Consider the following 43,629-nt stretch of genomic DNA (forward strand, 5'->3'; position numbering starts at 1 on the left):
CGCCCCCCCCGCGGCGAGGACTGGCGGTGTCGCCCGGGCCGACCTTCGCCGCGGACCGGACGACCCTGGCGCACTACCTGCGGCTGCCGTTCACGGCGACGCCGGAGGTGCTGACGCGAGCGGTGGGGTTGTTGCGCTAGCGGCTGGGGGCTCGGGGCGCCAGGGGCCTGGGCTGCCGGTGGTCACCGGCGGGGCCGGACGGTGGCGTCCGGCGCGGGGCGCGGCATGACAAGCTGTGGTTCCCACTGCCCGAACCCAGGAGGTCACCATGGCCGAAGAGTCTGCATCGCAAGAAGGTTCGGAGTCCGCCGACGCCGAGAAGCCTGCTCTGGCGCCCGACGAAAACGGTGAGTACGACCTGAAGCGCAAGTTCCGGGAGGCACTGGCGCGCAAGCGCGGCATGCAGGCGGACGCCGCCCAGGCCGCGAACACCGGTTCGTCGAAGATCCGCGGCACGCATGGCCCCGCTTCGAGCCAGCGCTCGTTCCGACGCAAGAGCGGCGGCTGAGTCCGCACCGGCCTCCGGTCGGGACTCGGCAGTACTCGGCAGGACTCGGTCCGGCCGCCGGGCAACCGGCGAGGTCGCGCCGAGTCCTGCCGGGCGCCGGGGTTCCGCGAATGTCACCGTTTCGTCGCAGCCTCCGCAGCCCTACAACCCGTGGCCCCCGACGCCGGTCTAGCTGGCGGAATCCGCAAGAAGCGCGGACACGTAGAGGAAGAGGCCCGGCCATGGGGGACATACGCAGACGGGGTGCCGTCGCACTCGGGATCACCGGACTGATCGCACCGCTCACTCTCGCACTGGGCGCCGCGCCCGCGCAGGCCGCGAGCTGTACGACGCAGGCCGGTCCGTACCAGAAGCAGGTGGAGAAGTTCCTCGGCCGACCGGTCGACGGCAGGCAGTCCACCGCCGACTGCAGGGCGACCCAGGCCTTCCAGACCAAGCACGGCATCACCCCGAACATCGGCTACGCGGGTTCCGTCACCTGGGGCGTGATGGACCTCATGAACAAGCAGAAGGCCGTGGGGACCAACCCCAACAGGGCCGGCACGTGCCCGGTCAACAAGGGCCGCATCGCCTGCGTCAACCTGACGCTCCAGCTCAGCTGGATCCAGGACGGCAGCAGGCTCGTCTACGGGCCGGTGCCGGTCCGCACCGGCCGTAACGGCTACGAGACCCGCACCGGCCTCAAGAAGATCTACTGGCGCGACATCGACCACGTGTCGAGCCTCTACAACGTGCCCATGCCCTACAGCCAGTTCTTCGACGGCGGCCAGGCCTTCCATTCGGTCGGCGTCAGCATGTGGAACCCGCCGGGCTCGCACGGCTGCACCAACATGACCAAGACCGACGCCAAGAAGTACTGGTCGCTGTTGAAGACCGGCGACGACGTGTTCGTGTACGGCCGCAAGCCCGGCACCTGATCATCAGGGCCGTTCGCTGCTGCTCTCGTGGGCGGGACCGTGAGTGACGCGGATCTTGGACTGGCCGTGCGGCAGTTCCTCCCAGTCGTCCATGAAGCGCGCGGCCAGGCCGTACTTGTCGGCGAGCGCGAGGAGTGTCCCGGTGCGGTAGTAGAAGTCCTCCCGCAGCACCTGGTGCTCCTCGCCCTCCGTGCGGTCGAAGGTGAAATCGAACCAGCCGCCGGGTGCGAGTATCCGGCCGACCTCGGCCAGGCACTCCTCGATGACCGGGAGCGGGGAGTGCGAGAAGACGCTGTGCGCGTGGATCACGTCGAAGTGGGCGTCGGGCAGAAAGCGCAGGGTGAGGTCGCGGACCGGCGTCAGCGTGGGCAGCCGTTTCTGCAACTCCATCTCCACGACGGTGTCCTGGGCGGCGAAGAGAATGTCGGGGGAGATGTCGATCCCGTAGTAGTGCCCCGCCTCCAGATGCCGGATGAACCGCCAGCCCGCGCGCAGATTGCCGCACCCGATCTCCAGCAGCCGGTGCTCGGGGCGCAGCCCGTGGCCGACCAGGTAGTCGAACTGCATCGCGCCCAGCGCCAGCCACCGCTCGCGGCTGCTGCTGCCGACCGCCGCGTCGGGGTCGGCGCGGGTGTCGGAGCGCATCACCGCGCGGTAGTACGCGATGTGGTCCGGGCGGCGGCAGCGCAACCATGCGTCCCGGGCGGCCCGGGACATGTGGCGCGGCACCCTGCGCGGGTGACGCAGCGCGTAGGCGATGCGATGCCCGAGGGCGGCTCGGTTGACGGTGACGTTCTTGGCCGGCACGCGGAGTCCTCTCGTGTCCTGTGCGAAACGCCTCGTGCCGTCGCGGCGGTCGTGCCGCCGCGCCGCGCAGGAGGTGTTCCCAGCCTGGTCGCGCGGGCAGGCGACGAGCGCTGCCGACCGGGTGCGATACGGACGCGGACCGGTGGACGGCGCTGTCAGCCGATCGGAGGTTGCGGTGGCGCGCCGGAGGCGGTAGGCACGCCAGGCATGGCGCAACGGACCGCGAGAAACGGACGGGTGAGGACATGAAAGGGCTGTCCGCGCTCCACGGTGAACGCACGGCCCCGACGCCGGACGCCCGGACGGTGACGGCGATGGGTGTCGCCCCTGGCGAAGGCGACGGCCACTCGTCCCACCCCGCCGATCCCGACCGGCGCTGGCTGACCCTGGTCATGCACGCCGCGTTCTTCCTGCTGCTCGGCTCCTCGCTGGCCCGCTTCCTGACCCGCGACGCCACCGACACCCGTACGGCATGGGTCCTCGCGCTGTTCGCCGTCTTCTGGCTGCTCTACGTCCTCGGCCAGTGGCTGGCACCCGCGCCGCGCCCCGGAGCGCGCCCCACCGCCCGGCACCTGGCCTGGCTGGGCGCGGTGTCGGCGGTCTGGATCGTGCTCCTCGCGCTGGCGCCGAGCGCGACCTGGTGCGCGATGCCCCTGCTCTTCGCCGGGCTGCACGCGCTCCCGGCGCGGATCGCGGTGCCGGTGGTGGGCGTCCTCACCGCGCTGGTCGTCGCCTCCGAGATACGGGTGTCGGACGGGACGCTCAACCCCAACATGGTGGTCGCGCCGCCCGCCATCGCCGCCGTCGCGACCGCCGTGCTGGTCCATCTGCAACGTCAGGCCGCCCGGCAGCGCGCCCTGATCGGCGACCTGGTCCGCACCCGCCGCGACCTGGCCGCCACCGAGCGGCGGGCCGGCATCCTCGCGGAGCGCCAGCGGCTCTCCACGGAGATCCACGACACCCTCGCGCAGGGCCTGTCCAGCCAGTGGATGCTGCTGCAGGCCGCCGAACGCGTCTGGCGGGCGGACCCGGACACGGCCCGCGGGCATGTCCGGGACGCGGCCGAGATCACCTCGCGCAGCCTCACCGAGGCCCGCCGGTTCGTCCACGACCTGGCCCCCGCCGACCTCGCCGGGCACACCCTGGCCGAAGCGCTGAGCGCACTGGCCGACCGCGAGAGCGGCGCCGGACTGACGGTCGCGTTCCGGCTCGACGGCGCCCCGAGCCCCCTGCCGGAGCGCGTCGAGGGAGCGCTGCTGCGCATCGCCCAGGGCGCGTTGGCCAATGTGCGCGAACACGCCGCGGCGACCCGGGCCGCACTGACCCTGACCTGGCTGCACGACCAGATCTCCTTGGACATCGCCGACAACGGCCGGGGCTTCACCCCAGGCGGCACCCCGGGCCCCGCCACCGCCCCCGACCGAGCGCGCGGCCACGGCCTGCCCGCCATGCGCATCCGGGCACACCAGGTGGGCGGCACGCTCACCGTGGAGTCCGCACCGGGTGAGGGCACCGTCGTCTCGGTGGCCGTTGCGCTCACCCCGACCCCGTGAGGAAGACCGGCCCATGACCTGCCCCGAAAGCCCCGCTCCGATCCGTCTGCTGCTGTGCGACGACCACGTCGTCGTACGCGCGGGGCTGCGCGCGCTGCTGTCGAGCACCGACGGCTTCGAGGTGGTCGCGGAGGCGGGCAGCGGCGAGGAGGCGCTCGCGATGGCCGCCCGGCTGCGGCCCGACGTCGTACTCATGGATCTTCAACTCGGCGACGGCATGGACGGTGTGACGGCCACCCGGCACCTGACGTCACCCGGGGAGGGGGATTCCGCCGCGCCGGGAACGCGGGTGCTGGTGCTCACCATGTTCGACACCGACGCCGACATCACCCGCGCCATCGAGGCGGGCGCCACCGGGTACCTGCTCAAGGCCGAGCGCCCCGAGGAGCTGTTCGCCGCGATCCGCAACGCCGCGTCCGGCCGAACCGCCCTGTCCGCGCCGGTCGCCGACCGCGTACTGGCCCACTTGCGCAGTCCCCGGCCCGCCCTCTCCGACCGTGAGCGCGACATCCTCGGGCAACTGGCCCTCGGCCTGGGCAACCGGGACATCGCCCGGGCCCTGTTCATCAGTGAGGCCACGGTCAAGACCCATCTGGGCCGGATCTACGGCAAGTTGGGCGTCGAGACGCGAGCCGCGGCGGTGTCGGTCGCCAAGGAGCGACGCCTGCTGCCGTGACGACCGGTCACCGCAGCAGGCGTCGCCGAGGACCTCGGAGCGCTATGCCCGAGGCGCGTCCCCGAAGTCCGGGATCTCCAGCCTCGCCCCGCCCTGCCGCGCGGACTCGTGCGCGACGATGCCCGGCAGGGTGTAGCGGGCGGCAACCCAGGCGTTCACGGACGGCAGGGTGCGGGTGTTGACCGCGGTCACGAAGTCGTCCACCAGGAAGTGGTGGCTGCCCTCGTGGCCGTTGTGCAGGTGGTCGAACTCCCGGGGAAGCCGGGCCCGGTCGTGCACCGGAGCCGATCCGGAGGTGAAGGCGGCCCGGAGTGCGGGCGCGATGTGCTGAAGTGACGGATCGTCAGGAGCCAGGGTGGCCTTGGGCTCCAGCAGTTCACTGATGTCCTGCACGCCCTTCTTGTCCTGCCACAGCGCCACCGTGGCGAGCTGCTCCATGCTGGCGTCCGTCCCGAAGAACCGGAAACGCGACTCCCGGATCTGCGAGGGATAGCCGACCCGCCGGAACTCGTTGGTACGGAACGCTCCGCCACCCGCCACCTCGAACAGTGCGGTCGCGTTGGAGAAGTCGTTGCCGAACTGACTGACGTCCTTGTCGAAGACGCCGTCGCCGCGCTCGTCGACGACACCGATCGCCGACACGCTCGTCGCATGGGTCTGCCAGGCGCCGAGCACCCCGCCCACCGAGTGCGTCGGGTACAGCAGCGGGGGATAGCTGGCGGTCGCCTTCCAGTCCTCGCCGCCGCTGTACTGGTACGCCTCGTAGAACCCGAGGTCCATGTCGTGGACGTAGTCGCCCTCGGCGTAGAAGAGCCGCCCGAAGGCGCCGTCGGCGATCTGGTTGCGGGCGTGCACCGTCGCCGGGTTGTACTGGCTGGTCTCGCCCATCATGTACGTCAGCCCAGTCGCCTTGACGGCGTCGATGATCGCCGCGATCTCGTCCGTGCTGATCGCCATGGGCACGGCCGAGTAGACGTGTTTGCCGGCGTTGAGGCCCTGGAGCACCAGCGGGCCGTGCGTCCAGCGCTGCGTGAAGATCGCGACCGCGTCGACCGCCGGCGACTCCAGCATCGCCTCGTACGTGGGGAAGGTCCCGGACAGGCCTTCGGCGGCGGCGAGTTGCTCGGCCCGGTCCGGGAGGAGGTCGGTGACATGGACCTCGCCGACTCCCGGGTGAGCGAGGAACAGTTTGGCGAACTGGCCCGAGAACTGGCCGGCGCCGACGATGCCGAGGGAGAACGTCATGGAAGGCGTGCCCTTCACTGGTCGAGGATCAGGTTGATCTGGCTGTTGGTCTTGTCGAGACCGCTCACGGACGCGCCGTTGGCGAAGATGTCCTGCATGGCGGGGTGCATCAACGCGTACACGTCCGCCGCGTAGTTGGTGATCGGGTAGGAGAAGGTGGTGAAGTCCTTCTTGTCGGCGACCGGCTCGGTGAACGCCGTGACGTCGATGCCCTTCTTCTTGTAGGCGGCCACCGCGGCCTCGGTGCCGTCCGGGGTGGCGGGGAAGACGATGCCGTAGCTGCCCACGGTCTTCTGGCACGCGTCGGACGCCAGGTAGTTCACCCACTTCTTGGCGCCCTGCTTGTTGCGCGCGTGCCGGGTGACGGAGTCGGCGAGGCCGTTCATCATGGTCGCCCGCTTGCCGGTCGGGCCGAGGGGTGTGACGGCGGTGCCCGTGCGGATGCCCTTGAAGCCCGCGTATGTGGAGATCATCCAGGCGCCGTCGAACGCGGTCGCCGCCTTGCCCGCGGCCACCTGCGTATTGGCCTGGTTGGACTGGGAGTTGTAGTCGGTGAAGGGCGCCATGTATCCCTTCTTCGCGAGGCCGAAGTACCACTTGACGGTGGCCTGGAAGGTCCTGTCGTCGTACCGGTAGGTGGTGCCCCAGCGCTGCTTGTCGGTGTAGGTCCAGCCCGCGGAGGCGGTGAAGGTGCTCCACTGGGTCTGTCCGTCGCCGTCGCCGCCGCCGTTGGTGGCGAGGCCGTACACCTTGACGTGGTGCCTGTCGAAGCCGGGTTCGTCGCCGCGCTTGCCGTTGCGGTCGACGGTGAGGTGGGCGATCGCCTTCTCGAAGCTGCCGCCGTCCTGGGGATTCCAGGAGAGGTCGTTGAGGTCCCCGGCCGACAGCCCGGCCGTCTGCGTCATCTTCTTGTTGTAGAAGAGGGCGACGGTGTCCCAGTCCTTCGGGGCGCCGTAGCGGTGGCCGTCCTGGCCCATCCAGTTGGCGGCGAGGCCCGGCTGGTAGGCGGAGTCGTCGATGCCCAGGTCGTCGAGCGGTTCCAGCACCTTCAGATCGGCGAACTGCCCGAACTTCTGGATGTGGTCGGTGAACACGTCCGGCTGGGTGCCCGCGATGAAGCTCGCGGTCAGCTTGGTCCAGTAGTCGTCCCAGCCCAACTGCGTGATGTTGACGTGCAGTCCGGGGTTCTGCCGCTCGAAGCCCTTGGCGCAGGCCTCATAGGCGGGAAGCTGGTTGGCGTCCCACAGCCAGTACGTCACCGTGTCGGCGGACGATCCGGCGGAGCCGCCCTTCGCGCACCCGCTCACCAGGGACAGCGCCAGCGCTCCGGTCAACGCCACGACCGTACGCGTACGATTTCGCATTCCGTCCCCTTACTTGATGCCCGTGAAGCTGATGGAGCCGACGATGCGGCGCGCGAAGACCCCGAAGAGCACCAGCATCGGCAGGGCGGCGATGAGTGTCGCCGCCATCAGCCCCGACCAGTCGACGCCGGACTGCGGAACCTGTGCCCGGAAGACGGCCAGCGCCACGGTGAGCACGCGCGAGCTGTCGCTGTAGGACACCATCAGCGGCCAGAAGTAGTCGTTCCACGAGGTGATGTACGTCAGCACGGCCAGCGTGAGGACCGGAGTGGACGCCATCGGCAGCAGCACCCGGAAGAAGATCCTGATCTTCCCGGCTCCGTCGAGAAGTGCGGCCTCCTCGACCTCGCGGGGCACGTTCATGAAGAACTGTCGCAGGAAGAACACCGCGAAGGGGGTCATGAACATCGTCGGCAGGGAGATTCCCAACAGCGTGTCCACCAGGCCGAGTTGTTTGATCAGCACGAAGTTCGGCAGCAGGGTGAAGATGGCCGGCACCATCAGCCCCGCGAGGAAGAGCCCGAAGACCTTGTCGCGGCCGCGCCAGCGGAGCCGGGCGAAGGCGTACGCGGCCATCGAGGAGAAGAAGATCTGACAGACGGTGATCAGTGTCGAGACGATCATCGAGTTGAGCAGGTAGCGCCAGAACACCAGCCCGCCGCCGGCGCCGCCCTCGGCGATCGCCTCCTTGGTGGACTGCAGGCCGAGCGCGCGGGCGAAACCGGAGCCGGTGAGGTCCACGGGCAGCGGATCGGTGGGATCGGCGTTGAGGCCGGCGTTGGAGGACAGCGCGGTGCGCAGGATCCAGTAGAACGGCAGCAGGGTGATCAGCACGATCGCGCCCATCGCGACCCAGGCGGCGATCCGGCCGAGGGAGGGGCGGCGCCTGAGCGGACGTATGTGTGTCGGCGGCGTCGTTGCGGTCACGGCAGTCATGTCGACTCCTTCCGGTCAGCCGAGGTCGGTCTGCCCGGCCCGGGTGAGCCGGTACTGGACGAAGGTGATCGCGCTGAGCACGACGAGGAGGGCCACGGACATCGCGGACGCGTAGCCGAACTGGAAGCGGCCGAAGGCCGAGCCGTAGATGTAGTACTGCAGGACGTTGGTCGCGTTGGCCGGACCGCCCTGGGTGGTGACCGCGACCGTGTCGAACACCTGGAACGAACCGATCACCGTCATGATCAGCACGACCGCGAGCACCGGCCGCAGCAACGGCATGGTGATCCGACGGAACATCCGCCACTCGCTCGCCCCGTCGACCTTCGCCGCCTCGTACATCTCGTTCGGAATGGCCTGCAGACCGGCGAACAGCAGCAGTGCGGTGTAACCGACGTGCCGCCACACGTTGATCAGGGCGATCGTCGGGATCGCCCACGTGTCGTCGGCGAGGAACGGGATGCGGTCGAAGCCCAGCGCACCGATGACCTCGTTGCCGATGCCGAGCTGGGTGTCGAGGATCCAGAGCCATACGATGCCGGCGACGACGTTCGACATCAGGTAAGGCGTGAGCACGATCCCGCGGAGCACCGCCGACTGCGTGAGCCGCTGGAGCAGCACGGCGATGGCGAGCGCGGAGACCGTCTGCACGCCGATGTTGATGAGGACGTACTCGACGGTGACGGTGAGCGAGTCCCAGAAGATGGGGTCGTGCACCATCCGCACGTAGTTGTCGAGGCCCACCCACTGCGCGGGGGTGAGCAGGTTGAAGCGGGTGAAGCTGAGGTAGATGCCCCGCAGCGTCGGCCAGAGCAGGAACACCAGGAAGCCCAGCATGGCCGGGGCGATGAAGAGCGCGGCGAGCGCCCCGTCGCCGTGCTCGGAGCCCGCTCGGACGCTGCGTGTCCTCGGCTTGGGCTGGGCCCCCGCGGCGTCGTGCAGCGGCAGATGTGACGGGGGACTGTTGGAGGCGACGGTCATGGGGAGACTCCCTCGGCGGCGGCTCGTCCTCGGGTCACTTACTTTTGCGGCGAAAGAATCCTGGCGTCAAGAGTCGTGCACACTTCTTTTTCGAGCGCGCTAGCGCCACCTTGGATGGCCTTCCTTGCTTTCCTCGGTACTTCTTAGTTCCATGACGAAAGAAATCGTGGCAGTCTGACCCTCATGACCACACGTGCCGCGTCCTGGCTGCCGCTGAGTCCCGGGGAGCGCTCGGTGGCGATCGAGGTGCTCGTCCACGGCCCGCTGTCGCGTACCGAACTCGCGCGACGGCTGAACCTCTCGGCGGGCAGCCTCACCAGGCTGACCAAGCCGCTGATCGAGTCCGGCCTGCTGGTCGAGGTCCCCGAAGGCGGCGCCCTGGCCGAAACCCGGCAGGGCCGCCCCTCGCAGCCGCTGGACGTCGTCGCGGAGTCGCGCTCCTTCATCGGCTTCAAGATCACCGACGACATGGTCTACGGCGTCGTCACCACCCTCAGAAGCGAGATCGTCGCCCGGTGCGACCGCCCGCTCGCCACGCACGACCCGGCCGAAGTGGTCGACCTGCTGGGAGAGATGACCGCCGAACTCGCCGCCGCACACCCCCGGCTCGCCGGGATCGGCATCGGAGTGGGCGGACTCGTCCAGGACCGGGCCGTCGTCGGGGAATCCCCCTTCCTGGGGTGGCGCGACGTCCCCCTGGCGGACCTCGTGGAGCAGCGCACCGGGCTGCCCGTGGTCGTCGAGAACGATGTCGCCGCGCTCGTGGAGGCGGAGAGCTGGTTCGGCGCAGGCCGCGGCCTCGACCGCTTCGTCGTCCTCACCATCGGTGCGGGCATCGGCTACGGACTGGTGCTGGGCGGCACCCGGGTGCCCTGCGCCGAGGAGGACCGCGGCTTCGGCCGGCACTGGATCCTCAGCCCCCACGGACCGCTCACGCCCGATGGCGAACGCGGCAGCGCCGTCTCGCTGTTGACCATTCCCAACATCCGCTACCAGGTCCATGCGGCCACCGGCATCGACCGGACCTACGAGGAGATCCTCGCCCTCGCCGCCGCCGGGGAACCCATGCCGTTGCGCGTCGTCGACGAGGCGGCACGCGCCCTGGGCACGCTGGTCGCGCAGATCGCCAACTTCGCCATGCCGCAGAAGATCCTGCTCGCCGGAGAGGGCGTCGGACTCATGGACGTGGCCGGCCGGACGGTGCAGGAGACCGTCCGGGCGCACCGGCACCCGCTGGCCGCCCCGGTCGCCCTGGAGACCAAGGTGTCCGATTTCCACGACTGGGCGCGCGGAGCGGCCGTGTTGGCGATCCAGGTGCTCGTACTGGGATCCGCCGAGGACTGAACTCGGCTCCCGCCGCGCGGTGATGATCGGGAGTGATCAGCTTCACGGTCCGTAATGTCCTGAGACGTACGATTACTCACAGCGCCTTCACGTCGATCCCCGTATGCTTCACACCATGTCCATCACTCCTGAATCCACTTCGGAGCGTTCCGCAGCCGAGGTCAACGAGGAGATCCGGGCCCTGTGGTTCCGCGCGGGCGGGACGCTGAACATCGATGAGCGGCGGGAGTACCAGCAGCTCGTCACCGAATGGGCGGCGGCCTCTCCTCGCCCCACCAAGGCGGCGTGACGCGGGGCGGAGCCCCGCTCCGGCCGCCCTCGGCCCCGGATCTCCGCCAACCGACCGTCCCGGCTTCGCGACCACCGAACCCGGCCCCGCGGAGATCCCTCGCTCGCCCGCCCCTCACCCCCAACTCTGGGAAAAGGCACGGCGATAGCGGTTGCGTTCCTGCTCCGTGCGGATGTACCGCGTGGCCACCAGGGCGACCAGGCTTCCCGCGATGACCAGCAGGCCCGGACCGATGTTCTTCGGGTCCGTCAGCTGCGAGACCAGTGTCTGCGCCGTCCCGGAACTGCCGACCGCCTCGACCGATCCGGGCGCGACCGAACTCGGGGCGATGGCCGAACCCTGTGCGGCCGACGGCGCCGGAGAGGCCGCGGCGTTGCCGGAGTTCGCGGAGGCCTGCGGCAGCCCGGCCAGTTGGACGCCGAGCGTGCTCATGGCCTTGGTCACCGGCTGGAAGAACGTCGTACCGCCCGTCCTGCAGTCCCCGTTGCCGCCCGACGTCACGCCGAGCGCGATCCCCTCGGAGAACAACGGGCCCCCACTGTCCCCGGGTTCCGCGCACACGGTGGTCTCGATGAGCCCGGTGACGGTCCCCTCGGGATAGTTCACCGTCGCGTTGAGGGCGGTCACCTTGCCGTCGTGCATGCCGCTGGTGCTGCCGCTGCGGAAGACCCGCTGGCCGACCGTCGGATCGGCGGCACCGATGATCCGCACGCCCTGACCACCACCGATGGCCACGACGTTGCTCCCGGCGCCGGCCTGCCCGCTGTCGTACTGGATCAGGGAGAAGTCGTTGCCGGGAAAGGCCTGCGTGATGGTCCGGCCCAACTGCTGGGAACCCTGGTTGTCGGCGAACCAGATGGACCCCGCGGGACCGCAGTGCCCGGCCGTCAGGATGAACGCGTTCTGGCCGTTGGTCACATTGAAGCCCGCCGAGCACCGCCCCCCGGTCGAGAACATCGGCTGAGCGCCGTTGAGCCGGGTGGTGAACGTGCCCTGGGTGCGCTCCATGCGCACCGACCCCCCGATGCCGTCGGCCACCTGCGTCAGCTTCGACCAGTCGGAGGCGGAGACCGTGCTGTCGGCCTGCACGACCACCTCGTTGTGGGTGTAGTCCACGGCCCAGGCGGTGCCCGCCACCCGCGGCGCCGAACTCAGTGTCCGCGTCGCCGACTTGAGGTCCTCCATGCTGTGGTCCACGACCTTGGCGCGGGCCCCCGCCTTCTTCACCTCGGCCGCGGCGCCCGCGTCGGTCACCGCGACCACGGGCCGGCCGTCGGTGGCGATCCAGCTGCCCGCGGTGCGGTTGGCGCCCAGACGCGTGACCAGGCCGCTCCCCGTGGAGCCGGCGGCCTGGGCGGAACTCGCCGTGGCACGCGACGTGTCGGAGGGTTCGCTCGCCATCGCGTGCGTCACCATCAGCCCTCCGCAGAGCAGTCCGCCGACGGCCGCGAATCGCGCCCCCCGTCGGACGATCCGTCGTCGTGCGTGCCTCATTCATGGCTCCCGAAGCCGAACTGCACGGCGTCACCACCGCAGGGGCCCCGGTCTTGAGCACCCTTCTCCCTTACGTGCGGTGACGCCACTGCGTTCACTGGGAAACGCCGCACATCGACGGCGTCCGCCGTCAGAGCTTGCGGCCCACCCCGCCGAACATGGCGACCTCGTCCGGCTCGGCCCCACCGGTGTTCCCGGGGCGCCAGCGGGAGCAGGAGAGGACGCCCGGGTCGAGGAGTTCGAGCCCGTCGAAGAAGCGGGTGACCGCCTCGGGGGTGCGCTGGGTCAGCTTGGGGGTGCCGTGCTCGTTCCAGAACGCGACGGCGGCGTCCACGTCGGGCATCTCGGGACTGGTGATCGTGTGGGAGAGGACCAGGTGGCTGCCCGACGGCAGGGCGTCCAGCAGGCGTCGCACGATGGAGTACGCCTCCTCGTCGTCGCCGATGAAGATGACGACGCCCAGGAGGACCAGGCCGATCGGCTGGCTGAAGTCTAGGGTCTTGGAGGCGTGTTCGAGGATGGCGTCCACATTGCGGAGGTCCTCGTCGAGGTAGTCCGTGCTGCCCTCGGGAGTGCTGGTGAGCAGGGCGCGGGCGTGCGCCAGCACCAGCGGATCGTTGTCGACGTACACGATCCGCGCGTCCGGGGCGAGCCGCTGGGCCACCTCGTGCGTGTTGTCCGCGGTCGGCAGACCGGTGCCGATGTCGAGGAACTGGCGGATGCCGCGGTCGGCGACCAGGTGCTGCACGGCCCGGCCCAGGAACATCCGGTCCGCCTGCGCGTAGTCGCCGATGCCCGGGTGCAGTTGACGGATCTGGTCCCCGGCCGCCCGGTCGACCTCGTAGTTGTCCTTGCCGCCGAGCCAGTAGTTCCATATCCGGGCCGTGTGCGGCTGCGTGGTGATGATGCGGCTGCGTACCGACTCGGAGGGGTGTTCCGCGGCTGCCGGGTTCTCGGTCACGGGTTCAGCTCCTGGAGTTGCGATGAGGTCCTGAAATACGGTGTCAACCGGCAATCTAGACGGCCGAGTTGCTGCTTGCGCCCCTGGGGGAGTGATTGCCCTGTCGAGCAGGATCCCGCCGCGGTCGTCGCCCCGGACGAAGGACGCCTCGCCCAGCCGGAGTTCTTGCGGCCGGGACATCCGGCTGAGCCGGGCGAGCCGTCACGGCCCGCCCTTGGCTGTGGCCACGAACGGCATCCCCCTGCCGGCCCGCCTGCCATCATGTGCCCATGCGAGTGCTGATGCCGGTCCCCGACCGCGATTTCGACGTCACCGAAGTGGCCGTGCCCTGGCGGCTTCTCACCGACGCGGGCCACGACGTCGTCCTCGCCACCGAGCGGGCGGGCAGCAGGCCGGCGGCGGATCCGCGCCTGCTGACGGGCGTGCTCTTCGGGCAACTCGGCGCCGAGGAGGAACCCCGGCGGTTCTACCAGGAGCTCACGGCCTCACCGGAGTTCACCGCCACCGTCTCCTGGGCGGACGTGAAGGTCGAGGAGTTCGACGGACTGCTGCTGCCGGGCGGCCACGCACCGGGCATGCGCCAGTACCTCGGCTCGGCGTCCCTGCAGCAACAGGTCACCCGCTTCTGGGCACTTGGGCGGCCCGTGGGTGCGATCTGCCACGGCGTCCTCGTCCTCGCCCGCTCCCATGACCATGCGACGGGCCGCAGTGTGCTGGCCGACCGGCGCACCACCTGCCTGCCCAAGTACATGGAACGCACGGCCTACCTGACCACGGCCTGGCGTCTGGGCCGTTACTACCGGACCTACCCCGCCTACGTCGAGGACGAGGTCAGGTCCGTCCTCGGCGCCCCGGACGCCCAGTTCGACCGGGGCCCGCGCACCCTGACCCGGCGCGGGACCGCCTCCGACGACACGCACGCCTTCGTCGTCGAGGACGGCCACTACCTCTCGGCACGCTGGCCCGGGGACGCCTACCTCTTCGCCCGCCGCTACCTCGCCCTGCTGGGGAGCCCCGCCGCGGGCTGAGGTCAGCTCTCCCCGTCTTCGGCGCGGGTGCGGGCCGCGACCTCCTTCGGCGACAGATACGCATCGGTGTTCTCGAAGTCCCGCAGGGTTCCCTGCCGGTCGGCGAGGAAGCCGGTGCGCACGAAGTCGTTGCCGGCGACCGCGTTGAGGAACCAGTTGGCACCGGTACGGAACCGGGCCGCCCCGGTGCGCAGCGCGTACAGGTGGTATCCGCGGGCCACGACCTGCGCGGGCAGGCCCTTGAGACCGATGCCGAGCGGCTTGGACACCGCGTCGTGGCCGCCGAGGTCGACGACCAGGCCGAGGTCCTTGTGCTTGTACGGCGTCGTGGACTGCCCGCGCAGCAGCGCCGTCAGGTTCTTCGCCGCGTGCCGTCCCTGCCGGGCGGCATGCTGGGCGGTCGGCACGCAGTACGAGCCGTCGCCCTTGACTAGGTCGGGCACGGCGGCCGCGTCGCCCAACGCGAACACCCCGTCCAGGCCCGGCACCTTGAAGTCGGGCTCGGCGACGATCCGGCCGCGCACGGTCTCGGCGCCCAGCGAGTCGACGAGCGGGCTCGCCGCGACACCGGCCGTCCACACCAGCGTCCGCGAGGGCAGCACGCGGCCGTCGGTGAGGGTGACCTTGTCCTCGGTGACGGAGGCGACGGACGTGCCGAGGGAGATCTCCACCCCGCGCTTGCTGAGCATCTGCAGCGCGGTCGCGCCCAGCTTGTCGCCGAGCTCCGGCAACAGCTTGGGGGCGACGTCGACCAGGTGCCACTTGACGAGGGAGGGATCGATGCGGGGGTGGTAGCGCTTGGCCGCCGCGGTGGTGAGGCGCTGCAGACAGGCCACGGTCTCGGCGCCCGCGTAGCCGCCGCCGACCACCACGAACTGCAGTCGCGCCGCCCGCTCCTCCTCGTCCGAGGTGGCCGCGGCCAGGTCGAGCTGCGCGATCACGTGGTCGCGCAGATACACCGCCTGCGCCAGCGTCTTCATCCCCCGTGCCTCGTCCTGCAGACCGGGGATGTCGAAGGTGCGGGTCACACTGCCCGGGGTGAGCACCAGGTGGTCGTAGGGCAGGTCGACGAGGTCGCCGGTGATCTTGCGTACGACACAGACCTTGGACTGTGGATCCACGCCCACCACGCCACCCGGCAGCAACTCCGTGCGGCGCAGGATCCGGCGCAGCGAGGGCGCCACGGACTGCGGGGTGACCACGCCGGAGGCGACATGCGGAAGCAGCGGCAGATAGAGCTGATAACCCGTCGGACTGACCAGGGTGACCCGGGCCTCGCCGGGGGAGAGCGAGCGCTCCAGCCCCCGCGCGGTCTCGACTCCGGCGAATCCGCCGCCCACGATCACGATGTTCGGTGCACCCATTGCAGCCGCCTCTCCTCTTTTGTACCGGTACCGCGGCCCGCCTTCCGCGTGCCAAGGCTCACACGGGACGCCCACGCATGCCACCCCGCGTCGCGATCTCGTCGCGGCCGACAATCAGCGGCAGAAAGTCACTACCGAGGGGTAACTTTTGCGCCGCCTTCCGTACATCCTTGGGCGTGAACATGACGTGCGCGGGGGGCGTTCGAAAAACACCTCGCCGCTTCGCCGTGCGAAGACGTTGCGAAGACCTGCGAAGACCTGAGCAGGCCTGAGAAGGGGACGGTAATGACAGGACGTGGTGTGGGGCGCCGTATCGGCGCGGTCTCGGCGGTCGTGGCGCTGGGGATCGGAGGAACGGTCACCGCAGCGGGGACCGCCGCAGCGGGGACCGCCGCGGCGGCCCCGGCCGAGATCGCGGCGAGCGCGACGGCGACGCAGAGCGCCGACGTCGACTACGCCACCTGGCAGGGCGACGTCCAGGCCGTCATCGACCAGGCCACGCCCTACGTCGCGCAGCGCACCGCGCAGGCGTCCGGCCAGAAGCTCGCCCTTGTCTTCGACATCGACAACACCACGTTGGAGACCGACTTCCACCCCTGGTACCAACTCCCCACCCCGGCCCTCAAGCCGTCCCTCGCGCTCGCCAAGTACGCGGCCTCCCGGGGCGTCGCCATCTTCTTCGTCACCGCGCGGCCGGGCATCATCGCCGCCGAGACGAAGTGGAACCTGAAGACCGTCGGCTACCCGGTCTCCGGCCTGTACGCCCGTGACCTGCCCGACCTGTTCGACGAGGTCAGCGCCTACAAGACCGGCGAGCGGGCGAAGATCGAGTCCCTCGGCTACACGATCATCGCCAACATCGGCAACAACGGGTCCGACCTGGTCGGCGGCCACGCCGAGCGCACCTTCAAGCTGCCCGACTACGACGGCCAGTTGTCCTGACCCCGGTGTTCCCCGCTGTACCTGACCGAGGGCCCGGGCCTACGAGCCCGGGCGCTTAGACTCCGGCCATGAACGAGACCACGCTGGACACGCTCGGGTCGGGCAAGTACCTGCTGATCACCAGCTACCGCAAGAACGGCACGGGCGTCGCCACGCCGGTGTGGGTGGTCCGCGACGGCGCGGCTCTGGGCGTCTGGTCCGCCGCGGACTCCTGGAAGGTGAAGCGGATCCGCAACCGGCCCGACGTCCTCGTGGGCCCCTGCGACCTGCGCGGCAACCCCACCGGTGACCCGGTCCCGGCCAGGGCCGAGATCCTCGGCCCGGCCGAGACCGCCGAGTACCGCCGGCTCCTCGCCCGCAAGTACGGTCTCCTCGGCCGCCTCACCCTTCTCGGCAGCCGTCTGCGGCGCGGGGAGAGCGGCACGGTGGGCATCCGCATCTCGTCGGCCGACATCTCGCAGGCCGACTGAGAACGCACACGCGAACGCCCCAACGCCTGTGAACGAACAGGGCGTTGGGGCGCTCGGCCGTCGAGGCGACGGTGGGTGTCACCCCTTGCGGACGTCCTCCAGCCGGACCGGACGGTGCTCCGCCAGCGACAGGGTGCAGGCCTCCGCGATCCAGCTCGCCTCGACGGCGTCGGCCACCGTGCACGGCGAGGCGGAGCGGCCCGCGACCACCTCGGTGAACGCGGTCAGCTCGGCGCGGTAGGCGTCGGCGAAGCGGTCCATGAAGAAGGTGTGGGGCGTGCCGGCGGGGAAGGTGACGCCCGGCTCCACGGAGCGCAGCGGCAGCCGGTCCTCCAGGCCCACGGCGATGCTGTCCTTCATACCGTGCAGTTCCAGGCGTACGTCGTAACCGCGCGCGTTGTGGCGGGTGTTGGAGATGACGGCGAGCGTACCGTCGTCGAGCGTCAGCACCGCCGACGCCGTGTCGACGTCGCCCGCGGCCGCGATGAACTCGGCGCCGCGGTTGCCGCCCGCCGCGTACACCTCGGTGACCTCCCGGCCGGTGACCCAGCGCACGATGTCGAAGTCGTGCACGCTGCAGTCCCGGAAGATGCCGCCCGACACGGCGATGTACGCGGCCGGCGGCGGCGCCGGATCCAGCGTGGTCGAGCGGACGGTGTGCAGCGGACCGAGCTCACCGCTCACCACCGCCTTGCGCGCGGCCACACATCCGGCGTCGAAGCGCCGGTTGTAGCCGATCTGCACCTCGACCCCGCTGTCCTCGACAGCGCGCAGCACATCGAGGCTCTCCTCGACGGTCCGCGCCACCGGCTTCTCGCAGAAGACGGGTACCCCCGCTCGTACGGCGGCGAGGATCAGTGACGGGTGCGCGTCGGTGGCCGCGGCGATCACGATGCCGTCCACCCCGGAGGCGAACAGCGCCTCGGGGGAGTCGACCGCCTTCGCCCCGAACCGCTCGGCTGCCGAAGCGGCGGCCGCCGCCACCGGATCCGTGACCACCAGCGAGTCCACCGCGTCGAGCCCGGCGAGGGTCGAGGCGTGGAAGGCGCCGATCCGGCCGAGTCCCAGGATGCCGATACGCATGAGAAGTTGCTCCTTCGAGCCCAGGGGAGGGAGGGTGTGTGGGGGAGTGGATCTTGTACGCCCGCTCGCGCGGGTCAGTCGAGTCCGCCGACGACGTTCTGGTCCCAGTCGATGACCGAGCCGGTCACCACGCCGCTGCGGTCGGAGAGCAGGAGTACGACGAAGTCGGCGATCTCGTCGACCTGCCCGAGCTTCCCCATCGGCAGGGTCTTCGCCGCCTTCTCCCGCCAGTCGTCGCCCGCGCCGTGGAACGCGCGCTGGATGGCGTCCTCGCCCTCCGTCTCGGTCCAGCCGATGTTCAGGCCGTTGATCCGGATCCGGTCCCAGCGGTGGGCGTGCGCGGCGTTGCGGGTGAGGCCCGCGAGTCCGGCCTTGGCGGCGACGTACGGCGCGAGGAAGGGCTGCCCGCCGTGCTCGGAGGACGTGATGACGTTGACGATCGTGCCCGGCGCTCCGCGGTCCACCAGATGCCGGACCGCCGCCTGCATCGCGAAGAAGGGCGCCCGCAGATTGATCGCGATGTGCGCGTCGAACAGCTCCGGCGTGGTGTCGAGGAGCGAACCGCGCGAGGTCAGACCCGCCGCGTTGACCAGGCAGTCGACCCGCCCATGAGCGGCCACGACCTGCTCGACGGCGCCCTGGGCCTGCGTGGGATCGGAAAGATCGGCCCGCACGAAGAGAGCGCCGGTCCGCGCCGTCAGCGGCTCGGCGACCTCGGCGCGGCGCCCCGTGAAGGCGACGGTCGCGCCCTCACGTACGGCCGCCCGCACGATGCCCGCGCCGACGCCCTGGCTGCCGCCGTTGACGAGCACGACCTTGTCCCGCAGAAGTCCCTGGAGTCCCATGGGTGTTGGCTCCTTCAGTTCGTGCGGCGCGCGGCGCCGGCTCTGAGTTCCTGACGCAGCCGCTGCGGGGTCCAGCCCTCGGCGACGGCCTGCAATACGGTGTCCGCCTGGGACGGCGGCGCGAGTCCGCCGACCGGCGGGTCGAGATCCAGGTCGGTCGGGAAGGGGTAGCCCTCGGCGCAGGCCGCGACCACCCGGCGCAGCCACCCCTCGTCGGCGCCCTCGTCCTTGCGGCGCAGCAGGACCGGGAAGAGCGCGTTCGCCGTCGTCTCCCGGTCGGCACTCTCCATCGCCCGGCCGAAGGCGGAGGAGATCTGCAGGAGGTTCGCCATGCGTCGGATGCCGGCTGAGCGGTTGTGACCGGCCGCGTGGAAGAGCGCCGGGTTGAAGAAGACGGCGTCGCCCTTGTCCAGCGGGAGCTGCACGTGACGGTCCGCGAAGTACTCGATGAACTCGGGGCGCCGCCAGGCGAGATAGCCGGGCTCGTACTTCTGCGAGTGCGGCAGGTACAGCGTCGGGCCGGACTCGACGGGCATGTCGCAGTGCGCCACCGCGCCCTGGAGCGTCAGGACGGGGGAGAGCCGGTGCACATGGGCCGGATATGCCGCCGCCTGTTCCTGGGAGAGGAAGCCGAGGTGGTAGTCGCGGTGCGGGCGCTGCGCCGCTCCTGCCGGGTTGACGACGTTGACCTGCGAGGTCACCTGGTAGCCGGGGCCGAGCCAGGCCTCGGCCAGCAGCGCCGTCATGTCGTTCGCGTAGTAGTCGGCGAACACGTCGGGCGCGCGGGCCGCCAGTTTGTCGAGAGCTCCCCACACCCGGTCGTTGTCCCCCGGCTTGGCGAAGTGGTCGCCGCGGGCCCCGCCCGTCGCCCGCTCCTCCTCGATCAGCGCCTCGAAGACGTCGGTGGCCCGGTCCACGACCGCGGGTTGCGCAAACGCCCGCTTGAGGACCACGATGCCCGGCCCGTCCAGCAGGGCGCGCACGAACTCGTCCTGGACCGCCCGGCGGCCGGACGCGGTGACGACGGACTCACGGATCCGGTCACTGTCGTAGAGCAGGACGTTCTGCTCGACCGCCTGGGCGGCGGGATAGGCGTGCGGCTCGGTGCGCTGCTCGACCAGCGCGCGGAAGTCGTCGAGACGGCAGTCCGCGTCAGTCAGCCAGGTCCGCGCTCCCGGGGCGTTCGCAGACATCAGGAATCCTTTCGAAAGACTCGGTCATGTGCCAGTCTCATGACCTCGAGCCCCTCATTCAATGCACGCAAGTCCATCAAAAACCCCTCAACGAAGTCCAGGACGCAGCCATGGCACACCCGTATCCGATCAGGGAGATCGCCCGTCAGGCCGGCCTGAGCCAGGCCACCGTCGACCGGGTCCTCAACGGGCGGGGCGGCGTACGGGAGAGCACCGTCCGCGAGGTGCGCCAAGCCATCGACGACCTGGACCGCCAGCGCACCCAGGTGCGCATCGGGGGCCGTACGTTCATGGTCGACATCGTGATGCAGACACCGGACCGGTTCTCCGCAGCGGTGCGCGACGCCCTGGAGGCGGAACTGCCGTCCCTGCACCCCGCCGTCGTGCGCTCACGATTCCACTTCCGGCAGACCGGACCCGTCGCGGAGCTCATCAGGGCCCTGGACAAGATCGCCAGGCGCGGCACCCAGGGAGTGATCCTCAAGGCGCCCGACCTGCCCGAGGTCACCGCGGCGGTCGGGCGGCTGGTGGCCATGGGCATCCCGGTGGTCACCCTGGTCACCGATCTGCCGGGCAGCGCGCGGCTCGCCTACGTGGGCATCGACAACCGGGCGGCCGGCGCCACCGCGGCCTATTTGGTGCGGCAGTGGCTCGGCGACCGTCCCGGCAGCGTGCTCACCACGGTCAGCCGCGGCTTCTTCCGCGGTGAGGAGGAGCGGGAGATGGGCTTTCGCGGCGCCCTGCGCGACGCGGCGCCCGCGCGGCGCCTGGTCGAGGTCACCGGCAGCGACGGACTGGACGCCACCCAGCGCGAACTCGTCCTGGCCGCCCTCGAACAGGACCCGGAGATCAACGCGGTCTACTCCATCGGCGGTGGCAACGCGGCGACCGTCGAGGCCTTCGACGCGCTCGGCCGCGACCTCCACGTCTTCGTCGCGCACGACCTGGACCATGACAACCTCCGGCTGCTCGGGGAGGGGCGGCTGTCCGCCGTGCTCCACCACGACCTGCGGCAGGACATGCGCCGGGCCTGTCAGACGATCATGCGGGCCCACCACGCGCTGCCCGACGAAGGGCCCTTCCTCCCCTCGGCGATCCAGGTGGTCACTCCGTACAACATGCCGCCCGGGGCGACGGCGATGCCTTTCACCGGCTGACGGAGATCCCCTTGCCGTTTGCCGTTTCCCGGGTGAGGCGCTGTGGCATCGGCGGCGCAGGAGGCGGGGCCATCGGCGCCGTCCGGTACGGGAGTTGGCCGGATGTGTTCTGCGCGAAGCGTTGACTAGAAAGCGCTTGCCCCTTACGTTCCCGTTCAGCAGCGTGACTCATGTACGTCATCGCATGTACGAGATATGAGATCTCGGAGCCGCATCACCTGGGGAGTGCACACCCCAGTCTCGTCGCACCCCGTTCTTGGGTGTCGCTTGCATGTCGCGCGAAGTTCAACATGGCGTACGTCGTTCGCGAATATGACCCACGGATTCCCCCCGAAGGGACACACCCGCATGCGTACTCTCCCCCCACACCTCCCCCCACGGAAGCGCTCCCGCCGGCTGGTCCTGGCGACAGCCGCAGCCGGGGCCCTGGCTGTCGGCACGGCCCTCGTCCTCCCGCAGAGCGCGGGAGCCGCCGAGACCGCGCCGATCGGCTTCGGCGCCGGGACCACCGGCGGGGGCGGCGCGTCCTCCGTCACGGTCAGCACGCTGGCCGCGTTCAAGACCGCGGTCACCGGCAACACGGCGAAGGTCGTCAAGGTCAACGGCCTGATCTCGCTGAGCGGTCAGGTCGACATCGGCTCCAACACCACAGTTCTGGGCGTCGGTTCGTCGTCCGGGTTCACCGGCGGCGGGCTGCGTCTCAAGAAGGTCACCAACGTCGTCGTCCGCAACCTGAACATCAGCAAGCCGGTCGCGCCGGCCGACGGCATCACCGTCCAGGCGTCGACGAAGGTGTGGATCGACCACAACGCCTTCTCGGCCGACCGCAACCACGACAAGGACTACTACGACGGTCTGCTCGACATCAATCACGGCTCCGACTACGTCACGGTGTCCTGGAACACCTTCAAGGACCACTTCAAGGGCTCGCTCGTCGGCCACAGCGACAACAACGCGAGCGAGGACACCGGGCATCTGCGGGTGACGTACCACCACAACTGGTTCAACAACGTCAACTCCCGCATCCCCAGCCTGCGGTTCGGCACCGGACACTTCTACGACAACTACGTCGTCGGGGCCGAGACCGCGGTGCACCCGCGCATGGGCGCCCAGATGCTCGTCGAGAACAACGTGTTCCGCTCCACGGCGGTCGCCGTCACCACGAACCGCGACAGCGATGTGGACGGCTACGCCAATCTCCGCGGCAACGACCTCGGTGGAGCCGCCACCGAGATCTCCCGGGTGGGCACGTTCACCAGCCCGCCCTACAGCTACACCGCCGAGCCCGCCTCGTCCGTCGTCGCCTCGGTGACGTCCGGCGCGGGCGCCGGAAAGCTCTGACCACCCCCCTCTGGAAGAAGGCATCGGGACATGACTTCACCAGTACGTCCGCGCCCGCGACGGCGCGCGCTCACCGGAGCCCTGGCCGCACTCGGGCTCTCGACTGTCATGATCATGACAGAAGGCGCTCTGACTCCGGCGAGCGCCGCGACCTGGCCCACCCCCAACGGCAGTCAGGCGGTCTCCTCCACCATCCCGGTCTCCGGCACCAAGGACTACGGGATGAAGCGCCTCTACGGCAGCGGTGACCTCGGCAGCGACAGCCAGGACGAGGACCAGGGGCCGATCCTGGAACTGGCCCCCGGCACGGTCCTGAAGAACGTCATCATCGGCGCGCCCGCCGCGGACGGCATCCACTGTCTGGGCAGCTGCACGCTGCAGAACGTCTGGTGGGAGGACGTCGGCGAGGATGCGGCGACGTTCCTCGGCTCGTCGTCGTCCAACGTCTACACCGTCTCCGGCGGCGGCGCGAAGGAAGCCAGCGACAAGGTGTTCCAGTTCAACGGGGCCGGAACGCTCAACGTGTCGAACTTCGCGGTGAAGAACTTCGGTACCTTCGTCCGCTCCTGCGGCAACTGCAGGACGCAGTACAAGCGGAAGATCAATCTCAACACCATCGAGGCGACCTACAAGGGCAGCAAGCTCGTCGGCATCAACACCAACTACGGCGACAGCGCGACCCTGAAATCCATCAGGATCCTCGGGGACACCAGCAAGAAGATCATCCCCTGCCAGAAGTACATCGGGAACAACACGGGCAAGGAGCCGACCACCAACGGCAAGGACGCCGACGGTACTTACTGCAAGTACGCGGCCTCCGACATCACCTACGGCTGACGGTCCTTCCCCTTGGTGACTGGGCGAACCGGCCCTGCACGCCGGTTCGCCCAGTCGCTCCGGACCTGCGGGCCCTCTTCGAGGGCGCCCGCGCGTGGCGTCAGTTCCAGCTCCCGTAGGTGCCTTCGATGAGCTGGAACACCGGCTGCCTGCGTACCGGGTCCTGGGCGGTGGCGAGTTGGACGCGGTCGCCGCTGTGGATCGTGGCGGGCGAGCCCATGACCCGGCCCCGGACGGTGAATCCCTCCGCCATCTCGATGAGGGAGACATTGCGTGCCGCCGGCGTATTGCGGTGGATCACGGTGGAGTGCCGTACGACGCCGGTCCCGGCGCTCGCCTCGGTCCGCAGGTCACTGCCCGCGCAGACCGGGCAGAGCAGACGCTGGTACATCGCGGTGCCGCACCAGTGGCAGCGCTGGAAGAGGACGGCGTCCCCGGCGCGCTCCTCGGGGGCCGCGTCGAGCACGTCCGTCGCGGGGCCGATCCCCGGATGAAGCGCGATTCCTGGGTGGTACACGATGTCATCTCCCTGCGCTCGGCCGGAGTCCGATGTGCGCGGATCACCGTGCACGACCACAGGCTATGGCACTGAGTGCCACGCGTAAAGGCACTCGGTACCCTCAATCTGGGGAGAGCGGGAAACGGTCAGTCCCGGCCCAGCGTGGACTCGATCTCCTGGACGACGCGCCACATCGGCGCACCACGCCGGGAGACGACGACGACCACGTCCTCCCGCTCCTGTGCCGCCACGTCGCCCGGCGGGCCGCCGAAGGTAGTGCGCACATATCCGAGCGCATGGTCCACCGGCGCCGTCGCGTCCCCCTGTCCGTCGGAGCGCAGCCAGGAGCGCAGGGCGTTGTTGTGCGCGGCGACCACCGCCGCGGCGATCACGTCGGCCTGCAGGGTGCCGTCGCGCCGGCCGGCGAAACGCCCGCGCAGATACTCGGCGAGGGCGCGCTCGTAACGCCAGACGACCGACAGCTCGTACGCGCGCAGGCCCGGGACCTTCTTGGTGAGGCGGTAGCGCTGTACGGAGAAGGTCGGGTTCTCGGCGTACATGCGCAGGACGAGCCGGGCGGCGTCGCAGACCCGCTGCACCGGGTCGTCCGCGTCGGCGCCGTCGCTCAAAAACGCCGTCATCTCGGCGAGGCAGCGCTCGTGGTCGGGGAAGACCACGTCCTCCTTGGACGGGAAGTACCGGAAGAAAGATCGCCGGCCGACCCCCGCGAGCGACACGATGTCGTCGACCGTCGTCTGCTCGTAGCCGCGCTCCAGGAAGAGCTGAAAGGCCGCGGCGACCAGCGCGTCCCGCATCGGCGGCTTCGCGCTCGTCGCGTCGGCGGGCTCGCGGCGCCGGGGTGCCTCGTTCATGCACGGGAAACTAGCACCGAACGGATGCTGTGGCACTCAGTGCGCATTTGAGAGGGAACTGAGTTCCTTGTCGATTCGGCGCGTCATCCGTGCTCGACGCGGCGGCGTCCGAGCCGGGTACCAATGGGTCGCCGCCGTGCGCGTTCAGACCGGTGGTTCCGTGAGGGACTGCTCGGCCCAGATGATCTTCCCCTCCGCGGTGTACCGGGTGCCCCAGCGCTGGGTGAACTGGGAGATGAGGAACAGACCGCGGCCGCCCTCGTCGGTGGTCTTCGGGTGGCGCAGGTGCGGGGCGGTGGCGCCGCCGTCGGAGACCTCGCAGATCAGGGCCTGCTCGGTGATCAGACGCAGCCGGATCGGCCCGCAGGCGTGCCGGATGGCGTTGGTGACGAGCTCGCTCACGACCAGTTCGGTGGTGAACGCGAGGTCGTCCAGGCCCCATTCGCCCAGTTGCCGGGTTGCCGACTTGCGCGCCTCGGCGACGACGGCCGGGTCGAGGGACAGCTCCCACGTCGCGACGCGTTCGGCGCCCAGCCGGCGGGTGCGCGCCATCAGGAGCGCCACGTCGTCGTACGGCCGCGTCGGCACCAGGTCGTCCACGATCGTGCGGCACAGCCCCTCCAGCGGCCGACCGGGTTCCTCCAGCGCCCGGCGCAGCCGCTCCCGGCCCGCCTCCGGGTCGCGTCCGGTACGGGGCGTGGCGATGAGTCCGTCGGTGTGCAGAGCGAGCACGCTGCCCTCGGCCAGGGACAGTTCCAGGGACTCGAAGGGCAGGCCGCCCATACCGAGCGCCGGTCCGGGCGGGAGTTCGGCGAACGTGACCGTGCCGTCGGGGTCGACGACAGCCGGCGCGGGATGGCCCGCGCCGGCCATGGTGCACCGCCCGCTGACGGGGTCGTAGACGACGTAGAGACAGCTCGCGCCCATCGCCTGCATGCCGCTGGTGCGGGCGTCCGCCCCGGCACCCTCCTCCCGGGCCGTGCGGCTGACCAGGTCGTCGAGGTGGGCGAGCACCTCCTCGGGCGGCAGGTCGAGGTCGGCGAGGGTCTGCACGGCGGCGCGCAGGCGTCCCATGGCGGCGGCGCCGTCGATACCGTGCCCGGCGACCTCGCCCACCACCAGGGCCACTCGCGCCCCGGACAGCGGGATGACGTCGAACCAGTCCCCGGCCAGTCCCGTCAGCTCGTCGGCGGGCCGGTAGCAGGCGGCGACCTCCACCGCGCCCTGCTCGGGGAAGCCGTGCGGGAGCAGGTTGCGCTGCAGGACGAGGGCCGCGTCGCGCTCGCGGGTGTAGCGGCGGGCGTTGTCCACGCACAGTGCCGCCCGGCGCACGAACTCCTCGGCGAGGTTGAGGTCGTCCTCGTCGAACGGGTCCTGGCGATCGCGCCGGAAGAACGTGGTGACGCCCAGCGTGGTGCCGCGGGCACGGATCGGCACGATCATCACGGTGTGCAGGCCGAGGTCGAGGAACGAGGCGGTCCGCCCGCCGGGCAGATCGGTGGCCCACTCCTTGGCCAGCGGGTCGAGCCGGGCCTCGCGCCAGGAGGCACCGGTGGCCAGCGAGCGGATCGGGGGCGATCCGGCGAGATACGCGGCCACGTCCCCGATGCCGACGACGGCCTCGGGAACGCCCTCCCGCACCGACCGGTGTCCCGCGCGCCGCAGCGGCACCACGTCCGTGTCGCCGAGCGGACCGGACGGCGGTTCGGCGCCCCTGAGCACGGATTCCAGCAGGTCCACGGTGACGAAGTCGGCGAGGCCCGGTACGGCGACGTCGGCGAGTTCCTGCGCGGTCTGCATCACGTCCAGGCTGCGGCCGATGTGCTCCCCGGCACGGTCCAGCAGGGCGAGCCGTCGACGGGCGCGGTAGCTCTCGGTGACGTCAAGGACCGTGTAGTACACGCCGATCGGGTGGCCCTGGTCGTCCTCCAGCCGGATGAACGACATGGCGTGCGCCGTCTCGTGGTGCGGCGCCGACCGTACCCGGCCCACGTGTTCGTAGCCGACCACCGGCTCGCCGCTCTCCAGCACGCGACGCATCTGCTCTTCGAGGGTCTCGGCGTCCAGACCGGGCTGCACGTCGGCGAGTCTTCGTCCCAGCCGCTGCTGTGCGGGGCCTCCGCCGAACTGCTGGAGGGCGGCGTTCGACCACACGAACCGCAGGTCCGTGTCGACGATCGCGATGCCCACGGGTGATCGCGCCGACATCCGCTCCAGCACCGACCGGCTCATGTCCCAGCCCGGGCCCCCGGCCAGATCCGCCACGAGCGCCACCCAGCGGGCCGGGCCGTCACCGCCGACGAACGGGACGACCCGCACCATCACCCGCATCGGAAGCCCGGTGCGGTGCCGCGCGGTGAGCAGTCCCACCCAGCCGCCGTTGCCCCGGCAGTGGTGGGCCAGCTCGGGGAGGCGCGCGGCGTCCTCGGGCAGCAGCAACTCGGCGGCGTACCGGCCCAGGACCTCCGCGGCGGGATACCCGAGCAGCCGCTCGGCGTCCGCGGTCCAGCTCGTCACCGCCATCCGGGCGTCGAGCAGCACCGGCGCAGCGTCCGCCATGTCGAAGCGCTGCCCGGCCAGTACGTCCGGTTCCTCGCTCGTACCCACCGAGGCCCTCTCCGCTCCCCGAAGGTGGTCTTACCCCCTCATGCCCATTCTTCACTTTGTATGACCACGATGCGGGCAATAGGAAAAGGTGGCGAGCCGGTGCCGGGGGATCCAGGGTGCGCTGCCCATGGCTGCAGCTCGGCCTGCGGGGACACCTCAGTGATCGTGTTGAGCGCAAACGATCGATACGATTGTGGGCGTACAGTGAGCTGACGGGATCACGCTCCGCGTTCGCCCGTAGTTCGTCCGTCCGGCCTTGCCTCAGGGGGAGCCCATGCGATTGCACGTCGACCAGCGTCATGAGCGGGTACTGGAACTCGTCCGGCAGCGCGGTAGCCTCCGGGTCGCCGAACTCGCCGCCGAACTCGGTGTCTCCGCAGTGACCCTGAGGCGTGACGTGGAGGCGCTCGCCGCGCAGGGCCGGGTGCACCGCCTGCACGGCGCGGTGGTCTGGCCGGGTGACACGGCCACCGAACCGGGGCCCCGGCAGGGCGCCGCCGAGGGCACCGTGATCGGAATGATCGTCCCGACCACCAATTACATCTTCGCGGACATCGTCCGCGGTGCGCGCGAAGCCGTCGGCGCCCAGGGCGGCCGGCTCGTCCTCGGCATGTCCGGATACGTCGACACCGAGGACCCGGTGCAGGCGGAGCATCTGATCGCGGGCGGTGCCGAGGGACTGCTCGTCGCGCCCAGCTGGTTCGGCGGCGTGCCCGTCGCCGGCCAGGAGCAGTGGTTGCTCGACTGCGAGGTGCCCACCGTCCTGGTCGAGCGCTCCGCACCGGCCGGGAACCCCGCGGCGGGGCTCGACCGGGTGCGCACGGACCGGGCGCACGGGGCCGCGGTCGCCGTCGGTCACTTCGCGTCGCTCGGGCACCGCCGGATCACCGCGGTGCTGCAGGAGGGTCCGCATGCCACCCAGATCTCCGTCGGTTTCCATGCGGCCGTGCAGTCACTGGGCCTGGAAGTCGACACGGGCGCTCCGACGGTCCGGGAGCACGGGGACTACGAGGCCACCGTCGACTACCTGACGGAGGCGGTACGCAGACGCGGGGTCACGGCCGCGCTCGTGCACAGCGACGAGGACGCGATCGTGCTCGTCCCGAAGCTCCAGGCCCGGGGCATCCGCCTCCCGGACGACCTCGCGCTCATCGCCTACGACGACGAGGTCGCCGGCCTCGCGGATGTGCCCCTGACGGCCGTCGCGCCGCCCAAGCGCTCCGTGGGGGAACTGGCCGCGAAGCTGCTGCTGCAGCGGCTGACCGAACGCCGTGACGGCCGGGCCCCGGCGCCGCGCCAACACCTCGAACTGCTCCCGGAGTTGAGGGTCCGCTCGTCCTGCGGTGGTAAAACGCTCGATTCCTGATCGCTGTGCGATCGTTTTGATTGTCTTGCTCGAATGCTCTTGACTCTGATCGTGTGCGCACAAAAGATGTCCTGCATCCGCCTCTTCCCGTACGAGGTCTCGTAGGAGCCGTGCCATGTCGCGCACTTCACGTTCGTTCCGTACAGCCGTCACCGCCGCAGTCGCAGCCCTGGGCCTGCTCGCCACCGCCACCGCCTGCGGCGGCGACGGCGGCTCGACCGACGCCGCTTCGGGCGGCAAGCCGGTGACCATCGACTACTGGACCTGGACGCTCGGCGCCAAGTCGACCGTCGAGGCGTTCAACAGGACCCACAAGGACATCCAGGTCAGGTTCACCGAGATCCCGAGTGCCACCGAGGGCTACAGCAAGCTCGCCAACGCGGTGAAGGCGGGCAACGCGCCCGACGTGGCGACCATCGAGTACCAGATGGTCCCGGAGTTCGCGAGCCAGGGAAACCTGATCGATCTGACCAAGTACGCCGGTGAAACGGTCAAGTCGAAGTTCCCGAAGCCGCTCCAGGACCTGGTGACCTTCGGCGGCAGGACCTGGACCGTCCCCTACGACGCCGCGCCGCAGCTGTACTACTACCGCACCGACCTGTTCAAGAGGTACGGCATCGAAGTCCCCAAGACCTGGGGAGAGTTCAAGGCCGCCGCCGAGAAGGTCAGGAAGAAGGACAAGAACGTCCGCCTGGCCTCCATGCCCAAGTCCGACCCCGCGCTGCTGGCCGCCCTCTCCTGGCAGGCCGGCGGCAAGTGGTTCGCCACCGAGGGCGACGCCTGGAGGACCGGCGTCGACGACGCCGCGACGAAGAAGGTCACCGCCTACTGGGACGGCCTGGTCAAGGACGACCTGGTGCAGTCCTTCGCCGGCTACAGCCCCGAGGAGACCAAGGCCCGCACCTCCGGCAAGACCCTCTCCTTCCTCGGCGCCTCCTGGTCCGCAGGCGGCATGAAGACCGCGATGCCCGATCTCAAGGGCAAGTGGGCCGCCGCCCCGATGCCGAACTGGGGCACCGCGGCCAGCGGCAATTACGGCGGCACCTCCTACGGCGTCCTCAAGGGCAGCAAGCACGCCGAGGCGGCCACCGAGTTCATCACCTGGCTCACCACGAACAAGGCAGGTGTCGAGGCCCGCCTCGCCGACCTGGAGTCGCCGAGCAGTGCCCTGCCCGCCAACCCGGAGATGCGCGCGGTCGCCGCGGCCAAGTTCGACACCTCGTACCTGGACGGCAGCCAGGACCTCTACAAGCTCGCCTCCGACCAGGTCGACACGATCGTCCCCGGCTGGACCTGGGGCCCCGACCAGATGGACGTCTACACCGCGATCCAGGACGAGGCGGCCAAGTCCGGCTTCACCGCCGGCGTCGAGGCCGGGCAGAAGCAGGCCGAGTCGGGCATCACGGAGCGCGGGCTGAAGCTCGCCGAGTGACCTGAGGGTCCCGCCCCTCGGGGGCCCGTGCCGTCACGGGCTCCCGCTGCGGCCACACCCCCGCCCTCCCGCGTCCCTCAAGCGTCCACTCCGCCAAGGAGCCACCGTGGCAGCACCCCTCGCGGGGGCCGTGAAGGCCACCCGCCAACCCCCGCCGAAGCCCTCGGGCACCCCGAGACTGCGGCGCAGTCAACGCCGGGCCGCGGCCCTGTTCATCACCCCGTTCTTCGTGCTGTTCGCCGCGGTCATGGCCGCACCCATCGGCTACGCCGTGTGGATGAGCCTCTTCCAGGAGCACTCCTCAGGGCTCGGCTTCGGCGGCACCGAGCGGGTGTTCTCCGGACTAAGCAACTACACCAAGGCCCTGTCCGACGCGGGATTCCGTGACTCCTTCGTGCACATCGCGCTCTACTGCGCGCTGTACATCCCGGTGATGATCGGCGGCTCGCTCCTGCTCGCCCTGCTGGTCGACTCCGCGCTCGCGCGCGCCAAGCGGTTCTTCCAGCTCGCCCTGTTCCTGCCGCACGCGATCCCCGGACTGATCGCCTCGATCATCTGGATCTACCTCTACACCCCGGGCCTGAGCCCCGTCCTCGACTGGATCGGCGTCTTCGGCGGCACATGGAACTTCTACAGCAACGACCATGTGCTCTCGTCGATGGTCAACCTGTGCGCCTGGCAGTGGATCGGCTACAACACGGTCATCTTCTACGCAGCCCTGCAGGCCGTTCCGCGTGAGACGATCGAGGCGGCCGTGGTCGACGGCGCGGGCGCCGTACGGACCGCCCTGCAGATCAAGGTGCCGCTGATCGCCTCCGCGGTCGTCATGACCGTGCTGTTCACCTGCGTCGGCGCGATCCAGATCTTCACCGAGCCGCGGCTCCTGAACCAGCGCGGTGCGCCCACCATCGACACCGAGTGGTCCCCGACGATGTTCATCTGGAAGGCCGGTTTCGTGCAGCACGACTACGGGCTGGCCGCCGCAGCGTCCCTGATGCTCGCCGTCCTCGGCATCGCCCTCTCCTACATCGTCACCCGGCTCGGCAACCGGTGGAAGGCGGCGTCATGAGCACCCTCACCTCCCGAGCGACGGGCCCGACGAGCCCAGCCCGTCCGGACCGTCCGGACCGTCCGGACCGTCCGGCCCGGACACCGGCGGACCGCGAGTCCGCCCCCGCCGCCCGGCGCCGCACCACCTCCCGTGCCCTCCTCTCCAAGGGTGTCGTCAACGCCGTACTGATCGTCGCGGCCCTCTACACCCTGATGCCGGTCAGCTGGCTGCTCTTCGCCGCCACCAAGAACAGCCGCGACCTCTTCGGCACTTCCGGCTTCGCCTTCGGCGACTTCAACCTCTTCGCCAACCTGCGCCACGTCCTCACCTTCAACGACGGCATCTACCTGCGCTGGTTCGGCAACAGCATGCTGTACTCCGTGGTCGGTTCGGCCGCGTCGTCCCTGCTCTGCGTCGCCACCGGATACGCCTTCGACAAGTACGACTTCAAGGGCAAGGAGAAGCTGTTCGGCATCGTCCTCGGCGGTGTGCTGGTGCCCGCCACGGTGATCCAGCTCCCGATGTACCTGCTCGCCACCAAGGCCGGGGTCGTCAACACCTACTGGGCACTGCTGCTGCCCGCCATGGTCAACCCGTTCGGCGTCTACCTCGCGCGGGTCTTCTCCGAGGGATACGTGCCCGCAGAGGTACTGGAGGCCGCCCGCGTCGACGGCGCCGGCGAACTGCGCACCTTCGCCGGGATCGCGCTGCCGATGCTCGCGCCCGGCTTCATGACCATCTTCCTGTTCTCGTTCACCGCGAGCTGGAACAACTTCTTCGGCGCTCTCGTCATGCTGAACGACGAGAAGCTCTACCCGGTCAACCTCGGCCTGTTCATGTGGAACAGCGTCACGCAGCAGCAGCCCGAGTACTACGCGCTCGTCATCACCGGGTCCCTGGTCGCCGTCGTCCCGCTGATCATCGCCTTCGTCTGCCTGCAGCGCTTCTGGCGTTCCGGTCTGACCGCCGGCGCGGTGAAATGACCATGCCCGTACCGGAAGGCACCCTCCTGAACAGCTCGCCGCGCCCCACCGCACCCAGGCGCCCGCACACCGTCCTCGCCATGGGACACGAGATCCACCGCTCGCTGACCGAGGAAGGAGCCCTCGACCGGCTCCACTCAGTCGCCGCCGTGGACACCGCCCACCTCACCGACTTCGCGGCGGCCGCCGACGCCGAACTGGCCGACGTGGAAGTCCTGTTCACCCACTGGGGCGCACCCCTGCTGAGCGAGGACGCGCTGCGCCGTATGCCGCGGCTGCGGGCCGTCGTCCACGCGGCCGGGTCCGTCAAGCACCACGTCACCGCCGCCGTCTGGAAGCGGGGCATCACCGTCTCCTCCGCGGCCGGCGCCAATGCCCTGCCCGTCGCCGAGTTCACCCTCGCCGCCATCCTCTTCGCGAACAAGCGCGTCCTCGACATCGCCCGCGAGTACGCCCAGGCGCGCGAACAGCCCGCGCTCCTGCCGTACTTCACCGGATACGGCAACTACCACCGCACCGTCGGCATCGTCGGAGCCTCCCGCATCGGACGCCGCGTCATCGAGCTGCTCCGCCCGCTCGACCTCACCGTTCTTCTCCACGACCCCTACGTCGACAGGGAAGGGGCGCGCGCCCTCGGCGCGGAACTCGTCGACCTCGACGAACTCGTCCGGCGCAGCCACGTCGTGTCCATCCACGCACCCCAACTGCCCGGGACGCGCCACATGTTCGACACGCACCGGCTCGCACTCCTGCAGGACGGCGCCACACTCATCAACACGGCGCGCGGATCCCTCGTCGACACGGACGCGCTCACCGAGCGTCTCCTTTCCGGTCGCATACACGCCGTGCTCGACGTCACCGAACCCGACACACCCCCCGCCTCCTCCCCGCTCTACACACTCCCGAACGTGCTGCTCACCCCACACATCGCCGGCTCCCTCGGCAACGAACTCGGCCGCATGGCGCACTGGGCCGTCGACGAGGTGCAGCGCTACGCACAGGGCCTCCCGTTCCTGCACGGAGTCGGCCCCGACGAGCTGACCCGATCGGCCTGAGCAGCCTCCGCCCCCTCCTGCAGAAGGAACCCGACCATGCCTGCCGCGCGCCGCGTTCTGGTCGTCGGCATCGACGGCGTACGCCTCGATGTCCTGCGCCGACTGCCCACCCCGCACCTGGACGCCCTCGCGGCCGACGGGTTCCTCGCTCCCGTCGAGGTCGACGACCGTACGCCCACCATGTCGGGTCCCTGCTGGGCGACGATCGTCACGGGCGTGGGCGTCGACAAGCACGGTGTGTGGAGCAACGACTTCAGCGGTCACCGTCTCGACGTCTTCCCCGACTTCGCGACCCGCCTCGCCCAGCGGGGCCGCACCTTCGTCGCGGCGGGCTGGCGGCCGCTCATGCAGACAGCGGACGGAGGCCCGCTGTTCCGGGCGCCGTCCCGCAGCGTGTACGTCGCGCCGAGCGCGGACACCCCGCAGGCGTGGGAGGAATGCGACGAGCGGATCACCGAGGCGGCGTCCCGGATCCTCGCGGACGACGACCTCGACGCGTCGTTCGTCTACCTCGGTGCGCCCGACGAGACCGCGCACTTCCTCGGCTGCGGGGAGGCGTACGAGGCGTCGGTGCTCCGCGCCGACCAGCGTCTTGGCAGGCTGCTCGCAGCCGTGCGCAACCGACCCGCGTACGACAGCGAGCAGTGGACGATCCTCGTCGTCACCGACCACGGTCATGTCGACGCCGGTGGCCACGGCGGCCGTTCCCCGCAGGAGCGCACCGCCTGGCTGATCGCCGCGGGCCCGGGCATGGGGGCGGCGCCGCCGGAGGTACGCCATGTCGACGTCGCCGCCCAGGTCTTCGCCTCACTGGGCCGACTCGCCGACCGGCACTGGACGTTCGAGGGCCGCCCCTTCGCGGCCCGCCCGCACGCCCTGCTCCTCGACATGGACGGCACCCTCGTGGACACCGAGAAGCTGTGGCTGCGCACCGTACGCGCATGTGCCGCCGCCCTCGGCCACGAACTCGGCGCCGAGGACCTGCCCGGGATCCTCGGCCGCTCGGTCGGCGACACCGCCGCGCATCTGCACCGGGTGACCGGCTGTGACCAGGACGCGCTGGCCGGGGAGCTCGAAGCGGCCTTCCTGGCGGTCGTCGAGGCGGAGGCATCCCCGATGCCGGGAGCAACCGAACTCCTCGCCCTGCTCGGGGACTTGGGCATCCCGGCAGCCCTGGTCTCGGCCTCCCCCCGACCCGTCGTCGACGCCGTACTCAAGGTGCTGGGCGCCGACAACTTCCGTACGACCGTCGCCGCCGGCGAAACCCCGCGCACCAAGCCCGCCGCCGACCCGTACCTCGCCGCGGCCAGGGCACTCGGCGCGGACCCGGCGGCCTGCCTCGTCGTCGAGGACAGCCCCGCGGGCGTGGCCTCGGCGCACGCGGCGGGCTGCCGGGTGCTGGCCGTGCCCTCGGACCTGGCGCACGAGGAGATCCTGCCCGCCCCCGGACGCACCGTCCGGTCGAGCCTGCTGGGACTGGAAGCGGCCGAGCTGTGGAATGCCGGACTGTGGCGGGGAGTTCATACGCGCAGCCCCGGCCGCGACGCCCGCACCGTGACGCACCTCGACGATTGGCACACCGGATGACCGACGCAAGCCCCTGGTGGCGCAGTGCCGCCATCTACCAGATCTACCCCCGCAGTTACGCCGACGGCAACGCGGACGGAGTCGGCGACATCGCCGGAATCCGGGCACGTCTCACCCATCTGCGCGACCTCGGCGTGGACGCCCTGTGGATCAGCCCCTGGTACGTCTCCCCGATGGCCGACGCGGGCTACGACGTCGCCGACTACCGGGACATCGATCCGCTGTTCGGCACCCTGCGCGAGGCCGAGGAGCTCATCGCGCAGGCACACGGACTGGGCCTTCGGGTGATCGTCGATCTGGTCCCCAACCACTGCTCCGACCAACACCCCTGGTTCCGTGCCGCGTTGGCGGCGACACCCGGCTCGCCCGAGCGTGCCCGCTTCCACTTCCGGCCCGGACGCGGTGCGGCGGGCGAACTGCCGCCCAACGACTGGCCGTCCCACTTCGGCGGACCCGCCTGGCAGCGGGTCACCGAAACGGACGGCAACCCCGGCGAGTGGTACCTGCACCTGTTCGCGCCCGGACAGCCGGACTTCAACTGGGACAGCCCCGAGGTGCGCACGGAGTTCGAGTCGATCCTGCGCTTCTGGTTCGACCGGGGCGTCGACGGCTTCCGCATCGACGTCGCCGACAACCTGGTGAAACAACCGGGCCTGCCCGATCTGGCCTCGATCGCCGAAGGCGCGCCGTCGCCGGTCTCGGACCAGGACGGGGTGCACGAGGTGTACCGGGCCTGGCGGCGCATCGCCGACTCCTACCCCGGGGAGCGGATCTTCGTCGGCGAGCTGTGGGTGTCCGACCGGCAGCGCTTCACCCGCTACCTGCGCCCCGACGAACTGCACACGGGCTTCAACTTCCCCTTCCTGCAAGCCGAATGGTCGGCCGACCGGATGCGCGCCGTCATCGACGACACCCTCGCCGGACACACGCCCATCGGCGCCCCCGCCACCTGGGTCCTGTCCAACCACGACACCACCCGCCACGTCACCCGCTACGGCCGGTCCGACTCCGGGTACGGCTTCGACCGGCGCCGCCTGCACGGCACACCCGTCGACCTCCCGACCGGCACCCGGCGGGCCCGGGCGGCCGCTCTGCTGACCATGGCACTGCCCGGCTGCGTCTACCTCTACCAGGGCGACGAACTGGGTCTGTGGGAGGTCGAGGACATCCCCGAGCACCTCATCCAGGACCCCGCCTTCCACGGCACGAACGGCGCCGACCCGGGGCGCGACGGCTGCCGCGTGCCGCTCCCCTGGGAGGGCGACGCGCCACCGTTCGGTTTCAGTGGTCCCGGCGCCTTGGGCAACGGCAAGGAGCCGTGGCTGCCGCAGCCCGCGGCCTGGAAGGAGTACACGGTCGCGGCGCAGACCGGCGACCCCGACTCCGTGCTGGAGCTCTACCGCCGGGCGCTGTGGCTGCGCCGCGCCGAGCCGGGGCTGGGCGACGGTCCGATGCGGTGGCTGCCCGCCGGTGACGGCGTCCTCGCCTTCACCCGGCCGGGCGGCCTGACCTGCGTGGTCAACTTCTCCGGCAGCCCGGTCGAAATGCCCGGGCACGAAGCCGTGCTGCTCTCCAGCGCCGGTCTCGACGAGGGTCGGCTGCCGCCGGACAGCACGGTCTTGCTGCGTGGCTGAGCGTCCGACCGTGCTCCCGCGCCTCAGCCGAGGTGGACGCTGATCTTCTGGGTGACACCGGCGGTCGTGCTGAGGTCGCCGAAGGTCAGCGTCAGCGTGGAGCCGGTGGTCGCCGAGGTGACCGTGGCGGGCTTGGAGGTCACCGACGACACGGCCCTGTTCCAGGTGAGCGTGAGGCCGGTCTGCTTGCGCATGGGGTCGCTGACGCAGATCATCGCGGTGCCGTCGCTGTTCTCGTTGATCATCACGCAGCACGGATTGCTCGCCGTGAGGGCTCCCACGGTGCCGCCGAACCAGAAGTTGACGCCGGTGAAGCCGAGCGAGGGGACGGCGACGCCCTGCTGGTTGTCGGTGTTGGCGAGGACCGACAGCCAGTTCGTGGTGGCGGCCCGGGTCTGGGTCTGCGCGGCTGTCGCACCCGGCATGAGGAGGTAGGCGTACGCGGCGTCGGCGGGATTGGTGCCGTGGTCGACGTACAGGGTCAGGTACTTGCGGTTCAGCACCGTGGAGCTGCCGCCCTTGTTGATGTCGCTCCACTTGCCGTCGCGAGCCTCGCGCAGCGCCTTGACGGCGGCGCCGCCGGGGAAGACATAGCCGCCGTGCCCGCCGATGTGGGCCCAGCCTGCTCCGGTGAGCGTCTGCGACCAGGGGTAGGTGAGCGGCTTGGTGACGCCGTCGACCTGGAACGAGGTGTTGCCGGTGGGGCCGAGGTTGCGGTTGTCCACCGTCGACTCCACGGCCGTACCGTCCGTGCACTTGATCCCGGCACCGAGACAGACGATCGCGTCGTCGAGACAGAACCACGACTTCTTCGCCAACAGCGTGCTCTGCAGGCCCTTGACGTACTGACCGATCGCGGCCCGACGGCCGTCCGTGGTGCCGCCCACCCAGTTCACGTCCGGCAGGGAGGCGCCCCAGTCGCCGCCCGCGGCGTCTGCGAGGGGCAGCCGTGAGGTGGTGGTGCCGGGCAGCCGGTAGGGGTCCACCGTCGGCCAGAAGGCGTCGCTGTACTGCCCGTTGCCGAACGTGTCGCCCCACCAGTAGAGCATTCCGGCACCGGTGTGCCAGCCGTGCAGGTTCTCCCCGTTCCCGGTCTCGTAGTACGTGATCCGGCGGTCGGCCATGCTGATCGACGCGGCCCAGCCGGGGCGGCGGTGCGTGGCCCGGGCCATGTTGGTGAACAACCGGTGCCCGGTCGGCTCGGCGATCACGGAGACCGAGGTGTCGTCCACAACGCCCTTGAGCCGGGCCAGACTTGTCAGGCTCAACGACGGGTCGCTCATGGGCGGGCTGTAGTAGTCCCGCTGTATCCAGCCCTTCACGAGGCCGCGCCAGCGTGTGTTCTCGGCGCTGCTCGCGCCCTGGCCGAGCAGCACGATCGACGCGAGGATGGGATGACCGCGCAGATGGTCGTCCTGCTGGATCTGCTTGGCGTCGGCCGCGGCGAGGCCCCGGCTGACCGCCCGCCCCGACACCCCGTCCATGACGAGCCCGTTGTAGAGGAACGGCGCCCAGGCGCTCTCCACCGCGTCGAACACGATCTGCCGCTGGGCGTCGGTGACCTCCCAGCTGGACCCGGCGAGCAGGGCGAAGAGCAGGCCGAGCCCGCCCAGCATCACCGAGCCGTACGAGCCGGTGTAGGGGACGGTGGTGTGCTGGATGAACGAGCCGTCGGTGTAGAGCCCGTCGCCGCCGCTCACGTACGGGAAGACGGGGGAGAGCGCGTCACGGGCCAGCGCGATCTTCGCGGAGCTCGCGCCGACGACGCCCCGCAGGGCGAGGACCCGGCACAGGTCGACCCGGTTCGCGCCGGTGCTCGTCCCGCTGTAGACGGAGACGGCCGAGTCGGGCACGAAGTGGTCCACGGCCGCGAGGCAGCCGGCGAGCTGCGCGGCGGACAGCTCGTCGTACATCAGGACGCACACGTCCAACAGGGCCTGCGGCGCCCCGATCTGCCAGCTGTACCAGTTGCCGTAGCGCGTGCGGCTCTCGTTGTAGACCTCGGTGTGGAGGTGGTCGAGGCCCGTGAGGACGGCGTCCCTGAGCGTGGTGTCGCCGGTCAGGCCCGTACCCGGCTGGGAGTAGGCCTGGGCGAGCGTGTTGAGACGGGTGAAGCTGGCGTGCATGTTCCCGGAGTAGCCGTACGACTCCTGGTCGGTGTCCGGCTCGGGGTCGGCGTAGACCAGGTCCGGCCACAGCGATCCGGATGTCGGTGCCATCGTGGAGCGCAGGGTGCTCGCGGTGGTGCCCAGTTCGGCCAGGCGGCTCTTGAAGGGTTCGGCGGTGGGGCTGAAGCCCTCGCCGAGGACGAGGGTGCGCCACTTGGCGCGCAGGGTCGCGAACTCGTCCGCGGCCTCAACGGCGTCGGTGGTGGCGGCGGTGTCGGTGGACATGAGGGGGGAGGCGCCGGCGGTGGTGTGCACCCCGAGCGCGAGCGCGGTGCTGCTTGCGGCCAGGAAGCCACGGCGGGACCAACGAGTCGTCATGACGGCGGTTTCTAGCATGGATTCGCTCAAACGCTCAACGATTCTTGCTCAATTGATCGTATCGATCGCTCAATGAGGTGGGTGAGGGGCTGAACCGGCGGGCCGACGCCCGCGTATCTCTCCTCGGGGATGGCGGGAAACCGCACACACGAGAGGAGAGCAGTGTGTCGATGCCGCCCAAATCCGGGCGTCCTGCGTGGCGCCCGGCACTCGAACCCACCCGCGTCCAGCTCCGTCGCAGGTCGGAGGCGCTGGCAGAGCTGGTGCGGCAGGTACGCGAGAACGACCGTCGCGCGGACCCGGAGGAGCACGACGAACTCGTCGAGCCCGTAGCGGTGGCCGTGGCCACCGCACCACGGTTCCTGCCGACCCCGGAGGACAACGAGACCGAAGAGCTGCCGCCGGTGGCCACGGAGACGGCCCGCTTAGGAAGCCGGAACGCGAGAGCGGGCGCAGGCCCCCGCGCGGGTGGTCGGCACTCGGACCGCGGGCGTGAGGCGGTGATGCGCCGGACCGCGATCGGTCTCGCCGTGCTCGCGGCGGCCCTGGCCGGCTTCGCCGCCGCGCTCCTGCTGCCCGGCGACGACACGGACGAGCAGGCGCGCACCTCCACGCCCCCTTCGACGGCCCCCGGCAACAGCGCCCCCACCGGGGCACCCGACCCGGACGGCGCGGGCACCTTGCGCGAGGGGGACACCGGTCCGGAGGTCACCGAGCTTCAGCAACGGCTGCTGCGCATCCCCGACGTGTACGGCAACGGCGCCACCAGCGGCACCTACGACGCCACCCTCTCCGCCGCCGTGGCCCGTTTCCAGCTCTGGTACGGCATCCGCGGCGACGAGACGGGTGTGTACGGCGACGACACCCGCCGGGACCTGGAATCCCGGACGACGCCTTAGCCGGGGGCGCCGCTTCGGTCTAGTCGGAGGGGTGTCCCTCCACAGTCTTCCGGTTCGCGGAGCGGCTCGGGGTGAGCGGGTCACCCGACCCGCCTCGCCCGCCCGACGAGGTGTCGACGTCGTCCTCGGCTCCCTGCTGCTTGACCTCTTCCAGTACTTCCTCGGTCGCGGTCCGGGTCGGCTTCTGGCGCCTGAGCAGGCGCGGAATCTTCGTCATTCGCGTCGAGTACCCGAAGATCCACGGTCAAGTCAGGGACAGGGGAAGGCTCGCCCGTCTGCCTGCCCGCCTGCCTGGTCCGGTCAGCGCTCCAGCGCCCGCACGGCCACGCGGAGGTCCGACAGGAAACCCGCGTAGGCGGCTTCCCGGTCGTCGGCGCGGAGGACGGCCGAGGGGCGCAACGTCGCCACGAGCCGGCGTTCCCGCTCGGCCGGATCCCCGCCCTCGACGTCGTACTCCTCGGGAAGGGGGATGAGCGTGCCGCGGTCCTTGGTGACCCGGAACGACCTGCCGAGCAGTGCCTTGCCGGCGGTCGCACCGAGCGCCACCACCGCCTCGGGCCGGACCAGGTGCAGCTCGGCGAGCAGCCAGGGCCGGCAGGCGGTCAGCTCCCGAAGGTCCGGCGCTTTGTGGATACGGCGTTTGCCGCCCTCGCGCCGGGTGAACTTGAAGTGCTTCACGGCGTTGGTCACATACACCGAGCTCCGGTCGATACCCGCTTACTCCAGGGCCTTCCCGAGCAGCCGCCCGGCCGGGCCCACGAAGGGCTCGCCCTGCCTGTCCTCCTGATCCCCGGGCTGCTCCCCGACGAGCACGAGCCGCGCCGAGGTGTCGCCCTCGCCGAAGACGGTCCGGGTGGCGTCCTCGAACAAGGGGCACCCCGGCAGTCGGCCGCGGCCCGGCGATGCGCGGGGAGACCGCCACGCTTGGGCAGATACGGTCCGGCGTCGTACGCGGACCCTTCCTCCCCGGTCCGCGTTCGCACCTGCACGTCACCTCCGGGCTCCGTCCCCCGCAGTACCCCTTCCGAGCCTGTCGACCCGCGGGTCGGGTCAGCTGCCGGGAGGATGCCGTCGGTGACATGCCGACGCGTGGGGTCAGCGTGTGGCGGACCGCAGCAGGATGCGGGCCAGCTCGTGCGGCTGGGAGAACATCGGCCAGTGGCCGGTGTCCATCTCGACGAGCTGCCAGTGCTCGCTCTTCAGCAGCTCCGCAGCGTCGTCGTTGGGTTCGTCGCCGTCGAGCAGGCATTTGATGTACGTGGTCGGGAGTTCGTCGAGCGGCCGCTCCAGTACGGCCGGATCGGACAGGGTGGCGCCCGGCTGCGGGGTCGAACCGCCGGCGATCCGCGAGATCTGCTCGTCCGTGAGCCCCTGCCCGTCGTACTCGGCCGCGGTCAGCGGCGGCCAGTTCCCCTGGTGCTCGTCGAGTACCGCCTGCAGCCTCTCCGGGCCCTGCCACCACGTGGAGACGAACGACTCACCGTCGGTGGGCACATTGGCGTCCACGTACACCACCCGCGCCAGCCGCTCGCCGAGGCGGCCGGCGGCCTGGCCGACCGGAATGCCCGCATAGCTGTGCCCGACCAGGACGACATCACGCAGATCCAGACGCTCGACCTCGCCGACGATGTCCCGCACATGGGTCTGCGGCCCGACCGGCACGTGCTGTCTGTCGGCGATGCCCGACAGGGTCAGCGGATGGACGCCGTGCCCGGCCGCCCGCAGCTCGGGCACCACGTCGTCCCATGCCCACGCTCCGAGCCATGCGCCTGCCACGAGTACGAATTGCGTCATAGAAGAAACGTATCGCAGCATGCGGACATCGGCCTCAGGTGACGTGCGGGGCGCGGGTGAACTCCCCGACGGCACGCGCGAGTTCCGCGGGCCGGTCCAGGGGGACAAGCGTGTAGCTGTCGGCCACCTCGATCAGCCGCCCCTGGGGGAGGAGCCGGGCCAGACGGCGGCCGTGCTCGGGCGGCATCACCCGGTCCTCGCTCGCCCAGACGACGAGCGCGGGGCGCTCGAAGTCCGGCAGCCGTTCGGCCGCCGTGAGCAGCAGGCCGGTGTCCGCGGCCGCCGCGCGCAGGACACGCACGGTGTCGCGGCGGATCTCCTGCTGCCGAAGGACGGGCCTGATCCACCGGGCGGTGGCGGCGTCGCCACGCTTGGTCAGCCGGCCGAACGCGATCGGGAGCCGTCGCAGTGGCCGCAGTCGCATCTGCTGCATGAAGAGTCCGAACAGTCGCGGTGAGAGCCTGCCGGTGAGTACGAGCGTCCTGCCGGTCAGCCCCGGCGGGAAGTTGTCGAACGCGTCGCAGGAGACGAGCACGGCCCGTCCCACCGCGGGCGCCCCCTCGGCCATGAGCAACTGGACCAGCGCTCCGCCGGTGTCACTGCCGACGAGGGTGACATCACGCAGGGCCAGCCGTTCGAGGAACTCCGTGACCAGCCGGGCCACCCCGGGCAGCGACAGGTCCGTGCCGGCTCGCATCCCATGACGGTGCGCGCCCAGGGGCAGTGTCGGCGCCACGCACCGATGCTCGGCGGACAGCCCGGTGATCGTCTCGTCCCACAGCGTGGCGTCCATCATCAGACCGTGCAGCAGCACCACTACGGGGCCGTCGCCACCGGTGTCCGTGTACGTGAGGGTCCCGGCCGACAACTCGATTCGGTTCATGACGCGTCCCCGGTTCGCACGGCGGGCCGGTCGGCGCCCGGTGCCGGTGCCCGCAGCAGTTGCCGCCGCAGGAAGGACAGTTGGGCATCGACAGCCTGTTCGTGGGCGTCGAGGAACGGGGCGTAGTGCCCGCCGGACAGCCGCACCAGTTCGGCACCCGGCGCCCGCCGTGCCGCGTCGACGGCTCCCGCGGGATACGCGGTCCGGTCCTTGTCGCAGACCAGTACCAGGAGGGGGCAGCGCACCCGGGAGGCGAAGCGTCCTGGCCGGTGCAGGGCGAGGCGCAGGCCGGAGCCGGCGGCGACCTCCTGCAGCCAGTCCGGGTACCGGTTGCCGGGATTGAGCGCGCGGGCGGTGTCCGCGGCGTCCGGGGTGGTGATGAGCGCGACGGTGCCCGGTTCGCCGGACAGTGGCACCAGCAGGGGCGGTCGGCCCAGGAAACCGCCGATCGTGTCGAGGACGGCCCGGCCGAGGAAGCGCAGCATCGCCGGCGGCGTCTGGTGCCGGCCGGTGTGGAGCGTGGCGGCCAGGCCCCCGACGTTCGGCGTCTGGGCGATGACCGCCCCGAGCCGCGGATGGCGTGCCGCCACGCGCAGAAGGTGACCGCCGGACGCGGAGAAGCCCCAGAGGGCCACCCGTCGCGGGTCGACGTCCGGCAGGGTCGCCGCGTGGGCGATCGCCGCGTCCCAGTCCGCCAACTGTTCCTTGATGCGCAGCACTTGGCGCGGCCGGCCCCCACTCTCGCCAAGGCCGCGGTAGTCGAAGGCGAGGACGCCGAATCCGGCCTGGTGAAACCGCCGTGCGAACTGGTCGGTGCCGGGCTCCTTCGTCACGGCGAACCCACCCGCCATGATCACGCAGGTGCCGTTGGTTCCCGGATAGTGCCAGGCTGCGCACTCGGTTGCGTCGACGGTGAAACGGACCGCGCGCCGCCGCGCGGGCATCCGCGTCGCGCCCTGCGGGCCCGTTGCGGGCGTCGGATTGCTGCTGGGATCGGTCACGTTCATGACGGCCTCCTGTGCATGCCGGCACTCGGCGCGTCCGAGTGTCCGCACTCAAGAGGGCGCGGCGAGCCGAAACGTGACATCGGCAGGCGAAGGCCGTAGGAACGCACGAGCGGTGGTCGCGCGAGAACCGACGCGCGAC

The 43,629-nt window shown here is 70.5% G+C and carries 39 protein-coding genes and 1 pseudogene; 20 read left to right on the forward strand and 20 right to left on the reverse strand.

Features of this window, described 5'->3' with window-relative positions; genetic code table 11:
* The first annotated feature begins 268 nt into the window (after positions 1–268).
* Both ACN6LB_RS30660 and ACN6LB_RS30665 read left to right on the forward strand, forming a co-directional pair.
* Positions 269–508 carry a DUF5302 domain-containing protein gene (locus tag ACN6LB_RS30660; protein WP_445028699.1) on the forward strand — a complete coding sequence of 80 codons (240 nt, stop codon included), beginning with the start codon at positions 269–271 and terminating at the stop codon, positions 506–508.
* Positions 509–729: 221 nt separating this feature from the next.
* Complete coding sequence (locus ACN6LB_RS30665) at positions 730–1,425, forward strand: L,D-transpeptidase (RefSeq protein ID WP_356139842.1); 696 nt, start codon at positions 730–732, stop codon at positions 1,423–1,425.
* Between the two features lie 3 nt (positions 1,426–1,428).
* Here the strand turns inward: ACN6LB_RS30665 and ACN6LB_RS30670 are convergent, their stop codons facing one another.
* The gene (locus ACN6LB_RS30670; protein ID WP_445028701.1) at positions 1,429–2,232 is read right to left on the reverse strand and encodes a class I SAM-dependent methyltransferase; all 804 of its coding nucleotides are present in this window, start codon (positions 2,230–2,232) and stop codon (positions 1,429–1,431) included.
* A gap of 314 nt (positions 2,233–2,546) precedes the next feature.
* On the opposite strand from ACN6LB_RS30670, the gene ACN6LB_RS30675 reads away from it, so the two are divergent.
* Positions 2,547–3,785, forward strand: a complete 1,239-nt coding sequence (locus ACN6LB_RS30675; protein WP_445028740.1) for a sensor histidine kinase — start codon at positions 2,547–2,549, stop codon at positions 3,783–3,785.
* A 13-nt stretch (positions 3,786–3,798) separates the two neighbouring features.
* On the forward strand, positions 3,799–4,461 hold the full coding sequence (locus ACN6LB_RS30680) for a response regulator (RefSeq protein ID WP_445028702.1): 663 nt from the start codon (positions 3,799–3,801) through the stop codon (positions 4,459–4,461).
* Between the two features lie 42 nt (positions 4,462–4,503).
* Here ACN6LB_RS30680 and ACN6LB_RS30685 read toward each other — a convergent pair whose 3' ends face one another.
* Genes ACN6LB_RS30685 through ACN6LB_RS30700 form a run of 4 tightly spaced genes read right to left on the reverse strand, consistent with a single transcriptional unit; the run spans position 4,504 to position 8,987 of the window.
* Complete coding sequence (locus ACN6LB_RS30685; protein ID WP_445028703.1) at positions 4,504–5,706, reverse strand: Gfo/Idh/MocA family protein; 1,203 nt, start codon at positions 5,704–5,706, stop codon at positions 4,504–4,506.
* 14 nt (positions 5,707–5,720) lie between these two features.
* The gene (locus tag ACN6LB_RS30690; RefSeq protein ID WP_445028704.1) at positions 5,721–7,070 is read right to left on the reverse strand and encodes an ABC transporter substrate-binding protein; all 1,350 of its coding nucleotides are present in this window, start codon (positions 7,068–7,070) and stop codon (positions 5,721–5,723) included.
* A 9-nt stretch (positions 7,071–7,079) separates the two neighbouring features.
* Positions 7,080–8,006, reverse strand: a complete 927-nt coding sequence (locus ACN6LB_RS30695; protein ID WP_356139847.1) for a carbohydrate ABC transporter permease — start codon at positions 8,004–8,006, stop codon at positions 7,080–7,082.
* A 15-nt stretch (positions 8,007–8,021) separates the two neighbouring features.
* Entirely contained in the window at positions 8,022–8,987 is a 966-nt protein-coding gene (locus ACN6LB_RS30700) for a carbohydrate ABC transporter permease (RefSeq protein ID WP_445028705.1), read from the reverse strand.
* A 183-nt stretch (positions 8,988–9,170) separates the two neighbouring features.
* Here ACN6LB_RS30700 and ACN6LB_RS30705 point away from each other — a divergent pair, with 183 nt between their 5' ends.
* Entirely contained in the window at positions 9,171–10,331 is a 1,161-nt protein-coding gene (locus tag ACN6LB_RS30705; protein ID WP_445028706.1) for an ROK family protein, read from the forward strand.
* A 103-nt stretch (positions 10,332–10,434) separates the two neighbouring features.
* Entirely contained in the window at positions 10,435–10,620 is a 186-nt protein-coding gene (locus ACN6LB_RS30710; protein WP_356139850.1) for a hypothetical protein, read from the forward strand.
* A 114-nt stretch (positions 10,621–10,734) separates the two neighbouring features.
* On the opposite strand, the gene ACN6LB_RS30715 is transcribed toward ACN6LB_RS30710, so the two are convergent.
* Both ACN6LB_RS30715 and ACN6LB_RS30720 read right to left on the reverse strand, forming a co-directional pair.
* A complete protein-coding gene (locus ACN6LB_RS30715; RefSeq protein WP_445028707.1) occupies positions 10,735–12,114 on the reverse strand; it encodes a S1 family peptidase in 1,380 nt (459 codons plus the stop codon).
* 130 nt (positions 12,115–12,244) lie between these two features.
* Positions 12,245–13,075, reverse strand: coding sequence for an SAM-dependent methyltransferase (locus tag ACN6LB_RS30720; protein ID WP_445028708.1), 831 nt, complete (start codon positions 13,073–13,075; stop codon positions 12,245–12,247).
* Between the two features lie 269 nt (positions 13,076–13,344).
* Between ACN6LB_RS30720 and ACN6LB_RS30725 the strand changes: the two genes are divergently transcribed.
* Positions 13,345–14,103, forward strand: coding sequence for a type 1 glutamine amidotransferase domain-containing protein (locus tag ACN6LB_RS30725; protein WP_445028709.1), 759 nt, complete (start codon positions 13,345–13,347; stop codon positions 14,101–14,103).
* Between the two features lie 2 nt (positions 14,104–14,105).
* Here ACN6LB_RS30725 and ACN6LB_RS30730 read toward each other — a convergent pair whose 3' ends face one another.
* Positions 14,106–15,467 (reverse strand): NAD(P)/FAD-dependent oxidoreductase, encoded by a 1,362-nt coding sequence (locus tag ACN6LB_RS30730; protein ID WP_445028710.1) that lies wholly within the window; start codon positions 15,465–15,467, stop codon positions 14,106–14,108.
* Between the two features lie 285 nt (positions 15,468–15,752).
* Between ACN6LB_RS30730 and ACN6LB_RS30735 the strand changes: the two genes are divergently transcribed.
* Positions 15,753–16,409 carry an HAD family acid phosphatase gene (locus ACN6LB_RS30735; protein ID WP_445028711.1) on the forward strand — a complete coding sequence of 219 codons (657 nt, stop codon included), beginning with the start codon at positions 15,753–15,755 and terminating at the stop codon, positions 16,407–16,409.
* Between the two features lie 68 nt (positions 16,410–16,477).
* Positions 16,478–16,879, forward strand: coding sequence for a PPOX class F420-dependent oxidoreductase (locus ACN6LB_RS30740; RefSeq protein WP_445028712.1), 402 nt, complete (start codon positions 16,478–16,480; stop codon positions 16,877–16,879).
* A 78-nt stretch (positions 16,880–16,957) separates the two neighbouring features.
* Here the strand turns inward: ACN6LB_RS30740 and ACN6LB_RS30745 are convergent, their stop codons facing one another.
* From ACN6LB_RS30745 to ACN6LB_RS30755, 3 genes are all read right to left on the reverse strand, one after another.
* On the reverse strand, positions 16,958–17,962 hold the full coding sequence (locus tag ACN6LB_RS30745; RefSeq protein WP_445028713.1) for a Gfo/Idh/MocA family protein: 1,005 nt from the start codon (positions 17,960–17,962) through the stop codon (positions 16,958–16,960).
* A 74-nt stretch (positions 17,963–18,036) separates the two neighbouring features.
* Positions 18,037–18,807 carry an SDR family oxidoreductase gene (locus tag ACN6LB_RS30750; RefSeq protein ID WP_356139858.1) on the reverse strand — a complete coding sequence of 257 codons (771 nt, stop codon included), beginning with the start codon at positions 18,805–18,807 and terminating at the stop codon, positions 18,037–18,039.
* Positions 18,808–18,821: 14 nt separating this feature from the next.
* Positions 18,822–20,000 carry a phytanoyl-CoA dioxygenase family protein gene (locus ACN6LB_RS30755; protein WP_445028714.1) on the reverse strand — a complete coding sequence of 393 codons (1,179 nt, stop codon included), beginning with the start codon at positions 19,998–20,000 and terminating at the stop codon, positions 18,822–18,824.
* Between the two features lie 110 nt (positions 20,001–20,110).
* Between ACN6LB_RS30755 and ACN6LB_RS30760 the strand changes: the two genes are divergently transcribed.
* The 3 genes from ACN6LB_RS30760 (at position 20,111) to ACN6LB_RS30770 (ending at position 23,335) form a co-directional block, all read left to right on the forward strand.
* Positions 20,111–21,157, forward strand: coding sequence for a LacI family DNA-binding transcriptional regulator (locus ACN6LB_RS30760; protein ID WP_445028715.1), 1,047 nt, complete (start codon positions 20,111–20,113; stop codon positions 21,155–21,157).
* Positions 21,158–21,505: 348 nt separating this feature from the next.
* Positions 21,506–22,498 (forward strand): pectate lyase family protein, encoded by a 993-nt coding sequence (locus ACN6LB_RS30765; RefSeq protein WP_445028716.1) that lies wholly within the window; start codon positions 21,506–21,508, stop codon positions 22,496–22,498.
* A 30-nt stretch (positions 22,499–22,528) separates the two neighbouring features.
* Entirely contained in the window at positions 22,529–23,335 is an 807-nt protein-coding gene (locus tag ACN6LB_RS30770; RefSeq protein ID WP_356139862.1) for a pectate lyase, read from the forward strand.
* 100 nt (positions 23,336–23,435) lie between these two features.
* Here ACN6LB_RS30770 and ACN6LB_RS30775 read toward each other — a convergent pair whose 3' ends face one another.
* The 3 genes from ACN6LB_RS30775 to ACN6LB_RS30785 form a co-directional block, all read right to left on the reverse strand.
* A complete protein-coding gene (locus ACN6LB_RS30775) occupies positions 23,436–23,852 on the reverse strand; it encodes a Zn-ribbon domain-containing OB-fold protein (RefSeq protein WP_445028717.1) in 417 nt (138 codons plus the stop codon).
* Positions 23,853–23,980: 128 nt separating this feature from the next.
* A complete protein-coding gene (locus ACN6LB_RS30780) occupies positions 23,981–24,649 on the reverse strand; it encodes a TetR family transcriptional regulator (protein WP_356144747.1) in 669 nt (222 codons plus the stop codon).
* A gap of 201 nt (positions 24,650–24,850) precedes the next feature.
* Positions 24,851–27,313: a SpoIIE family protein phosphatase gene (locus tag ACN6LB_RS30785; protein ID WP_445028718.1), complete on the reverse strand. Its 2,463-nt coding sequence runs from the start codon at positions 27,311–27,313 to the stop codon at positions 24,851–24,853.
* A 274-nt stretch (positions 27,314–27,587) separates the two neighbouring features.
* Here ACN6LB_RS30785 and ACN6LB_RS30790 point away from each other — a divergent pair, with 274 nt between their 5' ends.
* From ACN6LB_RS30790 to ACN6LB_RS30820, 7 genes are all read left to right on the forward strand, one after another.
* Positions 27,588–28,679: a substrate-binding domain-containing protein gene (locus ACN6LB_RS30790; protein ID WP_445028720.1), complete on the forward strand. Its 1,092-nt coding sequence runs from the start codon at positions 27,588–27,590 to the stop codon at positions 28,677–28,679.
* A 115-nt stretch (positions 28,680–28,794) separates the two neighbouring features.
* Positions 28,795–30,111: an ABC transporter substrate-binding protein gene (locus ACN6LB_RS30795; protein WP_445028721.1), complete on the forward strand. Its 1,317-nt coding sequence runs from the start codon at positions 28,795–28,797 to the stop codon at positions 30,109–30,111.
* Between the two features lie 214 nt (positions 30,112–30,325).
* A complete protein-coding gene (locus tag ACN6LB_RS30800) occupies positions 30,326–31,180 on the forward strand; it encodes a carbohydrate ABC transporter permease (RefSeq protein WP_445028741.1) in 855 nt (284 codons plus the stop codon).
* Positions 31,177–32,145 (forward strand): carbohydrate ABC transporter permease, encoded by a 969-nt coding sequence (locus ACN6LB_RS30805; protein WP_445028722.1) that lies wholly within the window; start codon positions 31,177–31,179, stop codon positions 32,143–32,145. The genes ACN6LB_RS30800 and ACN6LB_RS30805 overlap by 4 nt, the downstream gene beginning before the upstream one ends.
* 2 nt (positions 32,146–32,147) lie before the next feature.
* A complete protein-coding gene (locus ACN6LB_RS30810; protein WP_445028723.1) occupies positions 32,148–33,200 on the forward strand; it encodes a hydroxyacid dehydrogenase in 1,053 nt (350 codons plus the stop codon).
* A gap of 36 nt (positions 33,201–33,236) precedes the next feature.
* Positions 33,237–34,787, forward strand: a complete 1,551-nt coding sequence (locus ACN6LB_RS30815; protein ID WP_445028724.1) for an HAD-IA family hydrolase — start codon at positions 33,237–33,239, stop codon at positions 34,785–34,787.
* A complete protein-coding gene (locus ACN6LB_RS30820) occupies positions 34,784–36,421 on the forward strand; it encodes a glycoside hydrolase family 13 protein (RefSeq protein WP_445028725.1) in 1,638 nt (545 codons plus the stop codon). The genes ACN6LB_RS30815 and ACN6LB_RS30820 overlap by 4 nt, the downstream gene beginning before the upstream one ends.
* Before the next feature lie 23 nt (positions 36,422–36,444).
* Here the strand turns inward: ACN6LB_RS30820 and ACN6LB_RS30825 are convergent, their stop codons facing one another.
* Positions 36,445–38,907 (reverse strand): polysaccharide lyase 8 family protein, encoded by a 2,463-nt coding sequence (locus ACN6LB_RS30825; RefSeq protein ID WP_445028726.1) that lies wholly within the window; start codon positions 38,905–38,907, stop codon positions 36,445–36,447.
* 170 nt (positions 38,908–39,077) lie between these two features.
* Here ACN6LB_RS30825 and ACN6LB_RS30830 point away from each other — a divergent pair, with 170 nt between their 5' ends.
* The gene (locus ACN6LB_RS30830) at positions 39,078–39,806 is read left to right on the forward strand and encodes a peptidoglycan-binding domain-containing protein (RefSeq protein ID WP_445028727.1); all 729 of its coding nucleotides are present in this window, start codon (positions 39,078–39,080) and stop codon (positions 39,804–39,806) included.
* 19 nt (positions 39,807–39,825) lie between these two features.
* Here the strand turns inward: ACN6LB_RS30830 and ACN6LB_RS30835 are convergent, their stop codons facing one another.
* The 5 genes and pseudogenes from ACN6LB_RS30835 to ACN6LB_RS30855 form a co-directional block, all read right to left on the reverse strand.
* Positions 39,826–40,023 carry a hypothetical protein gene (locus ACN6LB_RS30835; protein ID WP_356144722.1) on the reverse strand — a complete coding sequence of 66 codons (198 nt, stop codon included), beginning with the start codon at positions 40,021–40,023 and terminating at the stop codon, positions 39,826–39,828.
* A gap of 83 nt (positions 40,024–40,106) precedes the next feature.
* Positions 40,107–40,789, reverse strand: a pseudogene (locus tag ACN6LB_RS30840) (UdgX family uracil-DNA binding protein).
* A gap of 112 nt (positions 40,790–40,901) precedes the next feature.
* Positions 40,902–41,600, reverse strand: a complete 699-nt coding sequence (locus ACN6LB_RS30845; RefSeq protein ID WP_445028728.1) for an alpha/beta fold hydrolase — start codon at positions 41,598–41,600, stop codon at positions 40,902–40,904.
* 34 nt (positions 41,601–41,634) lie between these two features.
* A complete protein-coding gene (locus ACN6LB_RS30850) occupies positions 41,635–42,483 on the reverse strand; it encodes an alpha/beta fold hydrolase (protein ID WP_445028729.1) in 849 nt (282 codons plus the stop codon).
* Positions 42,480–43,490, reverse strand: a complete 1,011-nt coding sequence (locus tag ACN6LB_RS30855) for an alpha/beta hydrolase (protein ID WP_445028730.1) — start codon at positions 43,488–43,490, stop codon at positions 42,480–42,482. The genes ACN6LB_RS30850 and ACN6LB_RS30855 overlap by 4 nt, the downstream gene beginning before the upstream one ends.
* Positions 43,491–43,629 lie beyond the last annotated feature (139 nt).

The sequence above is a fragment of the Streptomyces sp. SAS_270 genome (assembly GCF_052543295.1).

What these genes read in the sequence shown, in the direction of transcription:
- ACN6LB_RS30660 (WP_445028699.1), top strand. Translation starts at nt 269, where the DNA reads ATGGCCGAAGAGTCTGCATCGCAAGAAGGTTCGGAGTCCGCCGACGCC.
- ACN6LB_RS30665 (WP_356139842.1), top strand. Translation starts at nt 730, where the DNA reads ATGGGGGACATACGCAGACGGGGTGCCGTCGCACTCGGGATCACCGGA.
- ACN6LB_RS30675 (WP_445028740.1), top strand. Translation starts at nt 2,547, where the DNA reads ATGGGTGTCGCCCCTGGCGAAGGCGACGGCCACTCGTCCCACCCCGCC.
- ACN6LB_RS30680 (WP_445028702.1), top strand. Translation starts at nt 3,799, where the DNA reads ATGACCTGCCCCGAAAGCCCCGCTCCGATCCGTCTGCTGCTGTGCGAC.
- ACN6LB_RS30685 (WP_445028703.1), bottom strand. Translation starts at nt 5,706, where the DNA reads ATGACGTTCTCCCTCGGCATCGTCGGCGCCGGCCAGTTCTCGGGCCAG.
- ACN6LB_RS30690 (WP_445028704.1), bottom strand. Translation starts at nt 7,070, where the DNA reads ATGCGAAATCGTACGCGTACGGTCGTGGCGTTGACCGGAGCGCTGGCG.
- ACN6LB_RS30695 (WP_356139847.1), bottom strand. Translation starts at nt 8,006, where the DNA reads ATGACTGCCGTGACCGCAACGACGCCGCCGACACACATACGTCCGCTC.
- ACN6LB_RS30700 (WP_445028705.1), bottom strand. Translation starts at nt 8,987, where the DNA reads ATGACCGTCGCCTCCAACAGTCCCCCGTCACATCTGCCGCTGCACGAC.
- ACN6LB_RS30705 (WP_445028706.1), top strand. Translation starts at nt 9,171, where the DNA reads ATGACCACACGTGCCGCGTCCTGGCTGCCGCTGAGTCCCGGGGAGCGC.
- ACN6LB_RS30710 (WP_356139850.1), top strand. Translation starts at nt 10,435, where the DNA reads ATGCTTCACACCATGTCCATCACTCCTGAATCCACTTCGGAGCGTTCC.
- ACN6LB_RS30715 (WP_445028707.1), bottom strand. Translation starts at nt 12,114, where the DNA reads ATGAGGCACGCACGACGACGGATCGTCCGACGGGGGGCGCGATTCGCG.
- ACN6LB_RS30725 (WP_445028709.1), top strand. Translation starts at nt 13,345, where the DNA reads ATGCGAGTGCTGATGCCGGTCCCCGACCGCGATTTCGACGTCACCGAA.
- ACN6LB_RS30730 (WP_445028710.1), bottom strand. Translation starts at nt 15,467, where the DNA reads ATGGGTGCACCGAACATCGTGATCGTGGGCGGCGGATTCGCCGGAGTC.
- ACN6LB_RS30735 (WP_445028711.1), top strand. Translation starts at nt 15,753, where the DNA reads ATGACAGGACGTGGTGTGGGGCGCCGTATCGGCGCGGTCTCGGCGGTC.
- ACN6LB_RS30740 (WP_445028712.1), top strand. Translation starts at nt 16,478, where the DNA reads ATGAACGAGACCACGCTGGACACGCTCGGGTCGGGCAAGTACCTGCTG.
- ACN6LB_RS30745 (WP_445028713.1), bottom strand. Translation starts at nt 17,962, where the DNA reads ATGCGTATCGGCATCCTGGGACTCGGCCGGATCGGCGCCTTCCACGCC.
- ACN6LB_RS30750 (WP_356139858.1), bottom strand. Translation starts at nt 18,807, where the DNA reads ATGGGACTCCAGGGACTTCTGCGGGACAAGGTCGTGCTCGTCAACGGC.
- ACN6LB_RS30755 (WP_445028714.1), bottom strand. Translation starts at nt 20,000, where the DNA reads ATGTCTGCGAACGCCCCGGGAGCGCGGACCTGGCTGACTGACGCGGAC.
- ACN6LB_RS30760 (WP_445028715.1), top strand. Translation starts at nt 20,111, where the DNA reads ATGGCACACCCGTATCCGATCAGGGAGATCGCCCGTCAGGCCGGCCTG.
- ACN6LB_RS30765 (WP_445028716.1), top strand. Translation starts at nt 21,506, where the DNA reads ATGCGTACTCTCCCCCCACACCTCCCCCCACGGAAGCGCTCCCGCCGG.
- ACN6LB_RS30770 (WP_356139862.1), top strand. Translation starts at nt 22,529, where the DNA reads ATGACTTCACCAGTACGTCCGCGCCCGCGACGGCGCGCGCTCACCGGA.
- ACN6LB_RS30780 (WP_356144747.1), bottom strand. Translation starts at nt 24,649, where the DNA reads ATGCGGGACGCGCTGGTCGCCGCGGCCTTTCAGCTCTTCCTGGAGCGC.
- ACN6LB_RS30790 (WP_445028720.1), top strand. Translation starts at nt 27,588, where the DNA reads ATGCGATTGCACGTCGACCAGCGTCATGAGCGGGTACTGGAACTCGTC.
- ACN6LB_RS30795 (WP_445028721.1), top strand. Translation starts at nt 28,795, where the DNA reads ATGTCGCGCACTTCACGTTCGTTCCGTACAGCCGTCACCGCCGCAGTC.
- ACN6LB_RS30805 (WP_445028722.1), top strand. Translation starts at nt 31,177, where the DNA reads ATGAGCACCCTCACCTCCCGAGCGACGGGCCCGACGAGCCCAGCCCGT.
- ACN6LB_RS30810 (WP_445028723.1), top strand. Translation starts at nt 32,148, where the DNA reads ATGCCCGTACCGGAAGGCACCCTCCTGAACAGCTCGCCGCGCCCCACC.
- ACN6LB_RS30815 (WP_445028724.1), top strand. Translation starts at nt 33,237, where the DNA reads ATGCCTGCCGCGCGCCGCGTTCTGGTCGTCGGCATCGACGGCGTACGC.
- ACN6LB_RS30820 (WP_445028725.1), top strand. Translation starts at nt 34,784, where the DNA reads ATGACCGACGCAAGCCCCTGGTGGCGCAGTGCCGCCATCTACCAGATC.
- ACN6LB_RS30825 (WP_445028726.1), bottom strand. Translation starts at nt 38,907, where the DNA reads ATGACGACTCGTTGGTCCCGCCGTGGCTTCCTGGCCGCAAGCAGCACC.
- ACN6LB_RS30830 (WP_445028727.1), top strand. Translation starts at nt 39,078, where the DNA reads ATGCCGCCCAAATCCGGGCGTCCTGCGTGGCGCCCGGCACTCGAACCC.
- ACN6LB_RS30835 (WP_356144722.1), bottom strand. Translation starts at nt 40,023, where the DNA reads ATGACGAAGATTCCGCGCCTGCTCAGGCGCCAGAAGCCGACCCGGACC.
- ACN6LB_RS30845 (WP_445028728.1), bottom strand. Translation starts at nt 41,600, where the DNA reads ATGACGCAATTCGTACTCGTGGCAGGCGCATGGCTCGGAGCGTGGGCA.
- ACN6LB_RS30850 (WP_445028729.1), bottom strand. Translation starts at nt 42,483, where the DNA reads ATGAACCGAATCGAGTTGTCGGCCGGGACCCTCACGTACACGGACACC.
- ACN6LB_RS30855 (WP_445028730.1), bottom strand. Translation starts at nt 43,490, where the DNA reads ATGAACGTGACCGATCCCAGCAGCAATCCGACGCCCGCAACGGGCCCG.